Origin of the sequence: Salegentibacter maritimus, assembly GCF_016236915.1 — a bacterium.
Classification (GTDB): domain Bacteria; phylum Bacteroidota; class Bacteroidia; order Flavobacteriales; family Flavobacteriaceae; genus Salegentibacter; species Salegentibacter maritimus.
Genome location: NZ_JAEHOK010000022.1, coordinates 1 through 52,741 on the forward strand (window position 1 = coordinate 1; position 52,741 = coordinate 52,741).

The following is a 52,741-nucleotide window of genomic DNA, read 5'->3' on the forward strand; positions in this document are numbered from 1 at the left end:
TGTAGCCTTCCCTAAAAATAAGACAGTTTAAAATTCGAAATTGTTAATTTTAAAAACGATAAACTGTCCGATGAAAAAAAGTAGATTTACAGAAAGTCAGATCATCAAGATCTTGAAAGAAAACGAACAAGGCCGAGCTGTTGGTGATATCGCTCGAGAACTGGGTATTGATAAAAGCACTATCTATTATTGGCGTAAGAAATATGGTGGAATGGAAACTAGTGAGCTAAAACGGCTTAAGGAGTTGGAAGAAGAAAATCGCAAGCTCAAGCAGATGTATGCCGATGCCAGTCTAGATAACCAAATGCTGAAAGATATACTGTCAAAAAAGTTCTAAGGCCTTCCGACAAGAAGCATAGAGCGGTTTATTTGATCAAGGAGTACCAGGTCTCCATAAAACGAGCCTGTAATGTAGTAGGTTTAACCCGTTCGATGTGGTATTATCAGACTAAGCGAGACGATTATGAGGTAATCGATAAACTTTCTGAATTGGCCACTGAGTTGCCCACCAGAGGTTTTGATGAATACTATAAACGAATACGTCGCGAAGGCCATAAGTGGAACCGGAAACGGGTATTACGAGTATACCGGCAGATGAAGCTTAAGCTAAGGCGCAAACATAAAAAGCGCATTACAGGTAGGGTAAAACATCCTTTAGAGACCACTGAACAATTGAATCAGGTTTGGAGTATGGATTTTATGTCAGATGTCCTTTCTGATGGCAGAAAGGTACGTGTCTTAAATATAATTGATGATTGCAACCGAGAAGTACTGGCTGTAGATCCAGGGTTGAACTATCCTGCTAGAAAGCTAGTGGAGACTTTAGAACAATTAGAAGAAGAAATTGGATTACCACAAACTATCCGTTGTGATAATGGCCCTGAGTTTATCTCTAAAACATTCAGTCAATGGTGCAATAGAAAACGTGTGGAAATACGGTATACCCAGCCAGGTAAGCCAATGCAAAACGGGTATATAGAACGTTTAAATAGATTTTATAGAGAAGATATATTAGATGCTTACTGGTTTAATGATTTACATCAATTGCGTTCTTTAAGCAATAAATGGATGGAAGATTACAATAATAACCATCCGCATCAATCCCTGGGCAATAAATCACCAAGGGAGTACAAACCTCGATTCGGGGAAGAATTCTTCCCCGAATCGAATGATATTAATGAAAATTTATTGAATTTAGCCCTGTCTTAAATTGGGGAAGGCTACACGTCTATTTCGCCAGGATTGAAGCGGATGATCATTTAGGGAATGCTGCACTTAAATAAAGTACCTGTGAAATAAATAGCAAGTCCTTTCTTTAAATCTTCATAATTTTAATCTAGTTTTTCGTTCATGTATTTTATCCAAACCTTATAACCTTTCTCTTTTAAATGGATACCATCTTCAGAATAAAGTTCTGGATTAAGCTTTCCTGACCCAGTTTTAAAAAGTTTGGAAACTTCGTGATAAGACGTCCGTTCGTTAAAAGATAGTTTGTTAATTCCATTATGTATCTTTCTGTATTTCTTACGCTGTCGCGAATCTTTTTCTGTCCCAGTAGGTAAAGGTCCGAATAACATTATTTTTGAGCTTGGAAACATTTCTTTAGCCTGTTGAAGTAATGCTTTAATACCCGCCACAATTTCTTGAGCGCTATTGAAAGGAAAATTGTTTACTCCAATCGTTAATACCACCGTTTTGGGGTCTGCTTTTTCATAGTTGCCATTTCGTAATCGCCAAAGTAGATGCTCGATACGATCTCCGGAAATACCAGCGTTGATCCATTTCAAATCTTTAAAATATTCGTCTGCTACCACTTTACCTGGTTGATAGGATACGTGGGATCGATTGCCGCCGAGACCTTGCGTAATGGAATTTCCCAACAGCAGCAAATCAATATCCTTTGAGGTTTTACAGAGGGAATCAATGTCTCGGACCTGTGTCCACCAATCTGAACCTTCCGTCCAACCAGCCCCGGATCGGTATTCCGCTGAGGGAGCCGGAACAATAGCAAAATTAACTTTTTGTTGGTTTGTACTCATTATAAAATTAACGATGGGTGTCGGATTTTGCAAACTATGGGGATGATGGCCGTTATTGGGTTTGTAAATAGTTTTAATATTCCCGCCGTATTTCTTTACTCCATCCTCAAAAGGAATCGTATTTTCGGCAATCGGCACCAAATTATCGGTTTCGCCTACAATATGAAATATAGGATAGCCGCCCTGTGCAATAGACTTTATTTTATGAATGGGATCGCCTTGAAATGTTTTGATTTCCCAATCGCTTTTTAAACCATATGCCTTCTTAAATCGCTCCCAATCCTTGGCATTTCCTTTACCGCTGCCAAAACCTCCAGGCCAGCTTTTTCCATCGAATACGGGTGCATCCGCATATATGCCAGCAACTTTTTCTGGGTTTTGCTCGGCCCAATTATATAGAATCAAACCACCGCGACTCATACCTTCCAAGATTACTTTCTTGGAAAACCCAACTTTGGTCATCAAACTATAAAAAACATTCCAACGTTCTACTGCTTCCTGATTTCCAAATAAATTGGAGACATCACAATAAGCTATATGAAAACCTCTTTCTAAAAGTGCGATATCTGTTTGCGGTTCGTGTCCCCAAAAACGAGCCCGTAACACCCAAGGTGCTCCTTTTGCCGCTTTTCTGGGTCTCGCCAATTTACAATCGATACCCTTAAATTTAAATGAGGTTTGCGCAAAACCATGAAAATTAGAATCATAGCTCAACTCAATTCCAATTTCATTCTTCAAATCAAGGGTCTTTTTCTTTTGCTCTTGCATTACAACTTCATACAACCTTTTTGCTATTATTGTTGCTCCTAAACTGGAAGGGTGAACGCCATCTGGTAATAAATCTTGTTGATCTATAAACAACTGGTACAAGTCGATAACTTCTTTTTCCTCCTTATAAGCTACTTTCTGTATCAAAGGAATAATACGCTCCTTAATAACTGGATTCCAGATATTTACAGAATCTTTTGAAAAAGATGGTAGCGGGAGTAACAAAACCGTTCGAACATCTGTATTTCTTTTCTTGAAGGAAGCGATCAAATCTTTATAGTCAGTTTCAAAATCATCACCGAGATACTTCCTATTTTGTGATTTACTATCGTTAGTGCCTAAAAGAATAAAAACGATGTCCGGTTTAAATTGTAAAGCTTTTTGATATTGGTCCGATTTCCAATAGGGACGATCCCCTCTTTTTAACAGAGTATGTCCACTTACCCCGAAGTTTTCCACCACATATCGGTCACCGAGCATCTCCTGTAATTGTGCCGGATATGCATTTCTTTCCTTGTTTTCCATCGTCGCACCATACGTAATGCTATTGCCCACACAGGCAATCTTTATCTCTTTTGGTAATGCCAAACCGGCCTGGGCTTGAGCTAATAAGGGTAAGGAAAAGGAAAATATTAAAAAATAATCTACTAGCTTCATGAAATTGTTTTTACAGATATCTTTTTATTTTTATTGATATATTTTCGCTCAATCTACGATTATCTGCACCGGCAGGTCCTCGGCATCAAACTCGCCAACCCACAACCCGAATCACTGCGCATCGACCAAGACATTAGCACTCAAAATAGGATATTACATGGTGCGCGCTAACTATATGACTACATTTTCTATAAACGTTTTTTCATCCAGCTTATGACCAATGGATAATAATTTATTCTTCGATTACCAACCAATTGTATGAATTTGCAGGAATTTTAATTTTTAAGCTTATCTTATAATCACGAGATAATTTATATTCGGTTGGTTTCCCTTCCTTTTCTCTAACAGATGCTGTCTCAGTCAAACCAGTATAATAAAGTGGAAGGCTTATTTCGCGAACCATATCGGTATCAGTCGGATTAAAAAACAAGGCAAATCCTCTTTCTTCCAGTTTAGGATTTACATGCATAAAACCATCCCAGTCCCTTCCCGAAGGCCGTCTTAAGTGAATGACATCACTATTCAAAATATACCGATATCTTTTATACCAATCTATAACTTCCTTTACCACCCTTTTAGTCTTCTGTGTATCATATAAGCGAGGGCCTCGATAGGCCGATTGCACACCTGAACCGTAATTCTGTATCATCTGATTCTTATAATCAGTCAAATGTTTGTTGAGCGGCTCAATAGTAGCAGCTGCACCACCACCATGGTACTGGGTCAATGGAGTAAACGTCCAGCACATACTGGGAGTGCGATCCCATAGCCCGTCATATATATTCTGACGACCGAGTACAAGTTGTCGTTCACGTGGCAACGACCAGTTTACCTCACGATACCCAATACCGGTCTTATTGCTTCCAGAATTAATATAGAAATCAGGAACATTCATATAAATACCCTCTCCACGCATCCATTGATACAAATTCTGTATTTGGGTGTATTGCTTCCACTGCGAATCGTTCAGACCGTTGTGATGGGAATGTATAGTTGAAGCGCATACGTTACCGGGATAAGAACCGTCGTTTTCAAAAACGCTCATACCGGTCTTCTCATAAAACTTTTTTATTTTTCGAAAGTAATCGTACCCCCATTCACTTGCCAAGCATGGGGAAGAACCATGAATCATACCGCCCCGTTTCCCAGTCTCGGGATTGATAACATCGATCTCATCACTGATCCACCGGCTTGAAAGTAAGGAATAGCCTCCCAACTCAATACCTTTACTATCGGCATAATCCACAAGTTCTTTATACTTTGCGTAATTCGCTTCAGATTCGTCCTCCATGTTCACACCACTCCCAAAACTTAGAATTATCATTTCATAACCCACTTCGACACACTGGTCGATTGCATTTTTAATCACGGTCTCATCGGAACTTACCACGTGCATAAAAATAGGATTTTCGGTTACCCATGGAGAAATTGTACGGTACATTTTTCTTAAAAACAGACCCTTGCGCTCTTCCTCACGACTGTCCAAAGGTGTCTCCCATACCCGAAAGGTCGTTAGTGATTCCCCTGGCAATATTGCCGTATCCGGGCCTAAAGGCGGTTTAACCTCTAAGAGGGCGGGCAGGTTCAAGGGGTAATTGGTCTGGGAAGTATAACGGGGATCCTTTTCCCAATAAGTGGTATGATCAGAATTTTTTTGTTGCATACCACCGAAGGCGTAATCACTTTCAATATGGATATTCGGCTTTACCCAGTGCTCCGGGGTGCCCACAAGACTTTCTCCTTCGACCATGGCTAGCTGTTCGAGTTTAAAGCTATTGAGCTGCACCAAAAAATCACCTTCGTTAAAGACTTCTATCCACTTACTCAGCGTTGGAATGCCATCATAGAGTGCAAAATGAACTTTAACCATGAGATCATCTTTTTTCAAGGTAAAAATAAGTTCCTTTCCCTTCGGCATTTCCTTGTTAGATGCCCAACGTTCCCGCTTCCAGGCCATACGATCAGTCAGTTCTTTTATTTCGAAATCATTGACTAAAAAAGCATTATCCAACGCAGACATTCTATTTACCCATTTCATTAAGGTATAACCATATTCTGGCTGTTTACTCAAACCACCTATAGGGTAAGTGACGCCATCAAGTGTTAAAATCCCTTCATTCGAAACAGCACGTAAAAGACTTTCTCCCGTCATTTGGTTTAAATAATCTATCGTGGCTAAATTGGGAAGAACTCGAAAAGTTCTTGCAATCAACCCATTAGATAGTACTATATCTTTTCCGCTCGCCGTTTTATATACTTCAGCTTTAGCCTTTATATTATTGATCAGCCAATCATAATCAGGGCTTACTAAAGGGAGCTCAATTTCCGGAAGCGCATCTATGGCTTGTTCTAAGGCCTTGCTGGTCCTGGAAGACATTTTTTGTTCTACTCCGTTAAACTCCTGTTCTGTGATCGTTGGGGCGATTTCCATATATTCAATTTTGGGCTCTGCCCATACGGCGTGATCGCCGCTTGCACCGTCACCGGCATTTTCGACCACCAGTTCAAGAATACCACGTTTTACCTCGAGATCAACATTCTTCACCTTATCGCCCTGGCGCATCACTCCGCTATTATAAACTTCCTTACCGTTGTGCAAAACCTTAAAGATAACGCTACCATTATCTACCTTGCCTTGCGTTCCTTCGACACCAATAAACTGTTTTGATGTCGAAGATACCCTATAAAAAATACGTTTACCGTCAGTCAACGGAATAGCTTTCACATCAGGCCCTGAATAATCGATATCGGAATCATTAACCCCAATCTTTGAAGAAAACCTATGCCCATTATTCATTTTAATCTTGATCAAAGACTCAGCATGTACTCCAATCCCTTTTTTAAAGTTTTCGCCATTGACACTTAAATTTTCGCCGGTCACTGAGCGATTCTTTACTGGAGCGCCGTATGTCTGTTGTGCGCGACTTATCTCAAGATCTTGTAGTTCGATAAATTGCTGAGCTCGGATTCCTATGGTAAGCATCAATGCCGCTAATGTGAGTATTATATTCTTGTTCATTATTAAATTCTTTAAATTAAAATATACAAAAGGCTCAAATGAATTCACTTTTCATCTACATGGGTACTTAAGCTAAATGAGCAAAGACATTATTTATTTTATCAAAAAATAATATTACTATTTTGTAATCACACCTATTTCCCCAGCGGAAGCCATAGTTTCGTCTTCATCCAATGAATTAAGACCTTCAAGTTTGATATATTTAGCTCTATAGGTTTTATCGAAAAAAACTTCTTGTTTTACAGGGTTGTTTTTGATATTAGAAAATGTGCTTTCACTCACTACTTTTTCCCAATTTTTTCCATCTTGACTTATGTAAAAATTGTATTTAAAGATAATTCCTTTTCTATCTTTATGTTTGGTAGGCGTATATGTAAATCCATTAAATAGTATGTTATCTCCTAAATCGATTGCTATATTATGAGGAAAATCATCTTTAGGATCTGTTAACCAATAGGTTATTGGATCAGAATCTATTGCATTCTCAGCTGAGAAATTTTCTAATTCACTATTGCTTGAAATCACTTTCCAATTGGTGGGAGCTATATCAAAGGTTACCGAAACGGTTTCACTATTTTTAAGGCCATCTTTTGAAAAGGCCTTAGCCTTTACTACTCCTGCTTCTAAAAATTGAAAAGGATTTTTATATTGTCTTGAATCAATTGTGGGTAACGAACCATCTGTAGTAAAAGTGATTAGAGTTGCCGATGAATCTGAAGTGATTTTGACAATGCCATTCTTATTACGTTTAACTGTTGGATTTTCTAAATTTTCTGGAGCTTTAAATAACTTAAATTCTGATAAAATAGGGCTAGATAATGCCTCTGAGATATTAATGCGAACCTTTGATGATTTAACCGTAGGAAATACCAGAATTCTTTTATATCCAATCGTAGTCTGTTCATCTATTTTCTCAAATTTATTACCATTCCAGACCTCTACATTAAAAGCTTTCACTCTTTGTCCCAACGGTATATATTCTTGCAATACTAATCGATTAAATTCGGTAGGTTCGCTCAAATCGACAGTAAATGACGTTTCATAAACTGTATCAGAAGTAGCCCAATAAGTTTCATAATCCCCATCCAATAGATTAGCCGGGGCATATACTTTATCATTTCCACGTTGATGCTTAGCTGTAACTTTCTTATTTAGAGCAATATTATCATCGAAGGTTTCATCTAGAACCCTACGCAATTCCATTAACCTAAGAGAATCATTCGGGTGAATAAGACCTTTACGATTTACAGGGACATTTAACAGCAGATTACTATTTCTTCCCACCGAAGCATAATAAATCTTTAGTAGATGTTCCAAAGATTTGACGTCATCATTTGTGGAAGGACTGAAAAACCAGCCAGGACGTATAGAAACATCAGCCTCTCCAGGAATCCAATGCTCACCATTTATATTTCCTTGATTTAATGTATCCTGTTTTGGAGCATCAGCTCCCGGTTGAAAACCGGAAATATTCAATGTACTCCAATTTGTCTTTCCTGCAAATCCACTTTCATTACCAATCCATCTTGCATCAGGACCAATATCGCTAAAAATAATTGATTGAGAATTGTTTTTATAAACAGTCCTATAGAATAAATCCCAGTCATATTCCTGTCTTTTTCCGTTAGGTCCTTCTCCATTAGCACCATCAAACCAAACTTCAAAAACTTCACCGTAATTACCTAAAACTTCATCCAACATATTGGCAAAGACTTGATTATACTCCATAGTTCCATAATCTGGATGATTTTGATCCCAAGGGGAAAGATAAACTCCAAATTTCAGCCCATGCTTTGCACAAGCCTCAGATAGATCTTTTAAAACATCACCTTTCCCATTTTTCCATAGGCTTTCGCGAACGGTATGTTCACTATATTTACTCGGCCATAAAGCAAAACCATCATGATGCTTAGCTGTAATAATAATAGCTTTCATACCTGCAGCTTTGGCAGTGCGTGCCCATTGGTTGGCATCCAGTTGAGTAGGATTAAAAACCTTAGGATCTTCTTTTCCGTCCCCCCATTCTTTATCAGTGAAAGTGTTTGGCCCAAAATGGATAAACATATAATATTCCATTTTTTGCCAATCCATCTGCTGAATATTTGGAACAGGTCCATATGGCTCTGGTTGAGAAACATTATTTTGACAGCTAATTATTATACAAGAAAACAGGGCGATTAAAATTAATTCTTTTATATTTTTCATAATTATTTAAAAAGGTTTTGTATTGGATCTTTTTTATTTTTTTTAGAAAATTAAATTTTACCATAATTAATGATATCACAGCAAATCAATACTTTAGAGGAATAACCATGTTCCAGGTTCTTTCAAATTTCCATGGTTTAGGGCCGGTACCTGTAGCAGCAAATAAATGGGTCGGTTTTCCCTTTTCCACCAATACAAACGGCCGTTCAAAATGATTCTGAACGGAGACACTTCCATCATCCCATTTAATTTTTCGGGTATATGCCTTTACCTCTTTAAATAATTTCCAAGAAACACCATCCTTAGACCAAACATGCACACCTCCTCCTTCTTCTCCACAAATTTCCCCTGATCTGTCCTTTAGGAGGGCCTCATATTTATCCCCTGACCACCAGATGTAGGGGTCTTCTACATCAACCAAGTTATTATCCTTTGTTTCAAACCTAAAAATCGGCTTCTCACTCAATCTGGCATAAGGCCCCAAAGGATTGGTAGATTGGGATACCCCCAATAATAATGGTGGAATTAATCCGTTTGTAGAGGATTTATACATTAATAGAATTTCACCAGTTTTAGGATTAACTGCCGGTGCCGGATTAGAAGTAATCGAAGCATCCCAATGTCCTTGTCTTGGTTCAATCACCGGTTTATCGTACCTTTTCCATGGTCCATATATACTATCACTGATGGCTACTCCAATTCTTTTATTCATCCAGGCAGCTCTCCAGTTTTCCTGGCTTACATCGGGCTGCTCCATCGAGGGATATTCAAAGTCATAGGTATTGCCGAAATAATACAACAGATATTGGTCTTTATATTTGATAATTCTAGGGTTGTGGGTACACATTCCGTCCCAATACTCGCTCCCGCGAACAGGTAAAACCTCACTATAAAATTGATATGGTCCTTCAGGATGAGATGAAATAGCGTGAACAATTTGAGAATTGGTAACCCAATTACCAAATCCCACATCTTTACTCCACCTACTTGCAAACATATGGTAGTTTCCGTCTTCTCCTTTTATTACCGAAGACCCCCATATCCAATAATTGTCATCCTGAAACCCTCCATTTTTAGGAGCGGGCAGCAACCTATCGATAAAAGCCGATGCTTTGTTTTCACTGAAAGCGAAGGCAAAATTACTTGTAAATAAGGATGTACCTAAGGCTCCCATTCCGTTAATTTTTATAAATTTTCTTCTATCCATTTCCAATATCTTTGTTAGAATGATCTCTACAATCTATTCAGTCCTATATCATTTTTGAAAGAGTACTTAGAGGCTTTAAGTTACTATCATTTGGACGCTGTTTTTAAGAAAAGGGGGCTTATTGAGTCATAAAATCTTTTAACGAATAGGACTTATCGGCCTGGACTTCTTTTTGATAAACGACACCATTTACCTTTATAGAGCAGCTTCCGTTCTTTGTTGGCTTTACCTCCAGCTTGGTCACCACCCCGTTCTTCCAGGAAAACCCAACCTCATATCCCCCTCGCGCTTTTAGGCCGGATACCGATCCGTCTTTCCAACTTACCGGGAGCGCTGGAAGCAGTTCTATGGCTCCCGCATGGGACTGTACCAACATTTCTGCCACGCCTGCAGATCCGCCCATATTTCCGTCCAGTTGGAAGGGGGGATGGGAACACAGCAGGTTGCTATAAGTGCCACTCCCCACCTTCATTTCCACTCCAGAATAATCCGTAGGTTTCAACAGTTCAAACAACATCTTATGGGCTTTTTCACCGTTCTTCAACCTTGCCCAGAAGGCAATCTTCCACGCCCTTGACCAGCCGGTACCTGCTTTTCCCCTCGCCTTCAGGCTCACTTCGGCCGCTTCTGCAAGCGCCGGGGTTTGGGCTACCGAAATCTGGTCTCCCGGAAACAATGCATACAGATGAGAGACATGACGGTGTTGGTTTTCAGGATCGTCGACGTCTTCTACCCATTCCTGAAGCTGGCCCCATCGGCCGATCCTTGGTCCTGAAATCATTTCCTTTGCCTTACTGATCGCTGTAATTATTGGAGACTGATCATCCAGCACCGCTGCCGCTTTTTGGCAGTTGTTGAAAAGGTCCCAGGCGATCTGGTGGTCCATAGAGGCACCCATGGAAATCCCTCCGTGCTCCGGTGAGTAAGATGGAATCGACACCAGCTCCCCTTTCGCATTTTCGGAAAGATAATCCAACCAGAATTTAGCCGCCTCAAGCATCAATGGGTAAGCCTGCTTCTCGAGATAGTCCCTGTCCTGGGTATATTCATAATGTTCCCAGGCATGCCGTGACAACCAACCCGCACCTGCAGGAAAGAAGCCCCAAGGGAATCCCCATCCCGGGGCGGTAAACCCATATGCATTGTTCATGGTGTTCACCACCCAACCGTCTGCTCCAAAATGTTCCTTGGCTGTAACTTTTCCCGGTTCCACCAAAGTTTCTATATAATTGATCAGCGGGACATGGCATTCTGAAAGGTTGGTCACCAACGCCGGCCAGTAGAGCATTTGCTGGTTGATGTTCATATGGAAATCACTGGCCCACGGAGGATTGAGCGAGTTATTCCATTTCCCCTGAAGGGTAAGCGGCAGCGTGTTTTCCCGCGATCCCGCGATCATCAAATACCTTCCATATTGAAAATAAAGGGCCTCAAAATGGGGATCCGGTTCCCCTCCATAATAGGCTTTCTGACGTTTGTCCGTAGGCAAATGGTCCCGATCAGGTCCCTTGATCTCCAGCCGCACCCTATCAAATAGTGCTTTGTAATCCTTCTGGTGCCGATCATAAATCTCTTCCACAGCGTATCCTCTTATCTTTTCGATGATGGTGTTCAGCTCTCGCCTATAATCATTGCCCAGGTATTCCGGATATTCGTTTTTGTATTCGGTCGATGCGGTCTGAATAACATATAGGTAGCTGGCATTGGTGACCTGCAGCTTGCCCTGGTTGAAGGTACTTTCTCCATCTGTACGGACTGACAGTTTTACACCAAAGCCAAGACCGTTGTTCTCCAGTGATCCGGTCACCAACAGTTCACCACCCTGGAATTCCGTTCCAGAAAGTGGATGGGGAAACTCTAGAAACAAGGTATAGTCCACCGGTTTTTTGGACTTGAGCTCATGGACCAACACCCTGTCGGGATAACTGGCATAATACCGCCGCTTGAAGCTATTGTTCCCCGTTTTGAACCTAACGTTTACCGTAGCCGTTTCAAGGTCAAGTTCCCGACGATACCCCTTTATCTCTTCATCTATATCAGAAAGGATGTGCAGTTCACCCATTGTCTGATGGGCTCCGTAGTCCCCAAACTCCGGAATCCCGGATGCAGAGGGATGGATCTCCCCCGTGAGACTGTCGTAGGCCAGACGGTGGGCCTCTTCAAACTTGCCCTCCTTCAACAAACGGCGGATCCGGGGTAGGATCTTTGCAGCATTTGTCCTGTTGCCATAGTTATACTGATCATTTGCCCTTGGGCCTCCCGCCCATAAGGATTCCTCTGAAAACTGTACCCGCTCATGGACGGGATCCCCAAACATCATCGCGCCAATATAACCGTTACCAATGGGAAGCGATTCGGTCATCCATGATGAGGAAGGTGTTTCGTACCATAATTTCAAATCAATCCTTTCTGTGGCCAAAAGCCAATTCAAAGAACAAAATAAAAACAGAACACTCATTAACTTTGTTCTAGCTATCATTATACTGGGTTTTCACTTTAGTAAATTTTAAAAGAATACTTTCAATTTCTAATTATTTCGACACTTTATTTAATTTCTAAAGTATGTTTTTGCTGGTTTCGCCAAATTTTAATTGGAGTACTGTGGTCGGGAAGTCTATTGGCATAATGGTAAAGCAATCGTTCCACGTTATGCGTTTCCTGACCCCAGAAGTCCAGGATCACGTCATTTTTTCGGAAGCCAATTTCTGCCATTTCGGATCCTTCAGGAACATCTACTACCAATACTCCGGTCTCATCATGCATGCCCGTTGCTGATACCTCTCCCAGGCCTACCAGATTTTTTATCTTTCCTCCCAGCCATTCCTGTAGCGAGCCATCTCTGCTGGGATTGGCTCCAGGTGCCAATCCAGGTGTATAAATAGGTAATTCCGGAGTTTGAGCTAAATCCTTTAAATCCGGCGAAATTACCCCAAAGCGATTCATATCAAAATTTTGAAATCCTAATAAAATGGCTGGTGAATTGTCAGCAACCCTATAATCACCAATTAACGGGTCGATAAATAAAGGATTCCCGATTTTTGACTGCTCATCCCGCCCCCCTTCGTTAAAGCCTAAGGGTTTTTCCGAAATATCAAATAGATTCAAATCCCAGGCTGTACCCCAGTGTTTCATACCTATGGGATAATAATAACTTCCGAAGATATTCCTCATCACCACGTCGCCACTGTTCTTTTGCCACACATGAGCATGAATTGAATTGTTTACACAAATATTATTTTCAACCACCCGATGATATCCCTCTCTTAATTTAATTCCATTTTTAAGTAAGAGATTGTTATAAACATGATAATTCGTAGCTCCATCATCAAGATCTAAATCCCAACCGTGGTCACATCTTAATCTATTATTACGGATTACTGTAGTGTGTATTGCATCCAATAATTGTAAGCCTGGATGTTTCTCTACATTTGCATCTATTTGACCCCTATCCGGTTGCCAGAACCTGTCTCTTCCCCAAGCATTGAAAGATCCGTGGTCACTAGTTTCTAAAACGGTTTTGAATACATCATTATACTCAAACAGATGTCCACCCCATGTACCATCACCAACATTGATTCCTGCTCTCGAACAATTGTAAATACTGTTATGGCTGACGGAGATTTTCATCGCCATTGCAATCTGTACACCTGCTGCCTGTTTTTCCACTTCACCAACATCATGAATTAGATTATCGTAAGCAACACAATATTTAGGATAGTTTTCTGTTTTAGGCCCTTTTTGCAAGTCAAGGTCTTCGTATTTAGTAAACTCAGTATAGTGAAAGTTGGGATTTCGTACTGCTTCACTATCTCCTACGAAACTGATAGCACTTGCTCCAATATTGGAAAAATGGCAAGTTCTAACCTCAACTTTTCTGGCATATTTGCTTACAAATACGCCATTCCCTCCTAAATACTTAAAATTACAGTTTTCAATAGATATATTCTCCGCTCCTTCAATCAGAATAGCGCCTCCTCTATATATAGTCCAATCACTTCTTAAAAGACGCTCTTTAGTGAGCATAAATGTTCGTCCTGTATGTTTCAGTGTTAATCCTTTAATAATTATATTCTTTACTGGTTTATTCTGATCTCCTGCAATTTTTATCAATTCTGATAAACCATCTGTGGCAACCTTTTTTGGAAGTTTGTTTGGTGACACAGCATAGTAATATAGATAATCACCATCCGCATACCATTCATTAGGGTGATCAAGTTCCGCTAAGGAATTTTCAACCATTCGGTATTCCTTATGTAATCCAGCTTCAGGACGGTTGTTCTGCCATCCACCTTCTAATATTGGTTTATTATCTTTATTAAAACCTTTAATTCTATAATGAAATCCTCCCCATCTTGCAGCATGAAGAACATGAAAGTATGCCCCATTATAGCTTGAATCACCTTTTAATCTTTCGATGTCAATTGCATCCGACGACCAGCCACCGTAAGGCGTTATCTGAGGATTAAAATTCGGGTAACGAGCTAGAATTTTTCGTTCTTCACCTACAAATAACTGCTCAAAATCATCCAAATTAGGGGGTAGGGTAGTTCTATAAACGTTTTTCTTATATTTTTCCCATTGTGCGTAAAAACTCCCCCCTCCTGATAATGATACCTCGTCATCCTTATAAGAAGAAATAATGAGTGGATGGCTTGTAGTTCCACCATCATTAGAATTTAATTCTATTGGTGCTTTCAATTCGTAATTTCCTTTTAATAGTAAAATTTCTGCACCTTCGGAAGTTTTAAATTTTCGGTAAATATTTAAAGCACGATCTAGGGTAGCAACTGGTTCTTTAAAACTTCCTTTATTATTATCATTCCCTTGAGGAGATACAAAAATTTTATGCTGACCATAAACCTGGATTGCTACACTTGTCCATATAAATGCCAATAAAAGTAATTTCATATTAATCTTCATAAAACAAAATCTATATACTGAATATATTAATCTTTAACCTCCGTACTTTTGTAGCTTCTAATTAAATTATCATCTGGATTATTTGATAGCTCCAAAAAACTTCTGGTAGAGTGATATATCTATATTAATATTAAAACTTGAATGATTTAATCTTATCACCAACCTGGATTTTGTTCTAAATCAGGATTTAAAGTTAGTTCCTGAATAGGAATAGGATATAGGTACATCTTATCGACCCACTCAGGGGCCCCTCTATCCGGGTATACATCAATATAGCCTTCTTCTGTCAATTGAATATTTTCCAACCGACTTCCATATTTCTCAGCCATTTCGGGAGATATTTTCATTCCATAAACAGTTTTTGGGTTTTCCACTAATTCTCCTGCTTTCCAGCGCACTAAATCATCCCATCTAAAACCTTCTGCGGCTAATTCTACTCGTCGTTCTCTTCTTATTTCGTGTAGTAAAGGATTGATCTCATAACCATAATCGGGCCAATTTGGATCATTAAACCCAACAGAAACATTTAGAAAGGGCATAGCTACTCGTTCCCTTAATTTATTGATAGAAATATCTAAATCGTTTTGTTCTATTTCACCTAACTCAGCTACAGCTTCAGCATAAATGAGTAAAACCTCAGCATAACGAAAAATTATCAAATCTAAATCTGATTGATTAGCATTCCATTGCTCTTCATATGGTGAATGGAATTTAATAACACAGTATCCAGTCGTGCAATAATTGGGATCTACAATAGGTAATTCATTATAAACGGGATTTCCTGCCTCGTCAATTTTGAAAGGAAGTTTCTTCGAATCTATAGTTTGCCATAACCGTGGATCTCTATTTTCTACTTCCATTGAAAGTGTATTATCTCCTAAATATAAATCACTTAAGGCTATTGGCAGACCATCCTTAACCAAATAGGATTCTACCATTTTTTTACTAAAACCAGTATACGACTCTTCCATTTGGCGAGTAACATTATGGGTCTGAATGTCACTAATAAAAGAACGTGACAAAATCACTTCTGGATTATTCTCTAAATTCTCCTGAATAAAAAGATTATAATAATCAATTCCTGGCTGACCGTTTTTATATATACTATAATTATTAGATTGTATTATTTGGAGAGATGTATTCTTTGCCTTTTTTAATAATTCTTCGTAATCGCCTAAACCGTGATATTTACGAAAAGTTCCTTCATAGAGGCTAATTCGCGCCTTTAAAGCTTGTGCAGCAGCTTTATGTAAACGACCATTATCCACTCTATCTTTTTCATCAAGGTTTTCTATAGCAAAGTCTAAATCGGCCAGGATAGAATCAATAACTACCTTCCTGGAGTCTCTTTTGCCATATAATATTTCTGTGTCATCAATATTTAAATCCATATTTAACCAAGGTACATCTCCAAACCTTTTTACCTTATTAAAATACTCTAAAGCTCTAAAAAATCGTACTTCGCCTACATAAGAATTTATCATACTTTCATCTCCTACTACTTCCGAATAACGGGTTAAGAAATAATTAGCAGCACGAATATTACTCCAATTTCCCGTAGACCAGCCACCTCCAGTAGTTGGAACTATATAATCACCGTATAAATAATTATCTGGATTTCTTGGAACTTTAACATCACTTTGGTTATCGAAATTTCTAATAGATCCAGGATTAATGAGTATAGAGTAAAATCTATTAGCAAAGCTTCTAAGATCATCAGGTTTATTCCAGAAATTATCATCACTAATGGAGTCTAATGGTTTACGATCCATAAAATCGTCGTTGCAAGCATAAAAAACTGAAATACTGGCAATAAGCAATAAAATTAATATCCTTTTCATTTTCTATTAGTTTTACATTAATTAAAAAGTTAGATCAAGCCCAAGCGCCAAAGAACGTTGCAAAGGATAGGTTGAAGGATTGAGAACCTCAGGGTCATAAGAATCCAAAATTTCACTATATTCCCATAGATTTTCCCCGCTTATATAAACCCTAAGATTTCGTACGTATACTTTTTCGCTAAATTCTTCGGGAATTGTGTAGCCCACAGTTAGATTTTTTAATCTAATGTAAGAGGCATCCTGAAGATATCGATTTGAGGTTTGGAAATTACCGCCATGGTTAAATCTCGGTCTTGGCCAGTATGCATCAGGATTATCAGAAGTCCAATAGTCTAAGCTATGTTGTTGGGGAACATTCCATTCATTAGTAAGCCCCCAAAAATAATTACCACCTGGCATGTAATCTCGTTTTCCTACCCCTTGGAAGAGAAATGCTATATTAAAGCTTTTCCAATTCAATCCACCACGAAAACCAAATCGATAACGAGGTGTAGTATTACCAATTATTGTTTTATCACCCGGATTACTTAGAGTGCTTTCTCCCGGGCTTATTTCTCCATCTTCATTTAAATCGCTATATCTCACATCTCCGGCAGACCAATTTCCTCCCCATAATTTGGATTGATCAGGTGCATTTTCAACTTCTTGATCAGATTGGAACAAACCATTAGATTTATAGCCCCAAATCTCTCCTATTTCACGCCCAACATAATAATCGCTTAGAATTCCATCTGGATTGTTAAATTTGGTAATTTCTGTTTTATTGTCAGATAGTATAAAATTTAAATCGTACAGAAAATCATCATTAACTCTGTCCTTCCAAGTTAATGACAGCTCCCAGCCTTTGGTCTCTAAGTCAGCAGCATTTTGATTGGGTACAGCAGTTCCTAAAATAGCAGGTAATGTTTGTCCTCTGGTTAGCATATCCTCCGTTCTTCGAATATAATAGTCCATACTAGCATTTAGTCTATTATTCAACATTGCATAATCCAGCCCAAAATTTGATTGCTTCACGGTCTCCCAAGTAAGCGACGGACTTACCAATCCAGCTGGATGTATAGCTACCGGTTGCTCTCCGGTTAGAATATAGCCACTTTGTGCACTTGTGGATAAATTAGATATATAGGGATAAAAGCCAGCAACATCTTGGTTTCCTAACGTACCATAAGATGCTCTTAATTTTAGATTGTTAACAACTGGTTTTAGGAAAGACATGAATCGTTCTTCAGACAAATTCCAACCCGCTGAAATAGAAGGAAAAAATTCGAACCTATCTTCCTTAGGGAATTTTGAAGAACCATCATAACGTCCACTAAGTTCTACCAAATACTTATCATTATAAATGTAGTTAAAACGGTAGAAGGCTCCCCTTATGGCCCATTCTCTATCATAATAATCAACAAATTTCTCACCAGTAGCCTGGTCTGGCACGCCTAATTCATTGTTAATAAGATTATCACGAGATAAAGATGACCAACGATTATGGGTATACTCTTGATTGAAGCCTAACATAACTTTTGCATAATGCTTTTTCACAGTTCTTTCGTATTGTCCCCATATATTTAAAGCGTTATAATAATTATCCGCCTGATCCATACCTGCAGAACTAGGTGTTGTCCAGGGGTAAAGTGTCACTAGATCAGGATTTGCATAATGCTCTTGAATTTCTTTTCGATGTATTTTATTTATATTACTGTAAAAATTTGTAGTATAATCAAAATTAAACATAAGCCCTTCAAAGGGTGTTATTTGCAAAGCACCAGTTAACCAAACATCATTTATTTTACGGCTCCTATCTCCGCTAAGAGCACTAACTGCGGCCATATTTGTCCATTGTCCTTGACCTGAAAAATTACCATCAGGATGATAAACAGGCATCAAAGGTCTTAGATCTCCACTAATGAATCCAAAATTTTCACCGTTCGCGAATATATTACCATATGGAGATACTTTCTCGGTATTGTTATATGTGGTCTTAGCAGAAAAATTTATCCACTCCAAAATATCTGTGCTAACATTTAAATTTACATTATAGCGCTTAAAGTCTTCATCAAAGAAACTATTAAGACCACCTTCATCTACCATTCCTAAGGACGCATAATAGGTAGTTTTCTCAGACCCTCCACTGATATTAAAATTATGCTGCTGACTAGTAGTGTAATCATCGTATAAGGCGTCAATCCAATCTGTATTTCCTGCATACAAATACTTATCCGAATTATTCGGATCCACAAAAACAGCATTAACAGGTATGGGGTTGTTTAAATATTCTTTTACATGGTTAACATATGTATCATTAAAATATACTCCGCCCCCGCTATTGCTTCCTGCAATATTCATCATCTCAACATAGTCCAGAGAGTTCATATATTTAGGCATTCTAGTAGGTTTTTTGAAAGAAAAATTTCCGGTATAGTTTATTGAAGATTTTCTATTTTTCTCCCCTCCTTTAGTCGTAATAAGGATTACTCCAAATGCGGCCCTAGCACCGTATATAGAGGCTGAAGCAGCATCTTTCAATACCGACACGCTCTCTATATTATTTGGGTTTATTAAATTAGGATCCATTTCCACTCCATCAACGAGTACAAGAGGACTTCCGCCATTGATTGAAGTGGTTCCCCTAACGTTAAATGTAGTACCACTTCCGGGGCTTCCATTGGACATATCTATATTTAAATTTGGAATTACCCCTTGTAAACCTTGCCCTACATTTGTTATTGGTCGGGCTTCAAAAACTTCCGAATCCACAGCACTTACCGCACCGGTTAAATTTACTTTTTTTTGAGTTCCATATCCTACTATGACGACTTCGTCCAATGCAGCTGCTTCTGTTTCTAGCACTATATCGATTTCGTTTCTACCGTTTACTGGAATTTCTTTTCGCGCGAAGCCTACGAAACTTACTACCAACACACCGTCTTCAGCCACCTTTATCGAATAGTTTCCCTCAAAATCAGTCATCACTCCGTGATTAGTACCTTTTTCGACAACATTGGCTCCAGGAATAGGCATACCGCTTCCAGTTTCGACAACTCTACCTGTAACAGTTATAGTTTCTTGTGCTATTTTAGCTTCTTTAACCGAGTAAGAATTCGCCTCAACCTTAAAAAGCGAAATGATTAGAAAAAATGAAGTTAACATCGGTTTAATTTTTTTTGGCAAATTTTCAAATTCAAGGAATTTACAGGAAATGAAATTTTTCATAATTTCGTCATAGTTTGATGGTTTAACATTTGGATTGGTTTTAAACTTTTCGTTTTAATTAAATGAGATTAATATTTAGTGAGACTATTAGACCTTATATTTTTTTTTGGCTGTTTGAGAACATTTTTAAGAATATACTATCGCAAATCCACCGAACTAAATTATGTTAATATTCACTTAACATATATCTAATTATTTGCTCCTAATGATACTTTTTTTGCATTATACGCATGAGAGTTCATTTTTTTAAGAATATATATACACATATGAAGTTTTTCGATTTTTGAGATGATGGTAAAAAAGGGTATAAAATTTAGACCCAATTAAAAATGAACAGATTACTTTTTCAGGAAATTTTCAAACTTTTGTAGAAAACCGAATTGTGGTTATGAAGTATGGATAAAGGTTAAATGAAGAACCTTAACGCTGTTATTATAAGACTATCTTTATATACTAATGAAATTGATAATAAATTCATAGTCAAAGATTCCATGCTTAACTAAATTAACCTTCAATTAATTTGGCAATAATGAGCCAACAAAAATATGTTGATAATTGTTTTTTTTACGCTATACCTAATATTGAGTTGAATAAAAAACTTAAGAAGTAAAAAATCTCAATATTTATCAGGAATCAATCTTTTATATTTTACTTGTAAAGACAATTTCTTTCTCTATGGTTCTAGTAGAGTTATTTGATTAGGGGTGGAGGGGTATAATAAACACCCTTTAATTTAAATTTTTATTGAAGGTCTAAAGCAAAAAATGGGGTTGGTTATTTTGTTTCGTTTTCCCTAAATTTATGAGGCTACTGATATTTATATTTTTGATTGCTTTTCCCTTTAGTGTGGACACCGTCAAACCAAACTTCATAAGTCGATCCATACTCAGCAAGAAATTCAAATTTTGTTTAGCCCCGCTATTGTAGACAACTGCTTTAAGTAGTTTTATTCCTAGATGGCACACCTTTTAAATTTCGTGGAATAGTTCCTATAGTATATTCACTCAAGTTGTCAAATAAATTTTTAGAGTTTTCAATCTGATACAAATCTACTGGAGAAAGAAGCACCCAAAGTATCAAATTATATTCTTCACAAAATTTGGAAAATTTCTTATTATTTCATTTTCTTAATTTTTAAATGAAGGTGACCTCATACCTTGATTTATACTTCGGCTTTGTCCAAGCACAAAACCATCACGCGGCTAACAGCCAGAATAAAATTTTCAGCTCTTCCAAGTTCATAGCGTGGTATTCCCGATCAGGGTCCAAGATTGTAATATTCAGTTCGTAAAGCTTCTTAACCTGAACCCATTCTTTCTTAGAAATGTTTTGGTTCAAAATACACAATAGCGGTGTAAACATCTTCAAGTGTTTCCATGTGTTTTAAATTTGGGATCACATTGACACACTTTAACATAACTTCGCTCTTAAAGTCTTCCTTAATTATGGAAATCACACTTTTATTTTAAGCTACTGTAGAAATAGAAAATAAGCAAAACATTCATACAAAAAATCGCAAAATTACTTTGTAAAATTTTTATTTTAATCTATTGGCTGGTGTTACTAGGCTATGAGAATTCCCAGCTGTTGGTACCTTAAGCGGTATTGAATTTCTAGTTTACTTTAAGCGTAGCTACCTGCCCGTATAATAAGAACTTGAAGATTCATTTTTCCTTTATTTTGAAAACATAGGCATAAGCTTCTTCAGGCTTGATTATATTGGGATCGTAATTAGGCATTTGAACTAATACATTCTTTCCAATTTGCTGCCAATTTAATTCTTGGCCAGTGACCAGCAGGGTAATTTTTGTTCCCGGTTTAAATGTTACATTTTTAATCTTCATTTGCACTCCAGGCCACTTAGGAGCTAATACATATTTGTTTTCAGCATTTTGGGTAAAAAAGAGTTCTTTTACAGCAAAACCTGGTTCTGGGTTAATTGTTTGTTTTAAAATGAAATCGCCCCCGAGGTAATGTTGTTCCGGATGGTAATCTTTCGTACCTTTTCCCCACTGAAAAGAACCGTTCCAAGGTCTAGTATTATAAATAGCCTCTCCATTTGTTCTCAACCACTGTCCAATTTTAAGCAACCGATCTTGCATGATCGGGGGAATATTGCCTCGTGAGTCCGGACCAATGTCTAATAATAAATTTCCCCCAGTACTCACTATATTGATTAACATCAGTGTCAAGGCCTGCGCCGAATTATAATCTTCTGCATCTTCGTTTTGATTGTAACCAAAAGAAAAACCCATTCCCCGACATTCTTCCCAAGGTCGGCTGAAACTCCCGTCTTCCGCTTCGTATTCCGTAGTAAAATAGCCACCATGGTTTTTACGTATTCCCTCTCCCCAACGGTCATTAACTACAATTTTATTTTTCACATTACTATCATTATAAAGCCAGGCTAGAAATTCTTTACTTTTCCATTCTTCAGCAGGTAAATCCCATTCTCCATCTGACCATAAAACATCAGGTTCATACTTTTGCACTAAATCTTTAATTTGTGGAAACAAATGTTCACGGACAAAACGTTTCTGGTCCTTTTGCCACCAAGGATGATACCACTCGTATAGCGAATAATACAATCCCATTTTCAATCCTTGGTTCTTAACAGCATCAGACAATAGCCCCACCAAATCTTTTTTAGGTCCAATTTCTGAACTATTCCACGGGAAACCCCGGTCGTTTGCCTCTTCACTGGGCCAAAGAGCATAACCATCGTGGTGTTTAGCTGTAAGTATAACATATCTTGCTCCTGCATTCTCAAAAAGTTCAGCCCATTCTTTTGGCTGAAATAAATCCGCTTTGAACATTTTACCGAATTCATAATAGTTGATGTCTCCATAGGTAGCCCGGTGATACTGCGTTACCTCGTCTCCATTAAAGTCGCCATTTCCAAAGAGAGTTTCTTCTTCCAACCAGTATTGATACCATTCAGAATATGTCCCTTTTGGCGTGAATGCAGGCACGGAATATGGTCCCCAATGGATGAAAATACCAAATTTAGCATCTTCAAACCAGCTTGGTATCGGTCTGGAATCTAGAGACTCCCAGGTAGGATCATAAACTTCTTGTGCACTTACATACTTCAGTGACACACTCAAAAAAACTAAAACAAATAATAATTCTTTCCTTTTTGTTCGTAGTAACATAATTCATTTTTTTCTGCTTTATTCCTCAAAGAAGAATATAATCAAAGTATTAATAAGTTTTAAAAGGATTTTATTCTCTAAAAAAATATTTTTTCCGTATTACGATGTTTTTTTCCAGACAAATATGTTTTTCATTAAAAATTCCAACTTAAAATTAAGCCAAACCTTTTAGCCGAAATAATTTTTAATTTGCTAAAACTGATACTTTTTTAACCCCATTGAAATGCCAACTACAAATTTCAGACATCATAGTTTACAATTTTATCAAATTTTTAAAAGTATTCAAATTTAATAAAGTCTTGAACTAAAGCTTTTTAAATTATCTAATCCTGAAAAAAATTCAAGCTAGTATAGCCTTTTTACTACATTAATTCTAACCCTGGCCAAAGTTTCGTTCTAAGCAAGTTAACTAGGAGCAAGTCCGCAAGGCATTGGCTGAAAACAACTTTTTAATTTAGAGGTAAGCCTTGTGATATTATATCCTTTGACGGTGCCAATAAATATCACTTTCAGTTTAAACATTTCGTCATCAATTTTAAAATGTTTTCTCAATAAACTTGTAAAACAGAAAGCCAACCGGCTCACTAGACGATGTTAAATTGAAGCTCGAAGGCTAGTGTGCGTACATTTTTTTGAAATGTTTATTACTTTAATTTTTGACCCATCTCCTAAAGGCCGTTTATTATTTTCTCTTTTTATGCGGATACATTTTCAATATTTAGGATTAGGGAAGACTTAAAAAAAGGAGTAAGCGACTGGTTTATGCAGTCTGGACTAACTTCTAAATATTGGTATTTTGCATCACAAAAAAGGTAGGGACAGCAACGGCAGGGGAAGAAATAGAGATACTGAAATTGAAAAACAACCGGAAGCGGGGTAAATGAAAGAATGGAATTTCGATTTAGCGGGCGTCCTTTTTTACTTCGTTAAGTATAAGCATACACAAAGAGCGGTAACTATTATATGTCAGATACATCTTAGGAAAATAAAAAGGATGCCCAAGATGTTATTAGAGAAGCTCTTTACTCGAAATGGAGCATTTCGCGGAATAAAGCGGTAATGTGCTTCTCCAGGTATGCAAACCCATTATCTGTTTGAAGTAGGATTTAAAGTGGACTTGACTTCAAAGCCGTAGACAAGAATGGAGTTTAGATGATTCCCGAATTTTTCTCGGGAATAAAAAATTCATCAATCTAAAATCTATCGTTTGCACAAAACTTTTTGATTACACTAATATTGATCATAAAGTGTTCGGTTTGTAAAGTAGTTTAATATGGAATGTTAGTGTACATAAATAACCGAGAAATAAAAAGCATTGCAAAAATGAAATTTGCAATACTAATCATAGGCTTCAGGGTATTTCGGATCAAACTCTCCAAATTTCACTGTTAGCTTATGAAAAATATATTCTGTTTCCGTTTCAGTAAACTCAATATCATCAACATACATGGTGTAAAAAATATTCCCATCTACTACAAAATGAATTCTACCTGAAAAAGATATTCCGTCATTTACGTAGTCTTCATATATATATTCTTCCGCATTATCAGTATAAGCATTTTCTTCGGCAATGCTATAGGCTACTATTGCATGAGGAACATTTGACGGACGCTTTTCAGCAGATCCAATACTGTTTAAAGAAAAATATTTGTTTGGTAATTCTTCTAACTCAACACATTGTCCTGGTTCAAAAACAAATGTTTCACCAAATTTTTTGTTGAGACAATTTTGCTCAGGTTCCTCTAATTCATCATTTCCAGAATCACATGCTGTTAGAAAACTTATTATAAAAATTGAGATCAGTTTTAATTTCATGGTGATATTATCAAATTTTCATACCCGTCATCCGCTCATCCAGCTCTTTCCATTTAGGTAGATGTTTGGATAATTCCAGCCAAAATTCTTTAGAATGGTTTTTAATCCTTGTATGGGTTAACTCGTGAACAATTAGATAATCAATTAAAGACCACGGTAATTTTATTGCATCAATGTTTATGTGAATATTATTTGAAGGGGTGCAGCTTCCCCAACGTTTATTCATTTGAATAAACCTCAACCCATCATAATTCAATCCAGTTTCTCTAGACCATTTTTTAATTCTTGGTGTTAGTTTTTCTTCTGCCTTGATTCTAAAAAAACTTTGTAATGCTTTTTGAATATCATTTTGAGAATAATCTTCGGGAACGATAATTTTAAATTTTGACTCGTTAAAATCGATACTTACAGAACTAACGGTGTTGTCCTGAAATATTTGGGTGTAATATCTTCGACCTAAATACTGAATTCTTGAACCTGTAACAATTTCACCATCTTCAATGGTTTCAACCAAATTCAATTTATCGATTATCCATTTAGCTTTTTTGAGTACTAATTGTTGAGATTTTTCTACTGAAATTGGCTCACCTTTAAGCACAACTCCATTTCCTCGTTCTACTGTTATATAGTGCGATTTAAGACCATTTCGTTCCTGAATGGAGTAATCTATTGTTTTATTACCATAAAGTACTCTAGGCATCCTTATTCTTTATTAAAATATCCAATATATCTTTAGCTTTCTGTTTAGCATCGGTATTTTCAAGCTTGCTTCTAAGAAATCGTTTTATCTTGTTCTCTATATCTTTTTTTACCCGACTTTTATCTGACCACCCAACAATACTTAATTCACCTGAAATAAGGTCGTATAGCGTATGTGTTGCATCTTCTGCGCCTTCAGCAAAGATAGCCTTCATTGAAGTGTAAACGGCTTTCTTTTGCTCTGTATTGAAGCCCTTACTTTTACTTTCTTCTTGTTCATCCACAATCTCATCAACCAAGCCAGCATAAGCTAACAACAATTGAGTTTCGGTAATCCGTTGCTCTTTTTTCTGCTTAAGCAATTCTTCTAAACGCTGCGCTAATGGTTTGAAGAAATCTGGGTTTTTATCTAACCCAACCTTAATGGTGTGCTTCAAATTATTACGCATCTTCAACTCCTTGGTAGCTGGGGAAGCATTCATCATTTCTTCTTTGAACTTTTCCCTATCGATAATAGAGATAGGTTCTTCAAGTAAATTCTCTACACCTTCGGAACGCAAATGCTCATCAATCATTGTTTGTAGCATCCTACTCTCGTCATGACTCACTTTTAAATCTTCATCATCTGGATAGGCATTTCTGGCTCGTAATTTTATTTCATTATAGAGCTTGAAGTCATCTTCATATTTCATTGCCATGGTGTTCGGTAAAACAACGTGAATAGACTTGTTGAATTCTTTCAATAACACCTTGAACTCATCTCGTTTATCTAAGGGTTCAATAAATCGTAAAGCCGCATCAATATACTTTTCACGTTCGTATAGTCTATCAATTCGCATCGGTCTAAAGAACTCAACCAACTTGTTGTGATTCAATTGTAATCTTGGTAATTCTTCAGCTAGATTTTTTAAAATATCATCAGGTCTTAAATCCCCACTGAAGATTTCCATTGCCTGAATGAGATAAGAAGAAATCCCGTAGTAATCCACAATATAACCCGCATCTTTACCTTTGCTGGAACGGTTCACCCTTGCAATGGCTTGTAATAAATTATGCTCCTTTAGTGATTTATCCAGATATAACACACTCGCAATTGGTGCATCGTACCCAGTTAATAGCATATCACTCACAATTAGAAACGCAGTGTTATCGTATTTTTTCTTGCCAGATTTTTCCTTTTCATCTTCATCCCCAAATGGAAGTTTATAATCTTCAGTAGCCGTTTTTACGTCTTCGGGTGGTGTTACCCAAATGTGTTTTGGGTTATCAGGATTTTCTTTGTTATGTTCTACAGCGGTATAGTATTCTTTAGCTATTTCATCTGATTTGGGTGAACCTAAACTGATAATCACCTTAGATTTGAAATGATGAAATTCTTCGTCCTGTAATTCTTTGAAAATCTTCTGATACTTTATAGCGGCTTCACGACCTGCGGTTACCAACATAGCTTTATGACCATCAGTATATATTTTATCACGATAATGGGTAATTATATGCTTGGCCACGTCCCGCATTCTATTATGGGATAACTGGTATTTCCGTAAAGCAGCACGTTTTAAAACATCCTTTTTTTCTTCTGAAGCATCTTTAAATTTCTCATCAAATTCTTTATCCAGTTCTTCTTTTTTAACATCTAGTTGGGCTATCCCTTCATCGTACAACAATTCTACGGTAGCTTTATCGGCAACCGATTCTTTAATGGTGTAGACATCGATGTAGTCACCGCCATAAAATTCCCCCAACGTACTCTTATCTTCTTTACTTATTGGTGTTCCCGTAAATGCTACAAATTTAGCGTGTGGCAATACCATACGCATAAATGCGGCAAGAAAACCATAATGACTCCTATGTGCTTCATCAACCAGAACGTATAGGTTCTTTTTACTGGATAAATGGGCAAGTTCAATTTCTTCTCTCTCTGTAACTACCCATTTCCCTTTTTGGAGTTCTTTGGTGATTTTTAGTAGCTTATTACGTTGGCTATCTATGGTTTTTTCAACCCTAATATTATCGGTTTCCTCTACTTCGGTTTGGTCTTTATCGGTCTCTTGAAATTTCTGAAGTGTGGTGGTAATAATCTTACCATAATCATTACTTAGTAAAGTATCCAAATGAGCAACAGAAGATGCTTGGGTTACATTCTTAAACCCAACATTTTGGAATGTAGTAGTAATCTGCCTATCCAAATCCTTACGGTCGGTCATTACCATTACCGTTGGATTATCGAACCCGAATTCTGGTGACATCAATTTTCGGGTCACATAGGCCATAGTAATTGATTTACCAGAACCTTGAGTGTGCCACACCACACCACCACGGTCTTCTTGTAGCCTCTGGATGGTTTTATTAGTGGCTCGTAATTGCTGATACCTTGGTAGCTTCTTTATAATTCGTCCATTATCATTCTCAAAAATCACAAAATGACGGATAATATCCAGTAAACGTTCTTTGCGGAAAATGGAATATAAAAGGATATCCTGCCGACTTGGATTATCACCCAAAAAGCTCAGGTCTTCTTCTTTATGGGGTTTGTAAACCGAATAAAATTGTTTGGGTGCATTTACCGCCCCATATTTACCGCCAAGCTGCCAGATACCAACCATTAACTGATTGAAGTGAAAAAGCTTCTCTGAATTATCCTGATAGTATTTTAAATCACCATAAGCAGCTTCCCAGGCATTTTGAGCTTTAGGTGATTTACACTCAATAGCAGCAAGCGGCAACCCATTTACATAAACCATAATATCTGGTTCTGAGTTCCAAGACTTGCCTTTAAATTTCATCTGGCTGATGGCCTGAAAATGGTTGTTTTTAAGATTATGATAATCTATAAAATAGACTGGGTGAAATTCTTCTTTGCCGTCGATTTTTTGTTTTAAACTCAGCTTTGCACCCCGTAGGTATTCCCAAATTTCCTGATTAATTTCTATTAAAGAAGTACCAGTAACGGAACTAATAGTATGATAGGCTTTTTGTAGGTTATTCTCATTAATCCAGGGATTGATACGTTTTATTGCGGCTAACAATTCTTCTTTAAAAATAACTTCGGCATTATCTTTCCGTTTATCCAGTTGGGTAGCTTTACCACTGGTATACCCCATACGTTCAAAAAGCTCTAAAGCGGGAAGTTCACTGTATTGGTATTCTGCTTGGGTAACATCACTCATTTTATAATTACTATTGTACAGTTATCGACCAGTTATTGATTATTTATTGAGGGGGTGGTTGATAAACTATTTTGTTTTAGCTTATTTTATTTTTTTTAATTATATATACTGAATAAACCATTCATTATCTAGTAATTAAACAACTCATCCCACTACACTAATAGGCTTAAAAGATTGTTTAATTTCCACCTCTTCGTTTTAATTGTATTAGAATAGTTATCGACCACTTATCAACCAATTATTAATTATTTATTGATTCTTGGTCGATAAAATATTTTGCTCTTTTTTTCTCCTATTTTCACAACTTTTCCATCTTCAATTAATTTGTTGAAATGGCAATTTTCTTCCATAACAATATTAAGCTTCTATTAAATTATTGACACGAACTTTCCCTGTTAATAATTGCTGCATCAAAGCTTTTTTAAGTTGTTGATAGCTTTTTAATTTTGAATGCTGAATGTTAAGTTTTGAATCGATATTACTTAATATTTCAGCTATTTCTTCTTGTTCCCCTTTACTCAATACAGGTATTTTTAAACTTTTTAAACCTTTAATTGTTAATTGAGGTTGAGCGCTACCACTAACCAAACTTTCAATTTGCAAATTCATTGAGTCGCTTTTGAAAAAATAATACAGAAATTGAATATCATAAGTTTTCTTTCCATCTCTAATTATTGCCATTCCAGAATTTATTCGAACATTCTGATAAATACTATCATCATCATACAATCCTATATTTGCAACACTTCCTCTTGTTGTTATTACGAGGTCATTTACTTTAAGTTTTCCTTTTCTTAACTTACTATCTTTTTCTTTATTTATAAATTGTGTAGTTGAAAATTTAAGACCTTCTTTAGTAACATTTTTAGCTGATAAAAAAAGACAGTAACCGGAATCTTTAAAATCTTTGGATTTCGGGTAATTATTTCCTCTATCTCCATCCTCTAGTTCTAAATCTGAATCAATCAACTTCTTCACCTCCCAACTTCTAGGAATTTTACCAATCGGTGAATCCTTAAACTCGGTATGCCCGATGCCTTTGGTCAGTAGGCGTTGCATTAAGCCTTTTTTGAATTCTTCGGTAGCGGTAATTTGTTGGTCTATTACCTCTATTTTCTCATCTACCGTGCTTAGGATATCGGCAATTTTTTGTTGTTCTGATAATGGTGGGAGTGGGATTTTTAGATTTTGAATAATTGGTTTTCTAAGTGATTGCACTGTGGAACCAACAGATGTATTTACTAATCTTTCAATTTTACTTTGTATTTGATTTTGTAAAAATTTCAAAGAAACATTTTTCTTTTTAGCTGTAATTATATATGTTCTTTGATGAACATCAAATTTTCCTTTATAATACTTAACTATAAAAATACCTTCTCCAGCCAACAGTAAAGCTTCATCATCATATGAATAACAATCAATTCGTTGTGTATTTACTGAACGAGTAAAAAAGGGATATTTTCCATCAACTTTAGAATCTTGAGCATTTTTGCTTCCTGTAGAAACATTTAAAATTTTTCCAATATCAATCAATTCCCAGTTTTCTGGAAGTGCTTCATTTTCAACCTTCATATCCCCAACTCCTTTAGAAATCCACTTAGTTTTCGGTCAATTTCAGCTTCTTGCTTTTCTAAGTCGGCTATGGTTTGTTTTACAGATACAATATCAACCTCTGGTTCGGGTTCGGTGGTGTCAACATAATGTGAAATATTAAGGTTAAAGTCGTTTTCTTTAATCTCCGCTAAATCTACTACCCGCATATATTTATCGACTTCGGCATAGCCATCATAAGCATCAACTATTTTCTGTACGTGGTTCTCTAGTAACTGGTTTTGGTTTTTCCCTTCTTTAAATTCATTGCTAGCATCAATTATGGCAACCTTATTTTTCTGTGCTTCGGTTTTATTCTTATTGATAATCCAAATAGAAGCAGGGATACCCGTGTTGTAAAATAATTTTGAAGGTAATCCAACAATACCCTCTACCAAATCGGATTGTAATAAAGCTTTACGTATTTTACCTTCAGTAGAACCTCTAAACAAAGTACCGTGCGGTAACACTACACCAGCTTTCCCATCTTGTTTTAATACCGAAATCATATGCTGTAAAAAAGCCAAGTCAGCATAACCCCGTGGTGGGATTCCATACTTGAAACGTCCGTATGGGTCGGTTACTTGAGTATTATACTTAGGAGCAACCTTTTTCTCCTTGCCGTTTTTATCGAGTTTGACTTCAACATTAGTTTCGGCAGGTGTCCACCATTCCCCCTGTGAAAAAGGTGGGTTGGCAATTACCCTGTCAAACAACATTAACTCGTTATTTTCTATATGCTTTGGGTTCACCAGCGTATCACCTTTTTGCAAATCGGCATCGGTAAAATTGTGAAGTAGCATATTAAGTTTCCCAATTGCCCAGGTACTTAGGTTCTTTTCCTGCCCGTACAATGAAACATTAATATTTTTCCCAATTTTACCATCGGGTTGTTCTGCAATGTAATTGGCGGCTTCTATAAGCATACCGCCACTACCCATTGTAGGGTCGTAAACCCGTTGCTTAGGTTCTGGTTTGATTAACTGTACAATAAGTTGAACAACACCACGTGGAGTGTAGAATTCACCACCTTTCTTCCCAGCATCATCAGCAAACTGTTTTATAAGGTATTCATAGGCATCACCAAGAATATGTGGTGATTCTAAATCTTTATTTCTTAGTGAATAGGTATTGAAATGGCTCAATAACCGCTTAATAACATCATCTGAAAGCTTGTCTTTATCCCCAAATTTGGTGGTGGTCAAAACACCTTCCAATGAGGTATTTTCACGTTCAATGGCCGCAAATGCTTTATCTAATTCAATACCGATATTTTCGGTAACCTTTATTAGGTAATCCCACTTAGCTTCAGGTGGGAAGTTGAAATAGGCATCTTCTTCAGCTTCTTCACGGGTACTACTATCTTCCTGCATTAATAGTTCCACTTCTTCTTCAAAGGTGTCATTAGTACGTTTTAAGAACAATAATCCGAAGATGTAATTTTTAAAGTCGGAAGAGTCAATAGACCCACGAAGTATATTAGCTGATTCCCATAACCAGGATTCTAGTGTTTCTAGTTTTAAGTTCATTTATTCAATTGGTTTGGTAAATTGTGTAGGGTAGCTGTAAGAATACAAGTTTATATTTTTAAATAAAAATATAATTCTATTATTATATAACATTTTCCTTAGCACTATTGATTTATTTTATGCTCTCAAGAGAATTTCATAACTATTCTCTAATACATCTATATATGCTTGCTTCATTTTTTCACTTAAAAAAGAATTATGAATTAAGCCTATAGCTTTATTTTTTGATTTTTGAAACCGATTAAAAACACCGTTTATTTGCTTTTGGTTTAGTCCCAAACCAAGACCGAAGTCAATTAGTATTTTTCTAGTTATCTTTTTCTTTTTTCCAGCAAGAGTTAGTGCTAGTTCTTCCTGATCATCGGGGTTTACAATAGAAACATTCAACAAATCATAAGCCGGAGAAAGCGTCCATCCATATGCTGCTTTTATCAGTGAAAAGTTTTTTAGGTGCATATCGTTATTTCCAGTTAAAAAACTGAAAACGGTTAATTCAAAAAGACGTAAAACATCTAATAGCGTATTGTCTGCATATTGAAGTACCGCTTTTCCGACACGCTCCATAGATCCTTTATACTTATCAAAAGCTTCCACTACCTGAAACATATCTAGCATATGGATTTTAGTTCCTTCTTTTGTTCGATCTATTCGCTTGGTGATATATGATAACTCTCCAGAAGATAGTCTAATCAAAGAATGAGGAACAACATCAATATTAAATAATTCAGCCATTTTCATTGTTACATGCTCATTGGCCGGCATTTCGGGAAAATCTTCTGAAGGTGGTTTAAATATATAATTACCCCCTAAAGCGCCAACTACGGTAAGGCGCTGATCTTTTCTATGATCATCCAACACGGACATCGATAATTTAGGCTGCACACCAGGAACTGAAATTCTTCTTTCCACAACTTGTTGAGCTAGTTTGGCCATTTCCTGAATAGAATAGTCTATTTTAGGAGCTATCTTTGTTCCAAAGAATTTTAGACTACATTCTTCGTGAAAATCTTTTCCTGTAGTAACTTCTTTATAGCAATATAAACACTTACTCATTCTGCTCTGGTATTGGTTGCACACTCACCGCTCCTATACAATTTTGGCAGCAGGCTAATAGTAATCCCATACGATCATTTCTATTGATTTTCCAATTTTTAGAAGCTATATCCAATAGCCAGCCTTCAGGAATTAATCCTTCAAAAAACGCAAATAAACGTTTATCCTTATACTCTTTTTTTCTTACTGGCATAGTGAAAGTTATGAACTGATGAGGGTAACGATTTATGTAATATTCATCATATTGAAATGTAAACGTGCCATCGTTGGTTTCTGTCAATATTCCACAGAATATATTGTCATAAAAAATCTTAGCTTGCCTCATTACTTTCTATATCTTTAAAACTTACCGGCATAAGTTTATGACCAAACATCTTTAAAACCTGATTTACTTTCTCCAGATTTAAATTTGTTTGATTTTGCTCTATCTTACGGATAACAGTTAATGCTACTCCCGCACGATCAGCAAACTCCTCCTGTGTTAAGTTCACTTCTTTTCTTCGTGATTTTACAAATTCTGCAAGCTCTTCCATTATATGCTTTAACGTATAATTACAATCAAATATAATAAATTATATGTAATTCCATATAATTCTACTATAAATCTCAAATTTATATGTTTTCACATATAATTTAAGCTTAATTGAAATTTCTTGTTATTTTGAACAATTGAATTATTTCCACCTTATACAGGTATTAATCACAGTATTTCGCACCAGTTATCAATGTCTTCGTTCCTCCTAAATTTTTATTTCTGACTTCTTCAATTAAGGCTTTAGTAGCTTTATTGGAGATATTCCAAATGTAAGCTCCCCTTGTAATTTTACACCCTTACGAACGAGCTGTTTGAAAGTATAATATATTTTAAACTTTAAACAGTAATTATGAAAAGAGTAGATGTTTACTGAAAACCAGTGAAGCCTTCATTTTTAGGCCAGCCTACAGAATTAAATTTCCCTGATCTGCTTTGAAAAGCGTTTAAACTTTTAATCGATCTGATCTTAATCTTCTAGCACCTTCTATCTGCAATAAGTTAATACAATGCTAATTAGGATAGCTAGTTATTTAAAATTACATATTTTTGTATCGCACACGATTTAATTTTGCGCGATATAAAAAAAATGCTATGAAAAGAGAAGTCGAAACCTCGTTAACACAAAATATCTTTAGAGTGTTACTAGCCCTGTTTATGATTTATGCAGGCTTTAGCCATTTAAGCTTTAACAGGATAGAATTCCAGGCACAGGTGCCGGATTGGGTACCCCTGAGCAAGAATCTGGTAGTGATCTTATCTGGTATAGTTGAAATGATTTTAGGGCTGGCATTACTTTTTTGGAAAAGACAACGTGCAATTATGGGCTGGGCATTGGCAATTTTCTTTGTACTAATTTTTCCCGGTAACGTGGCACAATATTTAGATGGGAAAGATGGCTTTGGCGCTTTAGATTCCGACAGGGCAAGACTAATACGCCTTTTCTTTCAGCCTGTTCTTATAGCCTGGGCACTCTGGTCTTCGGGTGCCTGGAAAGCCTGGAGAAATTCGAAAAAATAAATGTTATGGACGATCAGCAATTAAGATTAAATAATCAAATCTGTTTTCCTATTTATTCGGTTTCCAGATTAATAACAAAGGCCTATAAACCCTATCTGGAAGAAATGGGGTTAACTTATCCCCAGTACCTGTTATTATTGGTGCTCTGGGAAAGAGATGAATTATCGATTAATCAGATTGGAGAAAAATTATTACTAAATACGAATACCCTTTCTCCCCTGATTAAACGAATGGAGAAAATGAATTTGCTACAGCGCAAACGCTCAAAAAAAGACGAAAGAAGTGTATTTATTCAACTCACGGATAAAGGAAAAGCGCTAAAAAACACTGCTGCCCCAATTCCAGAAAAGCTTTTAAACACCTTATTAACAGAAGATGTAACGGTAACAGAAATAATGCTTTTAAAAGACACACTGAATAAATGGTCTGATATTCTTTTAGAAAAACAGCATAGCAAGGATTAACTTACTGACAACTAATTTATTAACACAAAAACAATAAAACAAAAATGAAAGCACTTCAGATAAAAAAATACGGAGAAATTAAAGATAGTTTATCAATTAATGAGATCGAAAAACCTTCGGTAAATTCCAACCAGATTTTAGTGGAGGTTAAAGCTGCTTCAATAAATCCTATCGATTATAAAATAGCTCAGGGGCAACTAAAAGAGTTGCTCGCTTTAAACTTACCGGTTACTATAGGTTTTGACGTTAGTGGTGTAGTTGCGGAAAAAGGAACTGATGTTAGTGATTTCGAAATTGGTGATGAAGTATATTCCAGAGTGCCACAGGAAGAAATGGGTACCGTAGCAGAATTTGCTGTTATTAGTGCCGATAAGGTGGCTAAAAAACCGGAAAATATTTCTTTTGAAGAGGCTTCAGGATTACCATTAACGGGAATCACCGCGATCCAGGCTTTAGAGAAAGCAGATATTAAAGAAGATAACAGGATTCTTATACACGCTGGCTCCGGTGGCGTGGGTAGTTTTGCAATTCAGTACGCCAAAGCAAAGGGAGCTATTGTTTATACCACAACCAGTTCTAAAAATGTAGATTGGGTAAAAGCTTTAGGAGCCGACCGAGTGATCGATTATAAAGAAGAAGATTACAAACAAGTTGCCAATAATCTCGATATAGTTTTTGACACTTTGGGAGATTATTATACGCTTGAGGCTTTTGAAATTACAAAAGAAGGTGGAGTTGTAACCTCAATCGTAGGTCCGCCAGATGAAGATTCGGCAAAAATTATGGGAATACCAAATTATCAATTGCCTGAAGAATTATCAAAACTTGTCAAAGAGAAATCGGTAGTTTATAAACACACCTGGATGCAGCCTAATGCTGCTCAGTTAAATGAAATTAAAACCATGGTGGAAGCGGGAGATATTAAGCCCACAGTGGACCTTATTTACGATTTTAAAGATGGAATTGATGCTTATGAATACCTGGCGACCGGAAGAGCAGAAGGAAAAGTGATTATAAGCTTAACCTAATATGCTTTGAATTCCTTATTAGATTATAAATATTACATAAAAAGAAAATAGCTATGAAAAAGAAAAATGTATTAGTTGCCGGTGCAAACGGTACTACCGGAAGAATTATTATTGATTTATTGAAAAAATCAGATCAATATCTGCCCATCGCAATGGTTAGAAAGCAGGATCAGAAAGAGCATTTTGAAAACGAAAATGTAACAGCCGTTTTGGGAGATTTAGAGAAAGATCTAAATGAAGCTGTAAAAGGTGCGGATAAAGTGATTTTTGCTGCCGGTTCCGGTGGAAAAAATGTTAAGGGAGTTGATCAGGAAGGAGCCAAAAATTTCACCAATGCGTCTAAGAATGCAGGAGTTAAGAAATTTGTAATGCTTAGCTCTATGGGCGCAGACAATCCCAGTATTGGTGGAGAGCTTGAAGATTATCTAAAAGCAAAAGGGAATGCCGACGATTATCTGCAAAAAAGCGGTTTAGCCTATACAATAGTTAGACCTGGAGCACTTACCAATGAAGAAGGTTCAGGCAAAATTCAACTAATGAATAAATTAGAAAAACAAGAAAGTATATCCCGAGCAAATCTAGCTCGCACGCTTGTTGAGGTTCTTGAAGATAATGTAAAGCAAAATCAGGTTTTTGAAATTCTTGATGGTGAGACTCCAATTGAAAAAGCAGTAGGTAGTTAAGAAATTTCAAATACTTAATCGAACAAGAAAAAAATTAAAGATATGAAAGTACTATTTGTATTAACCTCTCACGACAAATTGGGAGACACAGGTAAAAAAACAGGATTTTGGATTGAAGAGTTTGCAGCACCATATTACAACTTAGTAGACAAAGGAGTTAATGTTTCGGTAGCTACACCCAAAGGAGGTAAGGCCCCTATTGATCCAAACAGTGAAAGTGAAGATGCACAAACTGAGGATACAAAGCGTTTTTACAAAGATGCTGAAACTCAAAATATAATTGAAAATACCATAAAGTTAGATACCATTAAAACTGAAGAATTTGACGCTGTATTCTACCCCGGTGGTCATGGTCCCCTTTGGGATCTTGCAGACGATAAGACTTCTATAGCATTGATAGAGGCTTTTAACAGGCAGAAAAAACCATTAGGTTTTGTATGTCACGCACCTGCTGCGCTTAAAAAGGTAAAAAATGAAAACGGAGAACCCTTAATAAAAGGAAGAAAAGTTACTGGTTTCACTAACACTGAAGAGAAAGCGGTGCAACTAACCGAAGTTGTCCCCTTTTTAGTGGAAGATATGCTGAAAGAAAACGGTGGCATTTATTCCAAATCTGGAGACTGGGAAGAGCACGTGCTTGAAGATGGAAATTTAATTACCGGACAAAATCCTGCATCCTCTAATAAAGCATCCGAAAAATTATACAAGATGCTGAAATAATTTGAACGCTTTTACTTAAAAAACCTGCAACCTTAAGTGTTGCAGGTTTTTTTATAACCAAGTATCTAACGGCTTACTTCTAAACACTAGTAATTAGCGATTATAGTTATACTGAAGCTAAAATGCCTAACACAATTGGTAAAAGACTAATGCTATCACTCTTGTTTTGCTAAATAGTGAAATTAGTTCTACTTACATGCCAGGACAATAATTAGGTGGATATAAACCGAGGCCCGAATTGCAAAGAATTAGTTTTATAGCTTGATTCCATCCTCTTAGGTTCGAGCTTTTCATACTCTATAATCGAATATTATTGCTAATTTCTGCTCAATTTATATAAATATTGTTTCTGCTCAAAAATGCTATTGAGCTTTCCCGGTATATTGATCTAATTGTCTGGAATCTCCCGATAATCTAAGTACTCCCGGAGATCGTTTGGCCCTAAGTTGCCTCCGTTCGCAATACTAGTCGATTATGGTTATTTTTTCTTTAAATAATGAATACTAATAAATCAAAAAGCACTAAAAAATATACTATTTTTCATTTAAAAAGTTAAGTTTTGTTAAAACGAGACCAATCCGGTGACCAATAATTTATGACCATATCGGAGGTACTGTAAACACTATAACAATAATAATTAGGTCGTTCCCTCCGACTCCACTTTTTGAGTACCAAACTCAATCAAAAACCCCGAAATCCTAGGATTTACGGGGTTTTTTGTTTTTAGGTTACAAGTGCTCCAGTCTGCTAGCGGTACTGTGAGTTTTTTCTGTTCTATTATTCCTCCATAGTTTTTTTAACCATAAAAAAGGGGCGATTAAAAACCGCCCCAAATTAGTCAACCAAACACAGTCAAATTTAAAATCAGTTGAAACTAACTTTTAGAAATTTAAAGATTAGAAGCTTCAGTTTCCGTAAATCTTTAAAATGTTTTCGCAGTGAATTCTTGAAAATTAAATGATCTTTTAAATAAAAGTTTTCGCATTGTACATCATCGCACTCCTTTAAACCTTCCAGCTTATTTTTATAATCAAAAAATGCAGTTAAATGATGTTCATTAGCTTTATTTAATAAGTCAAGTTGTTCTTTAAGGTAAGAAGCATCTTCAGAGTTTATATCAATATTCAAACTGCTCTTTCCCGATTCTAATATGTTTCCAAAGAAATTAATTTCCTCGCTTATAAAAATCAAATTATCTTCCCAATCCTCTGCTTCAGATTGTATGCTTAAAATTTGTATTTCTTCTTCACCATAATGTTCCTGAAACTTTTCATTCATTTTCCACTATTTTTATATTTTTATTTCCTTTGGTATTTGTTCAACTCCAATAATTTTGATGGAATTCTTACCGGTAGGAAACTCCCATTCTACTTCATCTCCTTCTGCATAGCCAAATAAGGCCAAGCCCATAGGTGCCAGAATTGAAATTTTATTTTCTTTTATATTACTTTGATCTGGAGTAACGATTTGATAGGTTTTATTTACACTAAACGGAGTAGCGATTTCTACCTTGGAATTAAATCGCACCACATCTTTGGGCATATTTTTTTCACTTACAATTTTGGCTAGCTCCAGTTCATTCTTTAGTTTTTCTATAGATGCACGATAAGTACTATCTTTGTAGTAATGCGCCATTGAAACAATTCGTTTTAAAAGCTCATACTCTACCTTTTCAATTATAATAACATCATATTTCATTTTCTCTGCTACAATTAATTAAGGAAATATACCACGTTGGTTATAAGCGGTCTCTATTCTTGAAATTGCTAAAATATAAGCGGCCGTACGCCAATCTGTATCTCTTTCTTCAACTGCTCTTTCAACTTTTTTAAATACCTGAAGCAATTTCTTTTCTAATTTTTGCATCACTTCTTCCAGTTCCCAAAGCTCTCCATTTCTATTCTGTAGCCATTCAAAATAACTACCTATTACCCCACCAGAATTACATAAGATATCTGGAATAATAGTAATACCTTTTTCTAACAATATGGCTTCTCCCTCTTCGTTTGTAGGGCCATTAGCTCCTTCGGCAACTATAGAGGCCTGTATTTTATAGGCATTATCTCCTGTAATTTGATTCCCAAGGGCGGCCGGAATTAAAATATCACATTCTAGCCCGAAGAAATTGGCTGGTTCGATTTCCCTGGCATCTTCAAAACCTTTAATAGAACCTTTTCTAGGGCTTGAGTGTTCAAATAATTTGTCTACAGAAATGCCATCTTCATCAAATATAGTAGCATGGGCATCCTGTACAGCAATCATTTTTGCTCCATCGGCTATTAAAAATTTTGAAGCCCAATAGCCCACATTACCAAAACCCTGAACGATAAAGGTTTTATCTTTTAATGATTCTCCTCGAGATTTTACGAGCTCTTTAGTAGTTAAATAAACACCAAAACCGGTTGCGCGATCACGACCTTCCAAACCACCAGATCCTACAGGTTTTCCCGTTACCACATGTTGGTTTTGAGAACGTTCTGAGGTTGAAATTGTAGACATATAAGTATCTGCAATCCAGGCCATGGTCTGTGCGTTGGTATTTACATCGGGTGCTGGAATATCATGTTCCGGCCCAATATTTTCTCCTAATGCATACGTAAACCTACGTGTTATTCTCTCTAGTTCGGCATCAGAATAATCTCTGGGATCTAATTGAATTCCACCCTTAGCTCCCCCGTAAGGCAAACCGGCCAAAGAAGTTTTCCAGGTCATCCACATGGCAAGTGCCTTGGCAGCATCCACATCTACCGTTGGGTGGTAACGCAAGCCTCCCTTATAAGGGCCTAAAGCATTATTATGCTGCACCCTGTAACCGGTAAAAACCTCTACTTTACCGTTATCCATTTTTACAGGAAAATGAACCACAATCTCGTTGTTGGTTATTTCCAGTATTTTTTTAATGTTTGGATTTAAATCTATGATACCGGCAGTTTTATTAAACTGTTTCATAACCGTATCATACATACTCTGTTTATTTTTTTTTGTAGCAATCATATTTATAGTTTATTGGAAATGTTCACAATACATCTTTCTGTTTTCCTTCCAGGTACACTGGTGCCTCAAATCGCAATTAAAACAAAGCGTTTTAAAGAGCTCACTACCTGCCTGCTGTATCTCCTTTCCACTTTCTTCCAAAATTGCCGGTCGTTCCATTTCAGCTATATTCATAGAATCTGCATTTTGCAGGGTACTAAAGCTAAAGCTGTGCCCAATTAATTCTACAACAGGCTAATAAATATCAATGTATTGATTTTGAGTGTATTAGAAAATAAAAAATAATTATTTAATTTCTTAAGGATGAAAAGAAACTCCCCGAACGGGAGAAAACTACCCAGAGCTTTATTTAATCTTTTCCCGTAAAGTTTTACGGTCTATTTGAAGAATTTCTGCAGCCTTGGATTTATTTTGGTCTACCGCTGCAAGTACTTTTAGAATGTGTTTTTTTTCTACCTCTTTTAAGGCCATTAACTCCTCATCTACATTAGGAATTTTATATTTTATGGAAGCCGGTAAATCTTGTGGTAAAATTTCATGCTCACACATAATAATGGCCCTTTGTATTACATTTTCAAGTTCCCTAATATTGCCGGGCCAGGTGTAGCGGTTTAAAATTTCGACTGCCTTTTTAGATAAGGTTAAATTGCTTTTACCATAATCACGCTGGTACTTCTCCAAAAAAGTTTTGGCTAGTGGTACAATGTCTTCTTTTCTCTCCCTTAGAGGAGGAGTTAGGATCTCCACTACATTTAACCTATAATATAAATCTTCCCTAAAAGTTCCTTTTTCTACCATTTCCCGCAACTCTATATTTGTTGCGGCAATAACCCGAACCTGAAGTTTTTCTGATTTTCTATCGCCAATTTTCCTAACCTCCTTTTCCTGAAGTACACGTAACAACCTAACCTGTACGGCTAATGATGCTGTACCTATTTCATCTAAAAAAATAGTCCCTCCATTAGCTTCCTGAAAATATCCTTCGCGTGTTTCTGAAGCACCGGTATAAGCCCCCTTAACAGAGCCAAACAATTCTGATTCTAACAAGTTTTCTGGTATAGCACCACAATTAACAGCCACAAAAGGATTGCTGGCAAAAGAACCCTTATAATGAATAGCCTTCGCAACCAGCTCTTTTCCCGTACCACTCTCCCCTCTTATTAAAATAGTAGCACGATTATTTTTCACTCTTTCAATAACATCAACCAGTTCTTCAAATTTAGCTGAAGTTCCAATCATCCCCGCATAATTATTTCTCGCACCTGTTGCCAGACTGGATTTTGGGGCTTTTGAAGCCCGGTTAATAAGTGAATTTTTAACTGAAGTAAGTAATTCGTTTTTTGTAAAAGGTTTTGGTAAATACTCTAAAGCACCAGATTTTATGGCTGTGAGGGCATTATCAATAGAAGGAAATCCCGTAATTACAAGTTTTGGGATTTCAGTATAGTGGTCATCTACATATTTTACCAGTTCCATCCCATTCATTCCAGGCATTTGCAAGTCGGTTATCAGTAAATCAATCTCACTATGCTTTAAAATATCTATTGCTTCTAATACAGATCCTGCTTTATAGGTATGATAATTTTCCTGCTCAAGATGCCTGTCCAGGATCTCCAGCATATCGTAGTCGTCATCAACTATTAATAAGTTTTCTTTACGTATAGACATATTAGAATTTCAATGGTAATTGAACTTTAAAGATGGTTCCATTTGGCACATTATCAGCAATACTAATTTCACCCCTATGGCTTTTTATAATTCCGTGTACTACGCTTAAGCCAAGACCAGAACCTTCTCCCAAAGGTTTGGTAGTGGAAAAAGGTTCAAATATCTTATCTTTTACTTCTGGATCTATCCCTTTTCCCGTATCGGCAATTTCAATGGTATAGTGTGTTTTCGTATTATGAATAGCAATCACAATTTTCGAATTTTCAGGAGAATAATAAATAGCATTAATTACCAGGTTAAAGAAAACCTGGGTTAATTGTATAGGATCTACCTGCGCCTTTAAACCGGGATCGTCAATAAGAAATTCAAACTTTATATTCGCTTTTTTAAAATTAGGTTTCAATAAAGAAAGCGCCTGACTAATTACCGGTTTAACTTCAATTTGTTTAATATCCTGGGGCATATCACACGAGAAGAACATAAGTTTCTTCACTACTTCCCTGGAGTACATAGCCGATTTTATAATTTTTTGTGCGTCTCTTTTTATTTGTGCCCCCTTGCTTTTTTCCTCTATAAATTCGGCGAAACCAAGAATATTCCCCAAAGGAGTATTTAATTCATGGGCTATCCCCGCGGTAATTTCCCCTAAAATAGATAAACGATCGTTTCTTTGCGCTGTTTTCTTTAAAAGTTCTTCCTGGGTTTTTATAGTTTGGCGTTCAAAAAATAAAGCAATCTCATAGGCGATCTTATCTAGCAAACGTTGCTCTTCTACCAAAAAATGCGCTTTAGACAAATCTGAAGCCGGATAATGAACCTTAATAAAGCCCATTGGTTTTTCGGAAGTTTGAATAATACTCTTTTGAGAGTAAGCTTTTAAGGGAATTGGATTTGAAGTTAAGTGGCAATCTTCATATTGAATCTCCACAGTAGCAAGCTCTGGGAATCGCCAGGCATTTTTTAAAATTTGTACAATAGTCCCTAAGGTATCTTGGTAAGAGCCGTTATATTCTCTAATAGCCGTAGAAACCTGATAAAGACAGGAGAGTTCCTTTATACGTTCATTTAACTTTTCTTCTATAGAAATACTTTCCTGTATCATCTTCAAATGGTTTCTATAACAAAGATAAGTAGAAACTAATAGTTTTTATCATAATTAGGAAGCACCTGGAAAGAAATTCAAATTTTAGTTATTAGTGAAATTGGCAACCGTTTAATTTGCATTGACGAATCTTTATAAAATCTCCAGGAAGCAGTAATTTTTTATTCATTTTGCTAACAGATACTTATAAACTCTCCTAAAACTACAAAACACACCTTCTAAAAACCAATTTTCTCCATTCCCAGCTAAACTTTTATAATTTTTTACAAAAAGATCTAGATAATTCAAATAAATTACATTAATTTAATTTATATTTAAAAAATTATCTGATATTCTGACGGAATTCGCAAGCAACTATCATTTAAATAACATAAAGCTAATTAAACAAACTTTTAATAAACATAATCACCTTGGGCGCAAATATGTTTAAAATTGAAAATAATAGCGATCATGTTTTAGTAGAACATTTAAAATCTGGGGATGAAGCGTCCTTTCAGGTACTCTTTAATAGATATCAGGAAGACGTATATTATTATGCAAAAAGTTTAGTGAAAATAGATGTACAAGCTGAAGAAATTGTACAGGATGTTTTTATAAAAGTTTGGGTAAGCAAACATCTTTTAAAGCCTAAAAAATCTTTTAAAGCCTTTATTTTTACCATAGCCCGCAATCTGGCTTTTAATTTTTTAAAAAAAGCAGCTAACGATCGTGAATTGATGAACAGGGTTTTTTATGAAAGTATAGAATCCCATAAACCAACAGACATTAACCTCACTGAAGCAGAATATAAAAACTTAAGTGAACGCGCCATCACTTCTTTACCGCCACGCTGTCAACTAATCTTTAAAATGTCGAGGGAAGAAGGGAAAAGTTATGAAGAGATAAGTGATGAGTTAAATATTTCGGCAAATACTGTCAAAAATCAAATGACCAAAGCTTTAGGGAATATTCGGGAATTTCTAAGCCTACATGGCGATATAGCATTTTTATTGGCGTTGCTGTGGAATTGCTAGAGAATCTCCTTAAAAGTATTATATCTACTTCCATATTCGAACCAGCTTTCTTTAAATATTTTCTCATTAAGAGTAAAATAAATAAAAAGTGTAATTATTGGATATATCCATATATTAAAGCGACTTTCAGTAAACTACCGCGCAGCAAGCCCGCGAAGCATTCGTTGGAAACAAATTTTTAATTTCTAAGCAAGACTCGTGGTATTATTTCCTTTGGCGGTGCCATTAAAAAATCATCAATCTTCAGTCATAATTTCATCAAACTATTAAATTTTAACATTTCAGCCTAAGCCCTACTATACTTGACTTCAACCTCTATTTGTTAAGAATTTTTAAAGAAAATCTAAAAAAATTCACAACTTGAATAGTAGTCCTTAGCTTTTCAATTGTATTCTAACTACAACCCGACTATTTAATGAACCAAAAAAAATACATAAAAAGCTTACTGTTTAAATTCTCACGAAATCGTTGTAGTGAAGAGGAAATAGAACAAATAATAAGCTATTTCCAAAAAAATCCTAAGGAGCAGGCACTTCCCGAAGCAAAAGAAGTATTGAAGCACATTGTATTAGAAAAGAATGAGCGTAGAAAATCAAAAGATAAGCTTTATGCCGAAATCGAAGATAGAATTTATCATCAAAAGACATATAGCCTCCCACAAAGACCTAAAAAGCAGCAAGTTTGGTTTACATCTATAGCTGCCATTTTTATTACTGTTTTAAGCGGCTCCCTATTTCTATATTTAACAAAGCCAAAAGAGGTAAATCAAGTTCCAATTGCAGAAGATTCTATAATCCTGGAGCATGAAGATGGTACGCTTACAGGATTATCGCAAAAAGGAAATTTTCAGTTAACAAAACCTAATGGAAAAGTGATAGGTGGGCAGCGAGGAGACCTATTGGTATACAACAAACACGAATCGGCTTCAGCAAAAGTTGAATACAACACTTTAAAGACTCCCAACGGTAAACGTTTTAAAGTACAATTATCAGACGGGAGTCTGGTTTTTATGAACGCGGGCTCTTCTTTAAAATACCCTGTAAACTTCTCAAGAAATGACAAACGAGAGGTATTTCTTATTGGTGAAGCTTTTTTTAAAATAACAAAAGACCAAAATCGTCCTTTTAAAGTTAGTGCCCAAAATCTCGAAATTGGTGTTTTAGGAACCGAATTTAATGTCTCAGCCTATCCAGAAGACACCACCGCAGCTGTAGTATTAGTAGAAGGTGCTGTACAGTTGCATACAAAACAAAATAAAGCAGAACCATCAATTTTAAAACCGGGACAGCTAGCTTCTACTACGAAACACATTGGTGATTTAAAAATTAGCGAAGTAGACCCATCTATCTACACTTCCTGGATGGAAGGAAGGATGGTATTTAGAAATATGAGTTTTGAAGATATATTGAAGAAAATGGAACGTCATTTTGGAGTAAGCATTATAAACAAAAACAAAGCAATCGCTAAAGAGAAGTTTAATGCCAGTTTTGGCCAGGAATCTATTCTCAATATCCTGGAATACTTTAAAAAAACCTATGGACTGGAATACACTCAAGAATGTGATAAAAAATTTATTATTAACCCAAAAACAAATAAAATGAATTAATAACTATAACAAGAAAATTAGCCACAAAAACGGGGAATGTTAGAGCATTCCCCGCTACAAAATATGGCCGATTAAATAACGAGTATCAACCAAATATTTAAGCTTTAAAAGTATGAAAAAATCACCTTATGGACTAGCAAAGCTGCTTGCTTTGTTTAAATTTAATTTGAAAATGAAACTCACCATTTTGTGTTTCCTAATAAGTCTTTTTGGATTGCACGCCAATAACACTTATTCGCAGAAAACCGTATCCCTAAAATTGGATGACGCAGAAATGTCGTATTTACTGGACCTTATAGAAAGCCAAACCGAATACCACTTTGTTTATAAAATTAAAGATGTAGACCTATCACGAAAGGTAAAAATCACGGTAAATAAAGAAAAAGTTCCTGCTGTGCTAGACCAAATTTTTAAAGGTACAGACACCAAATATGAAATTTATGGCAAACAAATTTTTCTAACCAATAATTCGAAAAAATCTGTTGCTACACCAATTTCTAACAATATTCAAGAAACCATTACGGTTACCGGTACTATCACAGAAACCAAAACAGGAATGCCAATTCCCGCTGCTAATATTTTGGAAAAAGGCACTTCTAATGGTGTTATGAGTGATTTTGATGGAAATTTTTCTATTGAAGTACCTGAGGATGCCGTTTTACAGGTTAGTTATGTTGGTTACGCTACCAAAGAAGTAAATGTAAACGGTCGTAACGAAATCGATATTGTTCTGGAAGAAGATGCAGCTGCTTTAGAAGAAGTTGTTGTGGTTGGTTATGGAACACAACGTAAACAAGATTTAACCGGTGCTGTATCTGTTGTAAAAGTAGATGAAATGGTACAACAACCCAACGCACAGGTTACCAGTCAATTACAAGGCAGGGTTTCGGGTGTTAGTATTACAGGTGGAGGCCAACCAGGTGAAGCCCCACAGGTAAAGATTCGTGGCTCCAATACATTTGGAAACAACACGCCATTATATGTTGTAGATGGTATCCCTACTGGGAGTATAGATAATATTAACCCAAATGATATTGAAAGTATGCAGGTACTTAAAGATGCTGCCTCTGCTTCTATCTATGGTTCTCGTGCTGCCAATGGAGTTATTATTATTACCACTAAAAAAGGGAAAGGCAGACTATCTGTAAATTACGATGCCTACTACGGCACACAAATGGTTCAAAAAGGCAATCCATGGGATATACTTTCTTCTCAGGAAATGGCCGATCTTACTTTTAGAGCCATAAGAAATACAAATCCAGACGTAGCTATAGATCATCCACAATATGGAGATGGTGCACAACCTGTTTTACCAAATTATATTGCCCCGGTGGGTGCTAATACGGTTGATGAATCTCTATACAATGTAGATCCTTACTATACCGATCCTGCTCAACTAAATGATTTTTATCGAATTGTAGAAGCAAACAAGCAAGGAACCAATTGGTTTCAGGAGATTTTTAATTCTGCTCCAATTACCAGTCATAACCTTTCGGTTAGCAATGGTAGTGAAAAAGGAAGTTTCTTATTTTCTCTTAATTATTTTGATCAAGAAGGAACCCTGGCTAATACTTACCTGAAGCGTTACACCATGCGTGTAAATAGTGTATTTAATATCACAGATAATATTAGGGTTGGTGAAAACTTAAGTTTTGCCATTAGGGAAAATCCACAAATTGGTGCACTTTCAGAAGGAAGCGCCATAGGAATGGCTTTTAGGCAACAACCTATTATCCCGGTACGTGATATTAGAGGCAATTATGCAGGCTCTTTTGGTCAGGGCTTGGGTAATGCCTTTAACCCGGTAGCCATGTTAGATAGATTGAGAAATAACCGAGGAGTTTCCAATAAGCTATTTGGTAATATTTTTGCAGAAATAGACTTTTTGGAAAGTCTTACTTTTAAAACAACTTTTGGTGGAAATTATTTCTCAAATAGTTTTAACTCTTTTGTTTTTCCAGCATACGAAAACGCTGAAAACAACTCGGTAAACTCTTACACCGAAGGTGCTGAAACCTATTTTAACTGGACCTGGACCAACACACTTACCTATAAAAATACTTTTGCAGATCTACACAATTTAACCGCAGTATTGGGTACAGAAGCTTATCAAAACAAAGGCCGTGAAGTAGGTGGTACTACACAATCCTATTTCTCTTTTGATCCAGATTACGTAACGCTAGATACCGGTTCAGGAACCCAAACTAATTATAGTTCACAATATGCCAATGCGCTTTCTTCTGTATTTGGCCGGGTAGATTATAACTTTGATGATCGTTACCTATTTGGTGCAACCATAAGAAGGGATGGGTCATCACGATTCTTAAACGAACAGTACGGTTGGTTCCCTGCTGCCAGTGCCGGTTGGAACGTAAGTAATGAAAGTTTCTTTGAATCTAATTGGATAGATGATCTTAAAGTACGTGCCGGATATGGTATAATGGGTAATCAGATAAACGTAGATCCCGCCAACTCATTTACAACCTTTGGCGGTAATAATCAAACCTCATTTTATGCAATTACAGGAAGTCAGTCAAGTACTTCTGAAGGCTTCCAGCAATCAAGAATTGGAAATCCAGATGCTGAATGGGAAAAGAATATAAATGCAAATGTTGGTATAGATGCAACCCTATTCAATAACACGCTGCAACTAACTGTTGATTATTATCGTAAAGATATAAACGATCTTTTGTACAATCCCAATCTACCGGCAACCGTTGGATCGGCTACAGTACCTTATGTGAATGTTGGCCAAATGACCAATAGTGGTATTGATTTAGACCTTTCTACTTATTTTACGCTTTCTGACGACCTTCAATTTAACACTTCGGTTACTTTTACAAGTTATAATAACGAAATTGTTAAAATTGCCGATGGTATAAACTATTTTGATTTGGAAGGTCGCCGATTTAATGGTAGTTCTATAATTAGAAATGCCGAAGGAGGCTCTGTTAGTCAGTTTTTTGGTTATAAAGTAGATGGCTTCTGGGATACACAAGAAGAAATAGACCAGGCCAATGCAGCAGCGAGAGAAAGTACAGGTAACCAAAACACTACGTACCAATCTGATGTGGCGGTAGGGCGTTTCCGTTATGCAGATACTAATGGAGACAACCAAATAACCCCTGAAGACCGTACATTTATCGGAAATCCAAATCCTGACTTCACCTACGGACTAAACCTGGAACTTTTATACAAGAATTGGGACTTTAGTATGTTCTTATACGGCTCTCAAGGAAACGATATTTGGAACAATGTTAAATGGTTTACCGATTTTTACAGTTCTTTTAATGGTGCAAAGAGCTCTACTGCTCTTTATGATTCCTGGACACCAGATAATATGAATGCAAGTGCTCCTATTCAACAAACCGTTGGTTCATTTAGCTTGGCAGATGTTCCCAACTCTTATTTTGTTGAAGATGGTTCTTATCTAAGAGCTAAACAAATCCAACTAGGATATACTTTGCCAAATTCTGTGTTAGATGCCATTAAAATTTCTAAGCTAAGATTTTATGTACAAATGGCTAATGCATTTACTATCACTGGTTATTCTGGTATTGATCCGGAAATTTCTGGAGAATCGGTAAGTTTTGGAATTGATGAAGGTGCCTACCCTAATCAAAGACAATTGATATTTGGACTTAACGCTAGTTTATAATGATAAAAACAATAATTATGAAAAAATATAGAATTTTAAGCCTTTTATTTTTGGCGGTTATGGTTTCGCTAAGTCTTGGGTCTTGTAGTGACGACTTTTTAGACCAACCCGCATTGGGCTCATTAAGTGAAGATGTAGTAGCCAACAAAGAAGGTGTAGAAAAATTACTAATTGGTGCTTACGCTGCCTTAGATGGGCAGGGCCTCGGTGGAGGAAATCCCTGGGAGTCTGCATCAGATAACTGGGTGTATGGAGCCGTTGCCGGTGGTTTAGCCAGTAAAGGAAGTTTTGGAGGAGATCAGCCCGCTATAGACCAAATTGTAAAATTTATTTCAAATCCTTCAAACGGATTCTACAATACTAAATGGATCGCAGCTTATGAAGGAATTACGCGTACCAATAATGTTTTAAAATTATTGGCTAACGTAGAAGACATCAGTGAGGCCGAAAGAAACAACATAGCCGGGCAGGCAAGATTCTTAAGAGGGCACTATTACTTCGAGTTAAAAAAGATGTTTAATATGGTTCCCTGGATAGATGAGAACACTGAGAATCCCAAGCAACCCAATGATACCGATATTTGGCCTAATATAGAAGCTGATTTTCAGTTTGCATTCGATAATTTACCTGGAACTCAATCTGAATTTGGACGTGCTAATAAATGGGCGGCCCGTGCTTACCTTGGAAAAACATACCTATACCAGGAAAAATTTCCTGAAGCTTCAACAATATTCACGCAAGTAATTGAATCTGGCACAAATTCGGCCGGGGAAAAGTATGATCTTGTTGCAGAATTTAAAGATAACTTTGATGCCGAAACCGAGAATAACGCCGAAACGGTTTTTGATGTACAGATGGTAGCCAATGATGGTACTAGCACTATTACAAATTCTAACCAGGGGGGCATGCTTAATTTCCCTTATAACAGCCCATTTAGATGCTGCGGTTTTTATCAGCCCACACAAAACTTAGTAAACTCTTATAAAACGCAAGAAAGCAGTGGTTTACCATATTTAGATAATTATAACCAGAATCCTGTAAAAAGTGATATGGGTGTAGCTTCAGATGCATCGTTCACACCTTATACAGGCTCTTTAGATCCACGTCTGGACTGGACGGTAGGCCGTCGTGGAATACCATATCATGATTGGGGACACCATCCCGGTGCTACCTGGATAAGAGACCAATCTTACGGTGGACCTTATGCTCCAAAAAAGAATATTTACTGGCAAGCCACACAAGACTTATATAGTGATCAAAGCTCATGGGCACCAGGTACCGCAATTAATGTTCATATTATTCGCTTTGCCGATGTCTTATTAATGGCTGCTGAAGCTGAAGCACAAACCGGAAATTTAGATCTGGCCATGCAATATGTAAACCGAGTTCGGGAGCGGGCTGCAAACCCACAAGGTTTCTTAAAGAAGTATATTGATGAAAACAGTCCCTTAACTGGTTTTAATGATGCAGAAAATGCAGCTAATTATAATATTGGCCTATATACCAGTTCTGAATTTTCTTCCAAAGAAGATGCGCTAGAGGCTATTTATTTTGAGCGTAAACTTGAATTAGCCATGGAAGGACATCGCTTTTTTGACCTGGTAAGATGGGGAATTGCCGAAGAGACCTTAAACGCTTATTTCGACTATCAGGGAAAAATAACTACCGATGTTAGAGGCGGTAAGTTTATTTCGGGCAAAAGCGAATACTACCCTATTCCACAAGCACAAATAGATTTGAGTTTAGACTCAAATGGAGAGCCAACCTTAACCCAAAACCCAGGGTACTAAACTGGCTTTCTAAATCGAGAATAATAAGATAATTACAGGCCAATAATGATAGAATATTGGCCTGTTTTATAAAAAAGAAGAAAAACTGATATAAAAGATAAATTTTGTATGAAAACAAAACAACATCTTTTATTTCAAAGAGTTTTTCTATAAATTCGAAACCTACTTATGTATATATCGAAAATTTTGAATTCGATATAATTTTCAAAGAATAATAATACCGAAAATCAATTAATCAATTAACTATTAAATAATGAAAAATAACAGACGTTCCTTTATTAAGAATTTAGGAATAGTGGGCGCAACTGCGGCCGTAATCCCGTCCAGTTTTGCTGCAGAAGCGAAAGAAGTAAATTTATTGAATAGAGCTGCAAAAACTTCAACAAACAAAGTTCTTAAAATCGCTTTAATTGGCGCCGGGGGAATGGGTGTTGCCGATACCAATACGGCATTAAAACACGAGAATATAGAACTTGTGGCCGTATGTGATTTATACGATGGGCGTTTAGAAGATGCTAAAAAACGTTGGGGCAGCAGTTTGTTCCTTACCAAAGATTATAAAGAAGTGCTAAACCGCAGTGATATTGACGCGGTAATAATTGGCACCCCCGATTTTTGGCACAAAAAAATGAGTGTTGATGCGCTTAATGCAGGTAAACACGTGTACTGTGAAAAACCAATGGTACATAGTGTAGAAGAAGGAAACGATATCATAAAAGCCTGGAAGAAATCTGGAAAAATCTACATGGTAGGTAGCCAGGGAATGTCTTCTTTGGGTAATGAAAAGGCCAGAGAACTATTGGCAGCTGGTGCTATAGGAACGCTTAATTATGCTGAAGGCTTTTGGGCCAGGAATTCGGCCTTGGGTGCCTGGCAGTATCCAATCCCCAAAGATGCCTCTACCCAAACCGTAGATTGGGAGAAGTATACTTCTATAAGCAAAGACATGCCTTTTGACCCTTTAAGGTTCTTTAGATGGAGAAATTACCTTGACTACGGTACGGGTATGGCCGGCGACCTATTTGTGCATTTATTCTCCAGTCTTCATTTTATTACCAATTCGTATGGCCCCAATAAAATTGCGGCAACCGGTGGATTGCGCCACTGGGATGACGGGCGTGAAGTACCGGATGTACTTTTAGGAATGTTTGATTACCCCGATACAAAACAACACCCGGCATTTAACCTTTCCTTGCGTTGTAATTTTGTTGACGGTACCAGCGGAAGTACTTTCTTAAAACTGGTAGGAAGTAAGGGTTCTATGGACATAGGTTGGGATAACCTTATCTTAAGGCGTAATGCCGGTGGAGGAAGTGATGATCCTTTCCTGGCAGAAAAAGCAAAAGAAAATTCAGGCAGGCCAGATCGTAAAAAACTGGTTCCACCTTTAGAAACCGTTTACCGGGCAGAAGATGGCTACAAAGGAGCGCATTATGACCATTTTGCCAATTTCTTTATGGCAATTCGTGAAAATGGCTCGGTAGCCCAAGATCCTGCTTTTGGGTTCCGTGCAGCCGCACCGGCTTTATTATGTAATGAAAGCTATAAAAAGAATGAATTTATAAACTGGGATCCGGAAAAAATGAAATTAG

Annotated in this window: 33 protein-coding genes and 1 pseudogene; 11 read left to right on the forward strand and 23 right to left on the reverse strand. The window is 36.6% G+C overall.

All coding sequences use genetic code 11. The annotated features are described in order from the left end of the window. The first annotated feature begins 70 nt into the window (after positions 1-70). Positions 71-1,209 (forward strand): annotated as a pseudogene (locus I6U49_RS14000) (IS3 family transposase). A 122-nt stretch (positions 1,210-1,331) separates the two neighbouring features. Here the strand turns inward: I6U49_RS14000 and I6U49_RS14005 are convergent. The 17 genes from I6U49_RS14005 to I6U49_RS14085 all read right to left on the reverse strand — a co-directional run bounded on the left by I6U49_RS14005 (position 1,332) and on the right by I6U49_RS14085 (position 33,404). Further along, complete coding sequence (locus I6U49_RS14005) at positions 1,332-3,464, reverse strand: GDSL-type esterase/lipase family protein (RefSeq protein WP_198629287.1); 2,133 nt, start codon at positions 3,462-3,464, stop codon at positions 1,332-1,334. A 232-nt stretch (positions 3,465-3,696) separates the two neighbouring features. Then, positions 3,697-6,483: an NPCBM/NEW2 domain-containing protein gene (locus I6U49_RS14010; protein WP_198629288.1), complete on the reverse strand. Its 2,787-nt coding sequence runs from the start codon at positions 6,481-6,483 to the stop codon at positions 3,697-3,699. Between the two features lie 117 nt (positions 6,484-6,600). Continuing rightward, on the reverse strand, positions 6,601-8,688 hold the full coding sequence (locus tag I6U49_RS14015; protein WP_198629289.1) for an alpha-L-fucosidase: 2,088 nt from the start codon (positions 8,686-8,688) through the stop codon (positions 6,601-6,603). Positions 8,689-8,773: 85 nt separating this feature from the next. Next, on the reverse strand, positions 8,774-9,895 hold the full coding sequence (locus I6U49_RS14020) for a glycoside hydrolase family protein (RefSeq protein WP_198629290.1): 1,122 nt from the start codon (positions 9,893-9,895) through the stop codon (positions 8,774-8,776). Between the two features lie 118 nt (positions 9,896-10,013). Further along, a complete protein-coding gene (locus I6U49_RS14025) occupies positions 10,014-12,374 on the reverse strand; it encodes a glycoside hydrolase family 95 protein (RefSeq protein WP_198629291.1) in 2,361 nt (786 codons plus the stop codon). Between the two features lie 65 nt (positions 12,375-12,439). Then, a complete protein-coding gene (locus tag I6U49_RS14030) occupies positions 12,440-14,815 on the reverse strand; it encodes a PDZ domain-containing protein (protein WP_198629292.1) in 2,376 nt (791 codons plus the stop codon). A gap of 155 nt (positions 14,816-14,970) precedes the next feature. Further along, the gene (locus I6U49_RS14035; protein ID WP_198629293.1) at positions 14,971-16,656 is read right to left on the reverse strand and encodes a RagB/SusD family nutrient uptake outer membrane protein; all 1,686 of its coding nucleotides are present in this window, start codon (positions 16,654-16,656) and stop codon (positions 14,971-14,973) included. A 21-nt stretch (positions 16,657-16,677) separates the two neighbouring features. Continuing rightward, entirely contained in the window at positions 16,678-19,863 is a 3,186-nt protein-coding gene (locus I6U49_RS14040) for a SusC/RagA family TonB-linked outer membrane protein (protein WP_232804734.1), read from the reverse strand. A 1,664-nt stretch (positions 19,864-21,527) separates the two neighbouring features. Continuing rightward, positions 21,528-23,018 (reverse strand): alpha-L-fucosidase, encoded by a 1,491-nt coding sequence (locus I6U49_RS14045; RefSeq protein ID WP_198629294.1) that lies wholly within the window; start codon positions 23,016-23,018, stop codon positions 21,528-21,530. 1,338 nt (positions 23,019-24,356) lie between these two features. Next, a complete protein-coding gene (locus I6U49_RS14050) occupies positions 24,357-24,833 on the reverse strand; it encodes a hypothetical protein (RefSeq protein ID WP_198629295.1) in 477 nt (158 codons plus the stop codon). A gap of 10 nt (positions 24,834-24,843) precedes the next feature. Further along, the gene (locus I6U49_RS14055; protein ID WP_198629296.1) at positions 24,844-25,533 is read right to left on the reverse strand and encodes a M48 family metallopeptidase; all 690 of its coding nucleotides are present in this window, start codon (positions 25,531-25,533) and stop codon (positions 24,844-24,846) included. Further along, positions 25,526-28,699, reverse strand: coding sequence for a type I restriction endonuclease subunit R (locus I6U49_RS14060; RefSeq protein WP_198629297.1), 3,174 nt, complete (start codon positions 28,697-28,699; stop codon positions 25,526-25,528). The genes I6U49_RS14055 and I6U49_RS14060 overlap by 8 nt, the downstream gene beginning before the upstream one ends. 357 nt (positions 28,700-29,056) lie before the next feature. Next, on the reverse strand, positions 29,057-30,271 hold the full coding sequence (locus I6U49_RS14065) for a restriction endonuclease subunit S (RefSeq protein WP_198629298.1): 1,215 nt from the start codon (positions 30,269-30,271) through the stop codon (positions 29,057-29,059). Continuing rightward, a complete protein-coding gene (locus I6U49_RS14070; protein ID WP_198629299.1) occupies positions 30,268-31,818 on the reverse strand; it encodes a type I restriction-modification system subunit M in 1,551 nt (516 codons plus the stop codon). The genes I6U49_RS14065 and I6U49_RS14070 overlap by 4 nt, the downstream gene beginning before the upstream one ends. Positions 31,819-31,935: 117 nt before the next feature. Beyond that, positions 31,936-32,871, reverse strand: a complete 936-nt coding sequence (locus tag I6U49_RS14075) for a HipA domain-containing protein (protein WP_198629300.1) — start codon at positions 32,869-32,871, stop codon at positions 31,936-31,938. After that, positions 32,864-33,196: a HipA N-terminal domain-containing protein gene (locus I6U49_RS14080; protein WP_198629301.1), complete on the reverse strand. Its 333-nt coding sequence runs from the start codon at positions 33,194-33,196 to the stop codon at positions 32,864-32,866. The genes I6U49_RS14075 and I6U49_RS14080 overlap by 8 nt, the downstream gene beginning before the upstream one ends. After that, on the reverse strand, positions 33,183-33,404 hold the full coding sequence (locus I6U49_RS14085; protein ID WP_198629302.1) for a helix-turn-helix domain-containing protein: 222 nt from the start codon (positions 33,402-33,404) through the stop codon (positions 33,183-33,185). Before I6U49_RS14085 ends, I6U49_RS14080 begins: the two co-directional genes overlap by 14 nt. A 593-nt stretch (positions 33,405-33,997) precedes the next feature. Between I6U49_RS14085 and I6U49_RS14090 the strand changes: the two genes are divergently transcribed. Genes I6U49_RS14090 through I6U49_RS14110 form a run of 5 tightly spaced genes read left to right on the forward strand, consistent with a single transcriptional unit; the run spans position 33,998 to position 37,318 of the window. Beyond that, entirely contained in the window at positions 33,998-34,423 is a 426-nt protein-coding gene (locus I6U49_RS14090) for a DoxX family protein (protein ID WP_198629303.1), read from the forward strand. A 5-nt stretch (positions 34,424-34,428) separates the two neighbouring features. Next, on the forward strand, positions 34,429-34,887 hold the full coding sequence (locus I6U49_RS14095; RefSeq protein ID WP_198629304.1) for a MarR family winged helix-turn-helix transcriptional regulator: 459 nt from the start codon (positions 34,429-34,431) through the stop codon (positions 34,885-34,887). Between the two features lie 44 nt (positions 34,888-34,931). Further along, positions 34,932-35,915, forward strand: a complete 984-nt coding sequence (locus I6U49_RS14100) for an NADP-dependent oxidoreductase (protein ID WP_198629305.1) — start codon at positions 34,932-34,934, stop codon at positions 35,913-35,915. A 53-nt stretch (positions 35,916-35,968) separates the two neighbouring features. After that, positions 35,969-36,598: an SDR family oxidoreductase gene (locus tag I6U49_RS14105; protein ID WP_198629306.1), complete on the forward strand. Its 630-nt coding sequence runs from the start codon at positions 35,969-35,971 to the stop codon at positions 36,596-36,598. A gap of 42 nt (positions 36,599-36,640) precedes the next feature. Then, positions 36,641-37,318 (forward strand): type 1 glutamine amidotransferase domain-containing protein, encoded by a 678-nt coding sequence (locus I6U49_RS14110; protein ID WP_198629307.1) that lies wholly within the window; start codon positions 36,641-36,643, stop codon positions 37,316-37,318. Between the two features lie 864 nt (positions 37,319-38,182). Here I6U49_RS14110 and I6U49_RS14115 read toward each other — a convergent pair. The 6 genes from I6U49_RS14115 to I6U49_RS14140 form a co-directional block, all read right to left on the reverse strand. Next, on the reverse strand, positions 38,183-38,596 hold the full coding sequence (locus I6U49_RS14115) for a hypothetical protein (protein WP_193712181.1): 414 nt from the start codon (positions 38,594-38,596) through the stop codon (positions 38,183-38,185). Positions 38,597-38,608: 12 nt separating this feature from the next. Continuing rightward, the gene (locus I6U49_RS14120; RefSeq protein WP_198629308.1) at positions 38,609-39,016 is read right to left on the reverse strand and encodes a GreA/GreB family elongation factor; all 408 of its coding nucleotides are present in this window, start codon (positions 39,014-39,016) and stop codon (positions 38,609-38,611) included. Positions 39,017-39,034: 18 nt separating this feature from the next. Then, on the reverse strand, positions 39,035-40,312 hold the full coding sequence (locus I6U49_RS14125; RefSeq protein ID WP_193712179.1) for a Glu/Leu/Phe/Val family dehydrogenase: 1,278 nt from the start codon (positions 40,310-40,312) through the stop codon (positions 39,035-39,037). Between the two features lie 9 nt (positions 40,313-40,321). After that, positions 40,322-40,486, reverse strand: coding sequence for a hypothetical protein (locus I6U49_RS14130; protein ID WP_193712178.1), 165 nt, complete (start codon positions 40,484-40,486; stop codon positions 40,322-40,324). Between the two features lie 171 nt (positions 40,487-40,657). Then, on the reverse strand, positions 40,658-41,980 hold the full coding sequence (locus tag I6U49_RS14135) for a sigma-54-dependent transcriptional regulator (protein ID WP_198629309.1): 1,323 nt from the start codon (positions 41,978-41,980) through the stop codon (positions 40,658-40,660). Position 41,981: 1 nt separating this feature from the next. Continuing rightward, on the reverse strand, positions 41,982-43,082 hold the full coding sequence (locus I6U49_RS14140; RefSeq protein WP_198629310.1) for a sensor histidine kinase: 1,101 nt from the start codon (positions 43,080-43,082) through the stop codon (positions 41,982-41,984). Positions 43,083-43,504: 422 nt separating this feature from the next. Between I6U49_RS14140 and I6U49_RS14145 the strand changes: the two genes are divergently transcribed. The 5 genes from I6U49_RS14145 to I6U49_RS14165 all read left to right on the forward strand — a co-directional run. Beyond that, positions 43,505-44,095 (forward strand): RNA polymerase sigma factor, encoded by a 591-nt coding sequence (locus I6U49_RS14145; protein WP_193712175.1) that lies wholly within the window; start codon positions 43,505-43,507, stop codon positions 44,093-44,095. 415 nt (positions 44,096-44,510) lie between these two features. Further along, positions 44,511-45,701, forward strand: coding sequence for a FecR family protein (locus I6U49_RS14150; RefSeq protein WP_198629311.1), 1,191 nt, complete (start codon positions 44,511-44,513; stop codon positions 45,699-45,701). A 172-nt stretch (positions 45,702-45,873) separates the two neighbouring features. Then, positions 45,874-49,359, forward strand: a complete 3,486-nt coding sequence (locus I6U49_RS14155) for a TonB-dependent receptor (protein ID WP_232804735.1) — start codon at positions 45,874-45,876, stop codon at positions 49,357-49,359. A 17-nt stretch (positions 49,360-49,376) separates the two neighbouring features. Next, the gene (locus I6U49_RS14160) at positions 49,377-51,149 is read left to right on the forward strand and encodes a RagB/SusD family nutrient uptake outer membrane protein (protein WP_198629312.1); all 1,773 of its coding nucleotides are present in this window, start codon (positions 49,377-49,379) and stop codon (positions 51,147-51,149) included. Positions 51,150-51,402: 253 nt separating this feature from the next. Continuing rightward, positions 51,403-52,741, forward strand: a 1,339-nt coding sequence (locus I6U49_RS14165) for a Gfo/Idh/MocA family protein (RefSeq protein ID WP_198629313.1), incomplete at its 3' end; no start/stop codon positions are given.

Excerpts from the sequence above, each read along its gene's own strand:
- I6U49_RS14065 (WP_198629298.1), bottom strand. The coding sequence starts at position 30,271 with ATGAAGGTTGAAAATGAAGCACTTCCAGAAAACTGGGAATTGATTGAT.
- I6U49_RS14135 (WP_198629309.1), bottom strand. The coding sequence starts at position 41,980 with ATGTCTATACGTAAAGAAAACTTATTAATAGTTGATGACGACTACGAT.
- I6U49_RS14005 (WP_198629287.1), bottom strand. The coding sequence starts at position 3,464 with ATGAAGCTAGTAGATTATTTTTTAATATTTTCCTTTTCCTTACCCTTA.
- I6U49_RS14055 (WP_198629296.1), bottom strand. The coding sequence starts at position 25,533 with ATGCCTAGAGTACTTTATGGTAATAAAACAATAGATTACTCCATTCAG.
- I6U49_RS14120 (WP_198629308.1), bottom strand. The coding sequence starts at position 39,016 with ATGAAATATGATGTTATTATAATTGAAAAGGTAGAGTATGAGCTTTTA.
- I6U49_RS14110 (WP_198629307.1), top strand. The coding sequence starts at position 36,641 with ATGAAAGTACTATTTGTATTAACCTCTCACGACAAATTGGGAGACACA.
- I6U49_RS14115 (WP_193712181.1), bottom strand. The coding sequence starts at position 38,596 with ATGAATGAAAAGTTTCAGGAACATTATGGTGAAGAAGAAATACAAATT.
- I6U49_RS14095 (WP_198629304.1), top strand. The coding sequence starts at position 34,429 with ATGGACGATCAGCAATTAAGATTAAATAATCAAATCTGTTTTCCTATT.
- I6U49_RS14100 (WP_198629305.1), top strand. The coding sequence starts at position 34,932 with ATGAAAGCACTTCAGATAAAAAAATACGGAGAAATTAAAGATAGTTTA.
- I6U49_RS14035 (WP_198629293.1), bottom strand. The coding sequence starts at position 16,656 with ATGAAAAGGATATTAATTTTATTGCTTATTGCCAGTATTTCAGTTTTT.
- I6U49_RS14140 (WP_198629310.1), bottom strand. The coding sequence starts at position 43,082 with ATGATACAGGAAAGTATTTCTATAGAAGAAAAGTTAAATGAACGTATA.
- I6U49_RS14060 (WP_198629297.1), bottom strand. The coding sequence starts at position 28,699 with ATGAGTGATGTTACCCAAGCAGAATACCAATACAGTGAACTTCCCGCT.
- I6U49_RS14085 (WP_198629302.1), bottom strand. The coding sequence starts at position 33,404 with ATGGAAGAGCTTGCAGAATTTGTAAAATCACGAAGAAAAGAAGTGAAC.
- I6U49_RS14130 (WP_193712178.1), bottom strand. The coding sequence starts at position 40,486 with ATGAATATAGCTGAAATGGAACGACCGGCAATTTTGGAAGAAAGTGGA.
- I6U49_RS14010 (WP_198629288.1), bottom strand. The coding sequence starts at position 6,483 with ATGAACAAGAATATAATACTCACATTAGCGGCATTGATGCTTACCATA.
- I6U49_RS14160 (WP_198629312.1), top strand. The coding sequence starts at position 49,377 with ATGAAAAAATATAGAATTTTAAGCCTTTTATTTTTGGCGGTTATGGTT.
- I6U49_RS14150 (WP_198629311.1), top strand. The coding sequence starts at position 44,511 with ATGAACCAAAAAAAATACATAAAAAGCTTACTGTTTAAATTCTCACGA.
- I6U49_RS14040 (WP_232804734.1), bottom strand. The coding sequence starts at position 19,863 with ATGAAAAATTTCATTTCCTGTAAATTCCTTGAATTTGAAAATTTGCCA.
- I6U49_RS14070 (WP_198629299.1), bottom strand. The coding sequence starts at position 31,818 with ATGAACTTAAAACTAGAAACACTAGAATCCTGGTTATGGGAATCAGCT.
- I6U49_RS14020 (WP_198629290.1), bottom strand. The coding sequence starts at position 9,895 with ATGGATAGAAGAAAATTTATAAAAATTAACGGAATGGGAGCCTTAGGT.
- I6U49_RS14030 (WP_198629292.1), bottom strand. The coding sequence starts at position 14,815 with ATGAAGATTAATATGAAATTACTTTTATTGGCATTTATATGGACAAGT.
- I6U49_RS14125 (WP_193712179.1), bottom strand. The coding sequence starts at position 40,312 with ATGATTGCTACAAAAAAAAATAAACAGAGTATGTATGATACGGTTATG.
- I6U49_RS14050 (WP_198629295.1), bottom strand. The coding sequence starts at position 24,833 with ATGAAATTAAAACTGATCTCAATTTTTATAATAAGTTTTCTAACAGCA.
- I6U49_RS14090 (WP_198629303.1), top strand. The coding sequence starts at position 33,998 with ATGAAAAGAGAAGTCGAAACCTCGTTAACACAAAATATCTTTAGAGTG.
- I6U49_RS14155 (WP_232804735.1), top strand. The coding sequence starts at position 45,874 with ATGAAACTCACCATTTTGTGTTTCCTAATAAGTCTTTTTGGATTGCAC.
- I6U49_RS14080 (WP_198629301.1), bottom strand. The coding sequence starts at position 33,196 with ATGAGGCAAGCTAAGATTTTTTATGACAATATATTCTGTGGAATATTG.
- I6U49_RS14075 (WP_198629300.1), bottom strand. The coding sequence starts at position 32,871 with ATGAGTAAGTGTTTATATTGCTATAAAGAAGTTACTACAGGAAAAGAT.
- I6U49_RS14025 (WP_198629291.1), bottom strand. The coding sequence starts at position 12,374 with ATGATAGCTAGAACAAAGTTAATGAGTGTTCTGTTTTTATTTTGTTCT.
- I6U49_RS14015 (WP_198629289.1), bottom strand. The coding sequence starts at position 8,688 with ATGAAAAATATAAAAGAATTAATTTTAATCGCCCTGTTTTCTTGTATA.
- I6U49_RS14105 (WP_198629306.1), top strand. The coding sequence starts at position 35,969 with ATGAAAAAGAAAAATGTATTAGTTGCCGGTGCAAACGGTACTACCGGA.
- I6U49_RS14045 (WP_198629294.1), bottom strand. The coding sequence starts at position 23,018 with ATGTTACTACGAACAAAAAGGAAAGAATTATTATTTGTTTTAGTTTTT.
- I6U49_RS14145 (WP_193712175.1), top strand. The coding sequence starts at position 43,505 with ATGTTTAAAATTGAAAATAATAGCGATCATGTTTTAGTAGAACATTTA.